Genomic DNA, 56,108 nt, shown 5'->3' with positions numbered 1-56,108 from the left:
GGGATGTCCCTACGACGTCGGTGCCGAGGCGTTCCTGGCGCGACGGCCGGAGGTGCCTGCTCTCGCCGAGGAAGTGGGGTTGGGGGAAGACGTGGTGCATCCCGGGCCCGCTTCGGCCACGGTGCGCGCGGGCGGGCGGAGTTGCCCGTTGCCGACCGGAACTCTCATGGGGGTCCCGTCCGCTGCCGATTCCGTCCGGCACGTGCTCTCGGGTGCGGGAGTGGCGGCCGTGCGCGCGGAAACGAGCCTGCCACCCCCGCACCTCGACGGTGCGGACGTGTCCGTGGGGGCATTGCTGCGCGACCGGGTCGGTGACGAAGTCGTCGATCGTCTCGTCGAGCCACTGCTGGGCGGTGTGTACGCGGGAAGCGCCGACGGGTTGGGGCTGCGAGCGACGATCCCCGCTCTGGCGGCCGCGATCGACGCGGGGGCGGAGTCGATCGGTGCCGCGGTTGCGCGAGCGCTGCCGCCACCGAGTCCCGAAGGGCAGGCCAAACCCCCGGTCTTCGGGGCGTTCCGCGGTGGTTACCGGAGTCTGATCGACCGGCTTGCGCAGCGAAGCTCGGCGCGAGTGCGTCTGGGGTTGCCGGTACGCGCGGTGGTACCCGCCGGAACCGGCTGGAGGCTGGAGATCGGATCCGCTCCGTCTCCCGAGGTGCTGGATGCCGATGCCGTGGTGATGGCCGTACCCGCTCCCTCGGCGCGCCGGTTGCTCTCCGAGGTCGTTCCCGCCGCGGCCGAGCGCCTTGCGGCGGTGGAACTGGCTTCGATGATCGTGGTGGGGATGGCGCTGCCTTCCGACACGCGGTTGCCCGAGGCCTCGGGAGTGCTCGTGGCTCGGGGGGAGACCCACGCCGACGGAACTCCCTTCACCGCGAAGGCCTTCACGTTCTCCAGTCGCAAGTGGCCGCATCTGCGGGGACGCGACGGTGAGGTACTGGTGCGTGCCTCGGTCGGCCGTTTCGGGCAGGCCGCCGAGCTGCGCATGGACGACGGTGAGCTGCTGCGCGGAGTGCGGAACGATCTGGCCGAACTGACCGGGATCCGGGCGGAGCCGGTCGATTCCGTCGTCGCTCGCTGGGGTGGTGGCCTGCCGCAGTACGGTGTCGGCCATCTCGACACCGTCGCCGGGATCGAGAGCGCCATGGCCGAGGTGCCGGGGCTGACCTTGGCCGGGGCGATGCTGCACGGCGTGGGCGTGCCCGCGTGCGTGGCCACGGGTGAGGCGGCGGCGGCCGAGCTCGTCCGCCACCTGACGGCATGAGCGACCTGCCTGCGAAGTGCCGATCCGACAGTGGGAAACTGCGTGGTATGGCCCGCCTGAACTACTCCGAACTCAACAACACCATCCGCTACACCATGTGGTCGGTTTTCCGTATCGAGCCGGGGGCGCTGCCCGAGGACCGGGAGAAGGCCGCGCAGCAGACCCGGGAGTTCCTGGACGGCCTGGCGGATTCGGATGTGGTGGTTCGTGGCGTGTACGACGTGTCCGGCCTGCGTGCCGACGCGGATTTCATGATCTGGTGGCACGCGTCGGAAATCGAGTCGGTGCAGGCGGCCTACACCGACTTCCGCCGTACGACACCGTTGGGACAGGCCTCCCAGCCGGTCTGGAGCAGTGTCGCCGTGCACCGGCCCGCCGAGTTCAACAAGAGCCACATCCCGGCTTTCCTCGCGGGTGAGGAGCCGAAGGACTACGTCTGCGTCTACCCGTTCGTGCGCTCGTACGAGTGGTATCTGCTGCCGGACGAGGAACGGCGGGACATGCTCGCCGGACACGGCAAGGAGGCGCGCGACTACCCGGACGTGCGGGCGAACACGGTCCCGGCCTTCGCGCTCGGCGACTACGAGTGGATTCTCGCCTTCGAAGCCGATGAGCTGCACCGCATCGTCGATCTGATGCGGCATCTGCGGGGTACCAACGCCCGCCTGCACGTGCGCCAGGAAACGCCCTTCTACACCGGGCACCGCCTCGGTGTTGCCGACCTGCTCGCGAAGTTGCCCTGAGAGCCCGTCTTGGAATTTGGTCAGGTGGTTGCTGAACCGCCGTCTCAGGCGGCGCCTTGCGGCGTTGCAGGCCACATCGAGTAGCCACTTCTCCGCCACGTGGCCTGCTGCCTTGCTGATGCCCGCCTGCGGGCATTCCGATCGAATACGCCGGAGCGGGTCACCCTGCTCAGGCTGATCACCCGAGCGAAAGAACCAGATCAAAGACAGGCACTGAGCCACGCTCGCCTGCACGGAGTACCCCATTCGCACGGAGCTGTCGGAATCAGCGGAAGCCGCGTGGCAGCTCCGTGGGGCGGTCTCCTTCCACGACGCGCTGTACTCGGCGTTGGCAGCGAGACCGGACGTAGCGCTGCCCACCGCCGACAAGCGGTCGGCCCGAGCCCCGCAACTGCCGTGTGGCGTGGAAGTCGTGGGCTGACCGGCCGATTTCCGGCCGGTGTACCCGGCTACTCCTGCGGCACCAGCTTGAGTGCCACGGAGTTGATGCAGTAGCGCTGATCGGTCGGGGTGTTGTAGCCCTCACCGGAGAAAACGTGCCCGAGGTGGCTCAGGCAGGAGGCGCACAGCACCTCGACGCGGACCATGCCGAGTGAGCGGTCCTCACGCAGGATCACCGCATCGGAGCTGCGCGGGTCGTAGAACGACGGCCACCCGCAGTGGGATTCGAACTTCGTCTCGCTGCGGAACAGTTCCGCTCCGCAGGCGCGGCACTCGTACACGCCGACGGTCTTGTCCTCGACGTACTGCCCGCTGTGCGGGGGTTCGGTGGCGCCTCGCCGCAGAACCGCGTACTCGTCGGCATTGAGCTGCTCTCGCCATTCCTGGTCGGACCTGACGATCTTCGGGGTGGCTCCCACGACCGGTTCCATACCTCCATCGTAATCGTTCCGGTGATCGGATGCCCGGGCGATTCGTGCGGGCTGTCGCTGCGGTGCGTGCGCGCAGGGCCGACGAGGCGGCTCACTCGAAGAAGACGCCGGACACGAACACGACAGCATCCCAGAGGGCGATCCCCACCCCGACCAGCATCAGCAGGACGACGACCGCCACAGCCAATCGGCGGCGACCCCCGGCGCGATTGGCGCTCTGCGCGAAGTCCTCGACGCCCTGCAACATGCCCTCGACGGTGGCTCGAGACTGAGACCGTTCCACTCGGTCGAGGTGCTCGGCGAACGCTTGAGCCTCGGGATCGTGCGGATCGAGGCCGATCAGGTCGTCGGCGAATCGGCCGGTGGGTCCGTCCGGCTCGTCGCCTTGCCGACCACTGCGTGTCATGGCCACACGATAGCGCCTCGTCGGCAAGCTCGCCCCGACGAATGGTCCCGGGTGTGGCCGCCGCCGGCGAGTGGTTCGCAAGGCTCGTTTCCGCCGGGCGAGTGAGCGGTGGACCACACGCTGTCGCCCGACCGGCGGTGCCGTACCCCTCCGGTGATTGCCCATCATCGATGGTGATGGTGCTCGCTCCACTACGGGAGGACTCGATGGTCCGGGACGACGACAGGCACGTCCATGCTCGGCTGGGTGGCTGCAACTGCTGCAGCAACTGCAGCGGGCCGTCGTGCGGCTGCTGCGGCAGCTGCAGCTGAGCTCGACCGGTTTTCCGCCCGGGGTGTCGGCACCCCGGGCGGAAAACCGCCGGGTGAACGGTCATGCCGGGCACGCCGTGTTCTCGGCCGGAAGAGCGCCGTGCACGAGGAAGCCGCTGGCGTTGAGGGTGGCGCAGCGGGAACGCCCCAAGGCTCCGTGCCCGGTGCCCTGCCACGTGACGGTGATCCCTGCGGCGAGCCGGTCGGCCATGTGCTCACTGCCCAGCGCAGGAGTGAGCGGATCGGTGGCCGTGGTAATCACGGGGATGGGGGGAAGCGCGGGATTGCTCGGCACGGGCAGTGATCGCTGTGGCACGGGCCACAGTGAGCATTGCACGAGTTGCTGCGCCAGCACCCCGCCGAACAGCGGGAACCGATCGACCAGCTCGGTGGCGATACCGACGCCGCGCTGCGGCGGCACGCGGAGCGTGGTGTCGTTGCATCGCGTGATGACCCGGGAGTCGAGCCCCGGGGGATGGGCCGCGTCGCCGTGGAGCAACGGTGCCACCATGCGCCCGAGCATGGTGCCGTCTCCGCGGTCGGCGGCATCGAGGGCCTGAACGAGCTCGTGCCATCGGTCCGGGTCGGTGAGGCCGAGCAGGATCGCTCGCACGATCGTGCCCGCGGTCACCGGTGAGCCGGCCCCGGGAAGCGGTGTGGCACGGGTTCGCTCGATCAGATCCTCGACCGTTCTGCGTGGGTCCGGCCCCAGGGGACACGCGTTCCCCGCTGTGCATTGCGCGGCGAACGCGTCGAAAGTCCTCTCGGCTTCACGAGCCTGCTTCTTCGTCCGGCCGAGCGCGTCCAGCGTGGGATCCGGAGCACCGTCGAAGACCATGCGCCCCACGGAACGGGGGTAGCGCTGGGCGTAGGTGGCCAGAACCCGAGAGCCCTCGCCCCGTCCGATGGCGTGCAGGCGGGGAACGCCCAGTTCGATCCGGAGCTCTTCGAGGTCGGCGGCGGTGCGCCAGGTGTCGTAGGCCTGTGCTCGCTTTTCGAGTTCGAGCAGGCACTCCTGGCTCGCCGAGCGCACCGAGTCGAGCAGGCGATCGAGCGCTGCCCGTTCCGTGGCCCGCGGATCGAATCCGACGATGGTCTCTCGGGCGGCGGGGGGGAAACATGTCGCGGGATCGGAACGGCCGCTGCCGCGCCGATCCATACCGATGATCCTGAAGGTCTCCAGCATCTCCGGTGGCAGCTTCAGGGCCAACCGCGCGGTGAAGGCCGTTCCGGGCACCCCGCGGATGTCGTTGACGACGACCAGGGGGATCGAGCCACTGCCCACACTCAGCAGGGAGATGCGGGAGGTGCCGCTGCTGATCGCGCCGGGAGGACTCAGGCTGGTGAGCAGCCGGGAGCAGGAGAAGGACATTCCCTCCGGCAGCGTGGACACGCCGATTTCGAGCCGGGTCCGTTCGGTGCAGTCCTGCCAGCCCAGTGCTTGCTGAGCCGGAGGACCCAACGGGGGGAGAGGCGCGGGCTCCGGGGGCGCCGGTGCCGGGGGGACCTGCTGCTGTGAGCCCCGGTAGGCCACTGCCGGACGCTCGGAGGGGCCTGCGGAACAAGCCGCGACGATCAAGAGCACCAGCGGCAGCAGGAGGGCACCGGCCCGGTGAGTGATGCGCGGCACGGGTACTCCTTGTTGCCGATGAACGGGTTGCCAGGACGCGATGGCGGTGTGGGAATTGTCCGCCCCGGTGGCCGGGGGCCGTTGCTTCGGGTCAGCATCGCATGATCGGCGTGAGGCCGGGGTGAGCACCGGGCGCAGGCGGGGCCTTGCGCATCGTGGCGTCGAGTACCGTGCCCTCGGGGTCGGTGCGCCGAGGTCACCGTGGGACCGGCCCCGCGGACGGCATGGGAAGACACGGACGGCAGAGGGTTCGAGGCGATCGTGACGAGCATGGGTGAGGCTTCATCGAGTCGGCGCCTACTCGGAGGAAGAGGCAACCGTGCCGCGCGCTCTGTCGGTGCGGTGCCGCCTCCCGTGCTCGTGGTGACCAGCATGATCAGCCTGCAGGTGGGGGCGGCTTTCGCGAAGCAGTTGTTCGCCATGGCCGGGGCCACCGGTGTGAGTGCTCTGCGGTTGGGCTTCGCCGCACTGGTGCTGCTGATCCTCGTGCGCCCGTCGCTGCGGATGGATCGCAGGACGCTGCTGGTGATCGTCGGCTACGGGGCCGTGCTGGCCGCGATGAACATGAGCATCTATCAGGCTTTCGCGCGGATACCGCTGGGTGTTGCGGTGACCATCGAGTTTCTCGGGCCGCTGTCGGTGGCGGTGTTCGGCTCACGCCGCAAGCTGGACGTTCTGTGGGCGGGACTCGCCGCGGTGGGAGTGTTGCTGCTGTCCCGGATCGAAGGTGGTCTGGACCCCGTCGGAGTGTCGTTCGCACTGCTGGCGGGCGCCTTCTGGGCCGGATACATCCTGATGGGAGCGAAGCTGGGCGACCACACCAAGGGCGGCTCGGGACTGGCCCTGGGAATGGTCGTCGGTGCGCTGGTGGCGACACCCTTCGGAATCGTCGGCTCCGGCGAGGCCCTGCTCCAACCCACCGCCCTCGCGGTGGGTTTGCTGGTGGCACTGATGTCCTCGGTGCTGCCGTACTCGCTGGAACTGGAAGCGCTGCGGCGTATCCCACCGCGGGTGTTCGGGGTCCTGATGAGTCTGGAGCCGGCGGTGGCGGCGTTGGCCGGCCTGGTCGTGCTCGGGGAGGCGCTCGGGTCGGTGCAGTGGTTGGCGATCGGGTGCGTGGTCCTCGCCTCGGTCGGTGCGACCCGCGGCAGCGGCTCTCAACCGAAGGGCGGCGCCGGTGCACGGGAGGCCTGCGCGGACTGATCGCCACCCGGCCGACCGTGCCGCAGCGTTGCCGGACGGTGGGCATCGAGAGTGTTCGCGCCTTCGGTTACCGCGCCGCTCTCCCGTAACGCAGCAGCAGCGATTCGTCGGTGTGCAACGCCGACAACAGCCGCATCCCACGCGGCTGTTCGGCGGGGGTACCCGTGGCGATCCTGCCGGCACTGCCGCTGGTCAGCAGCGGGGAAACGGTCAGGCACAGCTCGTCGACCAGGTCCTCGGCGACGAGATCACCGAACAGGGTCGGCCCGCCCTCGCAGCCGATGCGGCGCAGTCCGCGCGCCTCGAGCGCGGCCAGTACCTCGTGCAGATCGACCTTGTCGTCGCCGGCGATGACGAGATCGGCGCCGGCGTCGACCAGGGCGGCTCGGCGGTCCGCGGGCGCGGCCGCACAGGTGAGCACGATCGGGGAAACCACGCTGCCGGTCAGCAGCGGTGAGTCGGGCGGCAACGAGCAGTGATTGCTGACCAGGGCGATGGGAGGGACGTCGGACAGTCCCAGTCGCCTTCTGCGCTCGGTGCGGCTCTCCTTGCGCTTGATCCCCCCGTAGCTTTCGATGATGGCGGTTCCCGCGCCGACGAGGACCACGTCCGACAGATCACGGATCAATGCGAGAACACGTTGGTCTCCGGGACTCGACAGGCCTCGCGAGCTGCCGCGTACCGTCACCGCCCCGTCGAGGCTGGAGACGAAGTTCACCCGTACCCATGGTCGTTGCAGCGCTTCCGGATAGGCGTAGAACGCCTCCAGGTCGCTGTCCACCTGCTGCGCGTCGTCCACTGGCCAGAGCCTGTCCACCCGACCATCTCATCACGATGGTTAGAGTGCAGGTATGACGACCCCGCGCCTGACCGATCGCCGCCCCGACATCAGTGCGGACGAGCTGGTCGACGCGATGACCCCGCCGCCGCGATTCGACGAGGTCCGCTTCGACACCTACATCCCCAATCCCGAGGAGCCCAGCCAGGCTGCTGCCGTGGCCGCGTGCCGCGAGTTCGCCGAGAGGGTGACCGCGGCGGGCGGAGACGAGCGAAGGTCGGTGCTGCGCTCGCTGTTCGGTGGCAGGAAGGCGAGGCGGCCGGACGGCGGCAAGCAGGGGGTGTACCTCGACGGTGGTTTCGGCGTCGGCAAGACCCATCTGCTGGCCTCGACATGGCATGCCGTGCCCGGCCCGAAGTCCTACGGGACCTTTGTCGAGGTGACGAACCTGGTCGGTGTGCTGGGGTTCACCGAGACCGTCCGCCGACTGTCGCAGCACCGGCTGCTGGCGATCGACGAGTTCGAACTCGATGATCCGGGTGACACGATGTTGGTCACCCGGTTGCTGTCGAAACTGACCGATGCCGGTGTGTACGTGGCCGCGACCTCCAACACCCTGCCGGAGAAACTCGGGGAGGGGCGGTTCGCCGCAGTGGACTTCCTGCGCGAGATCCACGCGATGTCGGAGCGCTTCGATGTCGTGCGGATCGACGGCCCGGATTACCGGCACCGTGGCCTGCCGGAAGCGCCGGAGCCGATGGACGACGAGGAGCTGGCTGAGGCGGCCGCGGCGACCGAGGGGGCCACGCTCGACGACTTCGACGACCTCTGCGGACATCTCGCCGGATTGCACGCGTCGAAATACGGGCGGCTCGTCGAAGGGGTGAGTGCGGTGTACCTGCGCGGGGTGCACGCGGCACCCGACCAGGACGTCGCACTACGGCTGGTGGCGCTGGCCGACCGGCTCTACGACCGTGCGGTACCGGTTCGCGTCTCCGGCGGGGCGCTGTCGTCGCTGTTCACCGAAGAGATGCTGAGCGGGGGATACCGCAAGAAGTACCTGCGTGCGATCAGCCGGCTCACGGCGCTGTCCCGCGACCTCGCCAAGTCCTAGTGGCTTTCTGCTCTGCAAGCCCTGGACAGGTGGTTGCCGGGGTGTCCGCGCGGCTCCCTTGCTGCCGGTCATGCGTCCCTGGCCGGCCCGGTCAGTGGACCAGTCCGGAGCGGTAGGCGAATACCACCAGCTGGGCACGGTCACGCGCGTCGAGTTTGATCATCACTCGGCTGACGTGCGTACGGGCGGTTGCCGGGCTCATGGAGAGCCGCTCGGCGATCTCGTCGTTGTTGAGTCCCTCGCCGACCAGGACGAGGACCTCGTGTTCTCGCTCGGTGAGCGATTTCAGATCCGGATGCGGCTTGTGCGGTCGGGGCGGCTGGTGCACGAACTCGGAGATCAGCGTGCGGGTGACCGACGGGGACAGCAGTGCTTCGCCGCCGGCGACCAGCCGGATCGCCTGGAGCAGCTCGGCGGGACTGGTGTCCTTGAGCAGGAAACCCGAGGCGCCGTACCGCAGGGCGTCGAAGACGTACTCGTCCACCTCGAACGTGGTGAGCACGATGACTCGGGTGTGGGAGAGGTCCGGGTCTGCGGTGATCCGTCGGGTCGCCTCCAGGCCGTCGATACCGGGCATCCGGATGTCCATCAGCACGACGTCGGGGCGTGTCCGCTGCGCCACGGCCACCGCCGTGAGCCCGTCGGAGGCCTCGCCGACCACGGGCATGTCGTCCTCGTTGTCGATCAGCGTGCGCAAGCCCAGACGCACGAGTTCCTGGTCGTCGGCTACCAGCACGCTGGTCATGGATCGGCCCCGATCGGCATTCGCGCATGTACCTCGAACCGGTCCTGCGGCTTCGGACCGGCGAAGAACGTGCCGCCGAGTGACTCGACCCGCTTGCGCATGCCGGGGATGCCGAGTCCGCCGGAGGAGTCGGTACGGGTCATCCCACTGCTGGCCACGGTCAGCGACACGGCGTCAGTCTCGTAACCCACCCGCACGTCGGCAACCCTGCTCGGGCTGTGTCGCAACACGTTCGTCAGCGCCTCCTGCAGCACTCGGTAGGCCACCAGATCGACCGATTGCGGGAGGGGTGCGGGAGTGCCGGTAGTGGTGACCTCGATGGTGATGCCGGCGTCACTCATTCGCCGCCGCAGGTCCTCCAACCGGTCCAAACCGGGTCCCGGGGCACGGTCGTCCTCCTCCCTGCGTATCAGAGCCAGGGTCGCACGCAGCTCGTCGAGCGCTTGCCCGCTGGTACTGCTGATCGACTCCAGAGCTGTGGCGGCCTGTTCCGGTTTCTTGTCCAGCACGTGCAGCGCGACATCGGCCTGCATCTTGATCGCCGCCAGACCGTGCCCCACCACGTCGTGCACTTCCTGCGCGACCCGCAGCCGCTCGTCGGCCACCCGCTCGCGGATCAGCTCGGCGCGGGCCTGCTCGGCGGTGAGCCGAGCTTGTCGGACCGTGATGCCGACTGCCAACGGCACAACCACCCAGGCCGAGCCCGGCACCACGCCGAGGAATCCGGGCAACGCCGCACTGTTGGTGAACAGGTGTGCGAGCAGCGCCGGTATCGCCGCCACGCAGGCAGGCAGTGACGTGTGCAGTGGCAGGTAGCGGGCTGCTGTGTAGACCGCGATCAGCAACGAGACCAGGATGGGCCCATAGGGGTAGCCGAGCAGAAGGTACGTCGCGGTGCAGGCGGTGGTTCCCGCCAGCGTGGCCAGCGGCCGACGCCGTCGTAGCACGAGTACGAGGGCGGCGGCGGTCACCAGGGCGATGCCGTAGGCGTCCAGTTCCCGGTCGGGGGCGACCACGGTATCGATGTTCGCGGTCGCGACGCCCCCGAAAATCGCGAGCCCGAGCGCCAACAGCGTGTCGCCGACGAGCGCTCGCTTGGGCTGCATCCGTGGCACCGTTCTCCTCGGTCGATGTCCCGGCGGCAGGTCGCCTGCCGTCGAGCAGTGTGAATACCACGAGAGTGACGAGGCTTGCCGCACCGCTTGCCGATGCCGTGTCTCAACCGTTGCGCCCTTCTCGTTTCCGGCCACGTCGGTTGCCGATGCGGCCCCACGGCTTGAACACCGAGAGCGCCATCGCGAACAGCAGGGCACTGATGGACACGACCGGGGGGAAGACGAGGTCGCCTACCGCGAGTGGCGGGGACGCCCCGGCGAGCAGGGCGCGGCCGCTGTCGGCGGCGTCGACAATGCCGGGGCGCAGGGCCAGTAGCACCAGCGTGGCCAGCACGACGTTGAGTACCAGTTTGGTCGCCACCCACCAGTAGCGCACCAGGCCGTACTTGCTGCCGAGCCCGAGCAGCACGCCTGTGGCCAGACAGAGCAGGCCGGCGGTGAGCAAGGGCCAGACAGCGAACATCTCCAGACCCAGGTAGGTCACGGCCCTGGTGCGTTCCGAGGAGGTCGACAGTGCGGTGACGACCAGCACCCCCATCACCACGTCGATGCCGAGCCAGGCACCTGCCGACGCGATGTGGAACACCAACACCGTCTTGCGGGTGCGTCTGCCCAGCCGCCACCGATGTCCGGCGGGGGCGAGAGTCGCGTACGAGGTCATGGTGGTCTCCTTCCACGCGGGACCACCATGGCCTGTAGCCGGCATCGCGTCGTCCGTGCGGCGTCGTACTTGTGAGTACGTCGGTGGACGTAGCTATCCGAGCCGGAGGACCTCTGCGAGCGCGTCGATCCCGGTGTCGAGCTCCTCGGTGCTGATCACCAACGGGGGTGCGATGCGCAGCGTGCTGTCCTGGGTCTGCTTGCACAGCACACCACGCTCGGCCAGCGCCAGGCTGGCCGCACGACCCGTGGGGCCGCCCTCGGCGATGTCCACTCCGGCCCACAGGCCGCGGCCTCGAACTTCGGACACTCCTGCGCCGACGAGTTCGCCCAGCCGCGCGTGCAGGTGAGCGCCGAGCTCCCGGGACCGGCGCTGGAATTCTCCGGTGGCCAGCAGCCGTACGACCGCCCGGCCGACCGCGCAGGCCAGCGGGTTGCCGCCGAAAGTGGAGCCGTGCTCGCCGGGCCGCAGCACCCCGAGGACGTCGCGCCGTCCGACCACGGCCGAGACCGGCAGGAGGCCGCCGCCCAGGGCCTTGCCCAGGGTGTACAGATCGGCGCGTACGCCGTCGTGCGCGGTGGCCAGCAGTTCGCCGGTTCGTCCGAGGCCGGACTGGATCTCGTCGGCGATCAGCAGCACGCCGTTGTCGTCGCAGAGCCTGCGCAGTTCGCGCAGATAGCCGTCGGGGGGAACGACGACTCCCGCCTCGCCCTGGATCGGCTCGACCAGCACCGCCGCCGTACGTCCGGTGATGGCGGCCTCGACGGCGGAGGCGTCGCCGTAGGCCACGGCCGTGAAACCGGGGGTGAACGGCCCGAAGTCGGCGCGCGCCTCCTGGTCGGTGGAAAACGAGACGATGGTGGTGGTGCGGCCGTGGAAGTTCGATCCGGCCACGATGATCTCGGCGCCGTCCTCCGGTACTCCCTTGACCTGGTACGCCCACTTCCGCGCGACCTTGATGGCCGACTCGACGGCTTCGGCGCCCGAATTCATCGGCAGCACCATCTCGGTGCCGGTCAGCTCGGCCAGCTCACGGCAGAACGAACCGAATTGATCGTGGTGGAAGGCACGGCTGGTCAGCGTCACTCGGTTGAGCTGGTCGATCGCCGCCGCGACGAGGTCCGGATGGCGGTGTCCGAAGTTCAGCGCCGAGTACCCGGCCAGGAAGTCGAGGTAGCGAATACCGTCCACATCGGTCACCCACGAGCCGGATGCTTCCCTGATCACCACCGGCAGCGGATGATAGTTGTGCGCGCTGTAGTGCTCGTCGAGAGCCAGGAACTCGGACGTGGCGGCGGGAGAGCCCGTACCGGTCGGGGCGGCAGTCATGCCCACAGGTTATGTCGCCACGGGCGTGGCTTCCATTGGCAACGCATTGCTTTCTGCGATACTTCGTTGCGCGATTGAGCAGAAAAGCATTGGATTCTTGCTCGTTCCTGTCGCCGGGAGAGCCAATGGCACACCGCGCGGTGCCGGCTCGGAACGTTGTCACTCGCCGGTGTGCACGAAAGGGGCTACAGCGGACCGGCGTCGTACGTTCCCCGGGCGTACTGCTGCAGTGCGGCGCGGAGCCGCCTGGTTTCCCGATGCCTCTTGTACCAGCCACCGGTGGCACCGATCCGGAACACCCTGACACCGCCCCGGTACCGCCGTATGCGATGCCACCACGTGGATCTCGGTGATGGCGCCCCGTCGACCATCCAGAGCGCCACCGACCGGTTCGTTCCCCGGCCGACGATGCCGACCCGGCTGACGTGCTCCCACGGGACCTCTTGACGCAGGCCCAGCCGGGAGATCCGCAGGCCATCACCGTTGACCTGCAGTCGCAGCGGGGGCCGCAGCAGCCGCAGCAGTGAGATTCCGCCACTGAGGATCAGACAGGTGAGTCCGAGCAGGAAGACGAGTTGTGCGTTGCCCGTCGGCTCGATCGCCGCTCCGAGGTGCGTGGCCCCGTAGGCGAGCAGCAACACGAAGGCGGCCGAAACCAGCGCTGCGGCGCGTCTGCCCGTACGAAAGACCGGCCCCGGACTGTCCTTGCGCACCGGCCGAGCCCGCGAAGACGCCTGGTGGAGGGTGTTCCGGGCAGGAGCCCGTCCGATGGGTTCGGGACCGCTCGATGCCCGGTCCGGCACCTGCGGCACGTCGGGCGGTGCGGCCTGCACGGTCCGTTCCCATCGGGCGGTGTGCTCGGTGATCGAGGTCGTGATCGGTGCGGGAAGCCACTGGTTGCCTCGCGGCCCCGCACCGCCGAGGCGTTCGAGGATCGCGGTCGGGGTGGGCCGCTGTGGGACTTCCTTGGCCAGGCAGGCAGCAGCCAGCGGCCGTATCGCAGCGGGTACTCGGTCCAGGTCGGGTTCGGCATGGACGACCCGGTAGAGCATGGCCGCGGTGTGCTCGTTGCCGAACGGGCCGGTCCCGGTCGAGGCGAACACCAGTACGGCTCCCAGCGAGAACACGTCGCTGGGAGGTCCGACTTCTCCGCCCACGGTCTGCTCGGGCGAGAAGTACCCCGGCGTTCCGAAGAACATTCCGGTCGCGGTCATGGCACTGGCCGTCACCGCGCGGGAGATCCCGAAGTCAATGACGCGCGGTCCGTCCGGCCCCAGCAGAACGTTGCCGGGTTTGAGGTCGCGATGCACCAGTTCGGCCGCGTGGATGGCCTCGAGCGCCTCGGCCAGCCCGGCGGCGAGCCCGTGGACGGTGTGTTCGGGCAGGGGGCCGTGCTCGGAGACCGCCTGGTGCAGTGTGGGGCCGGGGACGTATTCGGTGGCCAGCCACGGCCGCTCGGCGTCCGGATCGGCATCGATCACCGCCGCGGTCCAGAACCCCCCGACTTTCGCCGACATCCGTGTTTCGCGACGGAACCGTTCGCGAAACTGCGGATCCTCGGCGAGTTCGGGTCGGACCACCTTGACCGCCACCGTGCGTCCACCACGCGAGCGCGCGAGGTAGACCGCGCCCATCGAGCCCGTGCCGAGGCGAGCGAGCAGCCGGTAATCTCCGACCCGGTCCGGCTCACCGCTCAGCAGCGGCTGCATGGTCCCCTCCCCTCGTGAGCGCCGGCTCCGCCTCGGCCCGGTATCCCCGCGGGCCGGCGATCAGCTGCCTCCGCGCAGTACCTTCAGCGCCTGGTCGGCGTGGACCGCCATGCGCAGCTCGTTGCGGATGGTGCCCAGCACCTGGCGATCACGGTCGATGACGAAGGTGTGGCGTTTGACGGGGATGGGCCCGAACCGGCGCTTCACTCCGAAACGCTCGGCAACCGCACCCGCGGTGTCGGACAGCAGGGGAAACCCCAGTGCGTTCTTCTCGGAGAATTCCTGCTGCTTGCCGACCGGATCGGTACTGATGCCCACCGGCTGAGCCGCCAGGGCGGCGAACTCGACGGACAGGTCGCGAAAGTGGCAGCTCTCGGCGGTGCACCCGGCGGTCATGGCGGCCGGGTAGAAGAACAGCACCACCGGACCCGTGGCCAGCAATGCCGACAGCGTCCGTGTCGTGCCGTGCTGGTCGGGTAACTCGAACTCCTCGACGAACTCACCTTGCCGCATCGATGCTCCTCGACGGATCTTCACGCGCATCGCCGGGCGTGAATGTACCCGGTCTGCTCCGCACGGCTGCGCTCCGGAGTCGTCTCCGGGGAGTTCGGGCGCGAGTTTGGGGACTGGTCCGGACGGGTATCGAACGAGGACGACCGCTCCAGCGGAAGCGGTCGAGTCTGCCCGAACACGAGACGAAGGAGGTCCTCATGAGCGACAACCTCAGTGGCCTCAGGATCGCTTTCCTGGTGGCCCCCGAGGGCACCGAACAGGTGGAGCTCACCGAACCCTGGAGGGCCGTGCAGGAGGCGGGCGGACAACCGGAGCTCGTCTCCATCCAGTCCGGATCCGTGCAGGCGATGAACCATCTCGACAAGGCGGACACCTTCTCCGTCGACAAGGTGGTCGGCGATGTCGGCGCCGACGACTACGAGGGCCTGGTGCTGCCCGGCGGTGTTGCCAATCCGGACATGCTGCGGCGGAATTCCGATGCCGTGCGCTTCGTGGGTGAGTTCTTCTCGAAGCAGAAACCGGTGGCGGCGATCTGCCACGCACCGTGGATGCTCGTCGAAGCCGATGTCGTGCGGGGTCGCAGGCTGACGTCGTACCCGAGCCTGGCCACGGATCTGCGCAATGCGGGCGCCGACTGGGTCGACGAGGAGGTCGTCGTCGACACGGGCTTGGTGACCAGCCGTAGTCCCGGTGACCTCCGGGCGTTCTGCGACAAGGCCGTCGAGGAGCTTTCGGAGGGCAAGCACCGCCAGCAGGCGCGTAGTGCCTGAAAGCAGGCACCAGCTCCGCCGACCACGGTGGCCGCTGTGTCAGACCGCAGGTTGGTGCGGCCACGAACACCGGATGTGGAGAGCCATTCATGAAGCTCGGATTTCTGCAGGACGTGTACGAACAGTCCGGCCCGTTTGCCACGGTGTACCTCGACACTTCCTCGGATGTGGAGAACGCGCCGAAAGAGGTCGGTCTTCGGTGGCGCTCGGCTCGGGAAAGCTTGGCCGACCAGGGGGCGGACGAGGCAACCCTGCAGGCGATCGAGGAGAGAATCGGTGAGCACCAGTGGCGTGAGTCGGGACGGCGCGGGCAGCTCGTCGTCGCCGCCCAGGGGCGTGTGCTGCTCAACGACGAGCTGCCGCAGCCGCCCACCGAGTTCCCCGCTGACGAACAGGTCTTTTTCGGACCACTGCCGCATCTGATGCCGTACCTGCGGATGCGCAGTGCACGCATCCCGCACGTCGTGGCAGTGGTGGATCATTCCGGCGCCGACATCACCTCGGTCAACGCCGCGCGGGAAAGCGACAGCACCACCGTGGAAAGTGGTGGCGTCCCGCTGCGCAAGAGCCACACCGCGGGTGAGGGCAACGAGCAGCGGCACCATCACGCTGTCGAGGAGCGGTGGCAGCACAATGCCGCCGATATGGCGGCCGAGATCGAAACCCGCGCGCTGCGGATCAGTGCCGAGGCGATCGTCCTCGCCGGCGATGTGCAGCAGCGCAAGCTCGTCCAGGAGCAGTTGCGCAAGGGCCTGCAGGACATGGTCGTCCAGACCGGGGCGAGCAGCCGGGACCGCAAGGAGTCCGGGAAGAACCTGGACGAGGAGGTTTCCGAGGTTGTTCGCTCGGCCGTCGAGTCGCGCGTCGACGAGATGGTCCGGGAATTCGAGCGTGAACGCGGTGAGCACGACCGAGCGGTCGAGGGATGGGAAGCGACCGTGGGGTCGCTGCAACGCGGTCAGGTCCGGACACTGCTGCGTACTCCCACTTCAGGAGGCGCTCCGGTGGACGAGCTCTATATCGGCCCGGGGGCCAACGAGGTCGCCCTGGAGGACAGGACACTGCGCGAGATGGGCGTGTCCGACAGCAGCAGCGCTCCCGCCGACGCGGCGATTCTGCGCGGCCTGATCGGTACGGATGCCGAGATCGTCCTGGTCGATGCGGACAGGATCGAACTCTCCGGGGGAATCGGCGCGGTACTGCGTTTCAACGATCCCAGTACGCGCCACTGACCGCGCAGCGGGCTTTTGCGGTGTGCGCACCGTGCATCCCGCGCCACCGAGCTACACGGAAGGAAGCCATGACGACCGATCGCAAGGCTGTGGAAGCGACGCTGTCGGCAGCGGACTTCCCGGCGAGCAAAGAGGACATCGTCACCTACGCCGAGAACAACGGCGCCGACGAGGGCACCGTCCGCGCCCTGCGGGCGATGCCGCTCGGCGACTACACGAATGTGGCCGAGGTCATGCGATCCGTGCCACTGGACAAGGGGATCGAGGAGGGCCAGTCGGACTCCGACAAGGCCCAGCAGGAGCGCCGGTCCCAGAGCGGGCTGGCCGAGCACGAGACGCAGACGCCCACCAACCCGATCGTGGAGGAACTGGGCGAGAACCGCGGTAGCTGACGCGGCTGCCCGCTCCGGCGGGCCCCGCCACGTCGAACGTAGCGGGGCCCGCCGGCTGCCGGAGTACCGGAGTCACCGGGTAGTCGGCAGCGATCACCGTGTGTCCCCGACTGCCCGGTCAGTCCACCAGTGCCTGATAGACGAGCTGCTGCAGTTGGGATCGGATCGGGTGCGTGCTGGAGGGCAGCAACTGGGTCAAAAACACCACGGTGAGCTCCTCGCGCGGATCGACCCAGAAAGAGGTGCTGGCGGCCCCGCCCCAGGCGTACTGCCCGACCGAGGAGACGACCTTGGAAGCGGTCGGATCCTCGTTGACCGAGAACCCGAGCCCGAAACCCTTGCCCGCGTTGGCCGTCTCGGAGAACGTCCCCATGGCCAGGGTTTCCAGGTCGGCTCCGCCCGGTAGGTGGTTGCGGGTCATGTAGTCGACCGTGCGGTTGCTCAACAGGCGGGCCCCTTCGAGCTGACCGCCGCCCAGCAGCATCAGCGTGAAGCGGTGATAGTCCCGGGCCGACGAAATCAGACCACCGCCGCCGGAGAACACCCGGGGCTGGTGATGGGCCACGCGGCCGAACCTGTCGTTGCGCACCGCCTTGCCCGCGCGGTCGGCCGTGTAGAGGGCGGCGAGCCGGTCACCGTCCTGCTCACAGGCGCTGAAACCGGTGTCGCGCATGTCCAGCGGGTCGAGGATGTGCTCGCGGAAGAACGCTTCGAGTGCCTGCCCGGAAGCCACCTCGACCAGTCGGCCGAGGACGTCGGTGGCCACCGAGTAGTTCCAGCTCTGTCCCGGATCGAACAGCAGCGGGAACTCGGCCCACGCATCGCAGGCGCCGGCGAGGTCGAGCTCGGAGGGGTGGCCCCACTCGAAGCCCGCGTCCCGATACATCCGGTCCACCGGGTGGATGTGGTGGAAACCGTAGGTCAGCCCGGCCGTGTGCGTGAGCAGGTGCCAGATGCGGATCGGTTCGGTGGCCGGACGGGTCTGCGGCCGGTCGGCGGAGCCGTTGACGTAGACCCGTTGATCGGTGAAGGCGGGCAGGAAGCGGCTGATCGGGTCGGTGAGCTCGAAAACGCCCTGTTCGTAGAGCATCATCGCCGCCACCGAGGTGATCGGCTTGGTCATGGAGTAGATGCGGAACAGCGTGTCCGACTCCACGGGGAGCCCCGCCTCGACGTCGCGCATGCCGTGGGTCGCCAGGTGCGCGATCTTCCCGTGGCGTGCGACAAGAACCAGCCATCCCGGGAGCCTGCCGTCGGAGACGTACTGCGCGAAGTGCCGGTCGATGCGTTGCAACCGCTGCGCGTCGAGACCGACCTCGCTCGGTTCAATCTCGGTCTGTAGCTGTCCCACGGTGAACTCCTTCGTCTCGGTGATCGCCCCTTTTTTCTACTCGTCGGTAACGGCGTGGCGCCACCGGACTTCGCGTTTGGCAGGCCCCCGCCACGGGGTAATCACGATCGCAGGACAACCGCGTCGGGAGAGCAACGCGTGCTGCGAAAAGGAAGAGGAACCCATGTCGGATCCACTCGAGGGCACCACACCGTCGGCGAACGAGGTGGAACCGGACTCCGGTGACCCGGAGGATCCGAACAACCTGCAGTCCGCCCAGAACCTGGACGAGGACGAGCTGGCCGTCGACCCCCTGGAGGAGGGGGTGGAACCGTCCGAGCACTGGTCCACCATCGCCGAGGAGCGGCCGACCCCGCGCGAACAGCGAGAGGGGGAGACACTCGATCGGCGATTGGCCGAGGAGCGTCCCGACACCCCCACCGGGGGAACGGAGCGGCCGCTGACCGAGACACGCATGCAGGAGCTGGACGAGTCGGTCGACGAGCGCGCCGCTGCCGAGGTCGCCGACGAGGGTGACGAGGAAGAGGCTGCCGCACGTCCCGTCGAGGCCGACCACGGTGCGGTGCTGGAGGGAGAAGAAGTGGAACCCACCGGCCGATCCGCCATGACGCGGGAAGGCGCCGATGCGATCGACGAGGGAGCCTCGGGCAGGATGCCGGAAGAGGACGCCGAACGGATCGAGGACAGTGGACGCTGACCTGGACGCCTCCCGGGCAGGCGAGGAGAGCACGCAGGTGTCACTGCCCGCCGTCGGGGCGGGAGCGGGCGAGGAACTCATCGGTGACCTCGTGTTCCCGCAGGAGGTACACGGGCTGGTCGTGTTCGCCCACGGCAGCGGATCGTCCCGGCACAGCACGAGAAACCGCTGGGTCGCCGAGCAACTCCGGCGGGTGGGGCTGGCCACCTTGCTGATGGACCTGCTGACCGAGGAGGAAGGGCGCCTCGATGCTCGAACCGGTCACCTGCGGTTCGACATCGACCTGCTGGTGCGCAGAATGCTCGGCGTGATCGACTGGTTGCCCGAACACGACCGGACCCGGTCGCTGCCGCTCGGCCTGTTCGGGGCGAGCACCGGGGCCGCTGCCGCGCTGGGTGCTGCCGCGCGCCGTTCGGAGGTCACGCGTGCCGTGGTCTCCCGAGGAGGGCGCCCGGACCTGGCGGACGAGTACCTGGCCGGAGTGCGTGCTGCGACCCTGCTGATCGTGGGGGGACAGGACACGGACGTCCTCGCGCTCAACCGGCAAGCAGCCGAGAAACTGCGTTCCACGCACGAGATCCACGTCGTGGCCGGGGCGACCCACCTGTTCGAGGAGAACGGAGCTCTCGAGGAAGTGGCCGATGTCGCCGCCGACTGGTTCCGCCGCCGCTTGGGGGGCGGGTCGACGGCACCTCCCTCGTCGCTGCCCTGAAGGGCTGCAAGGCGGGGCGGCTCACGCGGGTCACGAGTCCCGGTCCCGTGGCGTGTGGCACGCTTACCGGTCAGTAACCGCTCGTTGTTGGCATGATCGGTGGTCGACGAGGTGCCGGCTTGCGGCATGTGCCGGGCCGGACGTGTGGTGACCGAAAGGAACAGTGTGGTGACGGAGATTCAACGCGTCGGTGTGATCGGCGCCGGCCAGATGGGATCGGGGATCGCCGAGGTCAGTGCCCGGGCCGGACTGGACGTGGTGCTGACCGATGTCAGTGACGAGGCCGCCGAGGCGGGGCGCTCGCGGATCCGGAAGTCCTTGGACCGGGCGGTGCAGAACCAGAAGATCGGCGAGGCCGACCGTGACGCCGCGCAGGAACGCATCCGCACCACCACCTCGCTGAACGAGCTGCACGATCGCGAGCTGGTGATCGAGGCGATCGCGGAGAACGAGGAGGTCAAGACCAAGGTCTTCGCCGAGTTGGACCAGGTGATCGACGATCCGGAGGCGATCCTGGCCTCGAACACCTCCTCCATCCCGATCGCCAAGCTCGCCGCGGCCACGAAGCGGCCGGACCGGGTGATCGGTATTCACTTCTTCAACCCGGTCCCCGTGCTCAAGCTGGTCGAGCTCATTCCCTCGCTGCTGACCAGTGAGCAGACCACGCAGCGGGCAGCCGACTTCGCCACGGGACGGCTGGGCAAGGAAACGGTCCGTGCCCAGGACCGTGCGGGCTTCGTGGTGAACGCCCTGCTGGTGCCGTACCTGCTGTCGGCGATCCGGATGGTCGAGGGCGGCTTCGCCACCGCCGAGGACGTCGACAACGGCATGGTGCTGGGCTGTGCGCATCCGATGGGCCCGCTGCGGCTGTCCGACATGGTCGGCCTGGACACCATCAAGGCCGTTGCGGATTCGATGTATGCCGAGTACAAGGATCCGTCCTACGCCGCACCACCGCTGTTGCAGCGCATGGTGGACGCGAAGCTGCTGGGCAAGAAGTCCGGCAAGGGATTCTACGAGTACGGATGAGGCGGCACCGCGCAGCGGGTCACCGGCAGGCGGGTGCTCGACCCGAGAGTGAGAGCGCCATCATCCCGGTGACCCGTCGGCGTCCAGGGTCGCCCGAAGGGCGTCCACCGCGTGCCTGCGGTGCGTGTCCAGCAACGTGGTGAGTGCCTCGGCGTCCCGCTGTTTCGCGGCCTGCACGATCCTCTCGTGTTCGTCGCGGACGCGGGCCCGGTTGACGTCGGAGTTGTAGTAGACCGCGCGGTAGGCGTCGGTGGCATCCCACAGGGTGCGCACGATCCGCAGGAGCCGTGGCATTCCGGCCGGTTCCAGCAGGGCGAAGTGGAACCTCCGATTGGCCGTGATCATGCCCACCAGGTCGCTGCCGTCGGCCGCGCTTTCCACGTCGCGTTGCGCGTCGAGGACACGGGCCAGATCCGTGTCAGTGAACTTCCGCGCGGCGACCGTGGCGGCTTCGGATTCCAGCAGGTCCCGTAGACGGTAGACCTCCAGAAGATCCGACAGGGACAGTTCGGCCACCGAGTAGCCGCGATGCGGCTCGTAGACGACCTGCCCTTCGGCCTCCAGGGTTTTCAGGGCTTCCCGCAGGGGCACACGACTGACGCCGAGCTGATGGGCGATCGCGTCCTGGCGGATCGGCTGCCGCGGCGACAACCGCCGGGAGACGATCGCTTTGCGCAGCTCGTCGAGAACGAACTCCTGGGTCGTGGGTGGTCGTGACATCGCCACTCCCGGTGTTGGCTGGCGCGGGTCTGCCCGGCCCTTGTCGATTCGCCCCCGGATGTCCCGAGCCGGTGGAGCCGGGTGCCCGCCGCGGAAAGGTTGACCGGCGTCGCGACAACTGTATATTGGATCCAAATTCGTCATGCAAGCCACGCAACTTCCTGGCGATACTTGTCCGCCGGTGCCGCGCCGGCGAGGAGCATGCACCGATGCGCGCGGAAAGGTCTGGTTCTTCCGATGGGGCGAACGCTACCGCTGGACGGTGTGGTCGTCGCCGACTTCAGCCGTGTCCTGGCGGGTCCCTACGCGACCATGCTGCTGGCCGACCTCGGAGCCACGGTCGTCAAGGTCGAACGCCCCGGGCAGGGGGACGACACCCGTGCATGGGGACCGCCGTGGACACAGCGCAGCTCCTCCTACTTCGAGTCGCTCAACCGCGGGAAGCGCAGTATCGCTCTGGATTTCACCGAGCCACGGGACCGCGCGGCCGCTGTCGAGCTGGCTCGCAGGGCCGATGTCCTGGTGGAGAACCACCGGCCCGAGGCGCTGGCACGGTACGGGCTGGACTACGAGAGCCTTCGCGAGATCAACCCCGGGCTGCTGTACGCGTCGATCTCCGGCTTCGGCAGCGGTGATGGTGCCGACCTGCCCGGATACGACTTCGTCGTCCAGGCCGTCGGCGGCCTGATGAGTATCACGGGCAGCCCGGAGGGACCCCCCACCAAAGTGGGGGTGGCTGTCGTCGACGTATTCACCGGCAAGGATGCCGCGCTGGGCATCATGGCGGGACTGCGCCGGCGTGCGACGACCGGCCTGGGCGAGCACATCGAGGTGAACCTGCTGTCGAGCCTGCTGTCCGGACTGGTCAACCAGCTGGGCGGCTACCTGGCGACCGGAGTCGATCCGGAGCCGATGGGCAACCGGCATCCGAGTATCGCCCCGTACGAGACCCTGCAGTGCGAGGATGCGCTGCTGGCCGTCGCGGTGGGCAACGACGACCAGTTCCGGAGGCTCACCGAGGCGCTGGGGCTGCTCGGCGCGGCCGACGATGCCCGGTTCGCGACGAACGCGGCCAGGGTGGCCAACCGGGCCGAACTGGTGGGCATGCTGGAAAACGTCCTCAGCGCCCGGCCAGCGGCGGCCTGGCAGGAGCGCCTGCAGCGAGCCGGGATCGCCTGCGGGCAAGTCAATGATCTCTCGAGCGCGGTGCGCTACGCCGAGTCCCTCGGCCTGCAGCCGCTCGTCACTCCGGAGAACGCGGACATGCCCCAGGTGCGGATGCCGATCGAGTTCTCCGGAGCCGGCTGCGCCCCGCCGGTCGCACCACCGGAACTCGGCGAGCACACCGAGGAAGTTCTCGCCTGGCTCGGGCAGGACCACTCGGGGGCACTGCCACCCTTGTCCCCGGCTTTCCCCGCCGGTCGCCAAACCGATCCCGCGTAGGGCCGTGCCGGGCACATCCCACGCGTGACGTCCGTTTTCGAGGAGGCTAGTGATGAATGCCAGCGGCACCCGCCCCGAGTTCGACCCGTACGACCCGCTGGGGATCGACGGCGAGCTCAGCACCGAGCAACTCGCGATCCGCGACAGCGTGCGCGCCCTGTGCCGGGACCACGTGACGCCGTACGTCGGCGACTGGTTCGAGCGCGGCGAGTTGCCCGGCATCCGCGATCTCGCTCGAGAACTGGGCAAACTCGGCGTACTCGGTATGCACCTGCAAGGGTACGGATGCGCCGGGATGTCGGCGGTGGACTACGGCGTGGCCTGCGAGGAGCTCGAGGCCTGCGATTCGGGCTTGCGGTCGCTGGTGTCGGTGCAGGGCTCGCTGGCGATGTTCGCGATCTGGCGATGGGGCTCGGAGGAGCACAAGCAGCAGTGGCTGCCGAAGATGGCGGCCGGGGAGGCGATCGGCTGCTTCGGACTCACCGAGCCCGACCACGGTTCCGATCCCGCTTCGATGCGGACCTGGGCGCGCCGGGACGGCTCGGACTGGGTGCTCAACGGGCGCAAGATGTGGATCACCAACGGCAGTGTGGCCGATGTCGCCGTCGTCTGGGCCCGGACCGACGAGGGGGTGCGTGGCTTCGTGGTCCCCACTGACACCCCCGGTTTCTCGGCTCCCGAGATCACGCAGAAGCTGTCCCTGCGTGCCTCGGTGACCAGCGAGCTGGTACTGGACGAGGTGCGTGTGCCCGATGAGGCGGCGCTGCCCGAGGCCGTGGGCCTGCGTGGCCCGCTGAGCTGCCTCAACGAGGCCCGCTACGGGATTGTCTGGGGAGCCACGGGTGCGGCGCGCAACTGCCTGGAGGCGGCGCTGGACTACTCCCGCAGCCGCGAGCAGTTCGGCAAGCCGATCGCCGGTTTCCAGTTGACCCAGTCCAAGTTGGCCGACATGGCGGTCAGGGTCAACAATGGACGATTGTTGGCGCTGCATCTCGGCCGCCGCAAGGATGCCGGAACGCTGCTGCCGCAGCAGGTGAGTTTCGGCAAGCTGGACAACGTGCGCGGGGCGCTGGAAGTCGCGCGCACTGCGCGGACCGTGCTGGGTGCGAACGGCATCTCCCTCGAATACCCTGTGATCCGGCACATGACCAATCTCGAATCGGTGCTGACCTACGAGGGCACCGGTGAGATGCACGCCTTGACCATCGGCCAGGCCATGACGGGAATCCCCGCCTTCCGTGACTGACGCGGTGAAGCCCCACTCGATGAGGCACGCCCGTGCAGGCACGGTGCGCACCCTCGTGCCGGTGGCCGCCGTGGTCACCGCCGGGATCCTTCCCGTCTTCCTGGTCGGCGGGCTCGGTGTCCAGCTTCAGCGCGAACTCGGATTCGGTGCGGCCGTCCTGGGACTCGGCACGGCCGGGTTCTTCGGAGTGGCCGCACTGGCTTCCCGGGCCATGGGATGGGTGGTCGAGCGCATCGGTGCCTCGCGTGCCATGCGGCTGGCCGCGGTCGGAAGCTCACTGTGCCTGCTCGGCTTGGGCGCCAGTGATAACGCCGCCTGGCTGATCGCGGTCGTGTGGCTGGCCGGGTTGCCGAACTCGTTGGGCCAGCCCGCGGCCAATCTGCTGATCACGCAGAACGTTCCCGTGCGTGTCCGGGCCACGGCGTTCGGGGTCAAGCAGGCCTCGATTCCCGCAGCGACCCTGCTGTCCGGTCTTGCCGTCCCCGCCGTGGCCCTGACGATCGGTTGGCGTTGGGCCTTCGTGCTGGCGGCCGTGACGGGGTGCTGCGCGGCGCTGTTCGTGCCCGGATCACCGGCTGCCGACAGCCACGGGGCCGGGTCGGCGCAGGAGTCCTCCTCGGGAAGTGGGCGCGCAGCGTTGCTTCTGCTGGCTGCGGCTGCCGGGTTGGGCTCGGCAGCGGCGAACGCGCTGGGAGCGTTCGTCACCACGACGGCGGTGCAGGTCGGTTTCGGCCCCGCAGCAGCCGGTCTGGTGTTGTCCCTGGGGTCGGCGGCCGGGCTCGCGGTCCGGTTGCTGGCCGGGGTGGCAGCCGACCGCAAGAATCCCGACACCCTGCGGGTCATTACGACGATGCTGTTCGTGGGATCGCTCGGGTACGGCCTGATGGCGCTCGGCACCACCACACCGTTCCTCCTGGGAGCGATCGTCGGCTTCGGTGCGGGATGGGCATGGCCGGGACTGCTGAACTTCGCGGTCGCACACCTGAATCCGGGGAGAGTGGCTGGCGCCACGTCGGTCACCCAGACGGGTGTCTACATCGGTGGGAGTGGCGGCCCGTTGCTGTTCGGGCTGCTCGCCGAGCACGCCGGCCTGCGTAGTGCGTGGCTGGCCGCCGCAGCCGTGGCCATTCTGGCCGGGAGCTTTCTGCTGGCTGCCCGCCGCCGGTCATGACGGAACCCGCAGGCATCCATGCATACTGCATGCCGTGTTGCGTGTGGCCGTGTCCCGAGCTTTCCCGATCGACGTGGCGTTGTTGCTGGTCTTCGCCGGTACGCATCTTCTCGTTCTCGTTCTTTCGCCCCGTCCGTCCGGCGCTCTGTGGTGGTGGCCGCTGCTGCTGAGCGTTCCGGCCATGAGCCTGCTGCTGGTCCGGCGGCATCTGCCCTGGACGGGACTGCTCGTGATGCTGGTCGTCACGATCGTGCTCAGCTACCTGCAGATCCCGATCGGGGTGCTGAACCTGGCCATCCTCGTGGGGGTGTACTCGGTGTGCCTGCGCGCCGACCTGGCGGGATCGGTGGCCGCTGCCGCAGCCGCCATGGTGTGGCCCCTGACTCGTCTGCCGTTCCAGCCCGTGGACGAGGGTGTTTTCACGATCGTGGGTTCGGTGGTGAATCTCGTGATGGTCGTCGGGTGGGGGCGCGCCATGCACGTGAAGCGGCAGCGTGCCGAGCAGCTGGAACAGACGGTGATGCTGCTGGACCAGGCCCGGGACCAGTTGGCCGCCGAAGCCGCCACGGTCGAGCGCGCCCGGATCGCCCGCGAATTCCACGACATCGTCTCGCACAATCTGTCCGTGGTCGCCCTGCGTGCGGGCGTGGCTCGTCGCCTGGTGGACCGCAATCCCGAGCATGCGCGGGAAACTCTGGGTGAGCTCGAGCGCACATCGCGTTCGGCGCTGGAGGAGATGCGTCACCTGCTGAGCGCGCTCCGGCAGGAGCACTGTCATGCGGGCACCGCGGTCTCGGTGCCGGATGAGCCGGATCCGGGCCGGCACCCCGCGCCGGGCCTGTGCCGAGTGGACGCTCTGGTCGAGTCCGTTCGCGACACCGGAGTGGTGTGGCGCCTCGAGCGTCGTGGGACGGTCCGAGAGCTCGGGCCCAGTGTGGAGGTCACGGCCTACCGCATCGTGCAGGAAGCCGTGACGAACGTACTCAAGCATGCTGCGACCGGGTACGCGCGAGTGCTGCTCGATTACGGAAGGTCGGCGCTGCATATCGAGGTCACCAACCACGCGACGAACCCGGAAACCCCGGCCGAGATGGAAAAGCCCCAGGTGGACGTCTCCCATGAGGAGGGCTCGTCGGTGCCGGGTCACGGACTGATCGGCTTGCGTGAGCGCGTGTCGTTGCTCGGTGGTGCCCTGACCGCGCATCCTGTTGCGAACGGATTTCACTTGTCGGCCGTGCTACCGTGCCCGGAAATTTCGGACCTGGCCTGAGACCCGAGGAGGTCCGGGGTGAATGCTTCGGTCACGGACGTAGTCGTCGCAGACGATCAGGCGATGATTCGTGGCGGACTCGTCGCGCTGCTGTCCGCGGAGCCGGACCTGCGCGTCCTGGCCGAAGCCGCCGACGGCGAGGCGGCCGTGGCCGCGGTCAAGCGGCGCCGCCCCGACGTGGTGCTCATGGATGTACGCATGCCCGGTACGGACGGAATCGCCGCGGCCCGCGAGATCATCACGATCACCGAGGCACAGACCTCGGTGATCATGCTGACCGTGTACGATCTCGACGAGTACGTCTACGCCGCGTTGCGTGCCGGGGCGAGCGGTTTTCTGCTCAAGGACGCTCCGCCGGAAGAGCTGGTCAAGGCCGTGCGCACAGTAGCGTCGGGGGAAGCGCTGCTGGCGCCGAGCGTGACACGAAGGCTCCTGCAGCGCTTTGCCGATCTGGGGATTCGGGACTGCTCCACCGAGTTGGCGTCGTTGACCGAACGGGAATGCGACGTTCTGCTGGAGGTGGCGCGGGGTGGTTCCAACGCGGAGATCGCCCGCAACCTCGGCCTGGCGGAGTTGACGGTCAAGTCCCACCTGTATCACGTGATGCAGAAGCTGCATCTGAACTCGCGAACCCAACTTGTGATCATGGCGTACGAGACCGGGCTCGTCTCTCCCGGGCAGGCGGTACTCACCGGAGAGGACGGCTCGAGCGGCAGGTCTCCTGTCCGCGATCGCTCGACCGGGCCCGCGTCCGCCTGAGCAGACACCCTGCCGTGTCCGTATCGGGTGTGCACGGGACCGAGAGGCCGTGCCGCGGAGCCCGGACTCGTCGCTTGGTGTAATGAGTGCATGACTTCTCCGGCGCACGAACTGAGAGTCGGCCTTGTCGGATACGGGCTCGCAGGCGCTGCCTTCCATGCTCCGCTGATTGCCGCGGACCCCCATCTGCGTCTCGACGCCGTCGTGACCTCGAATCCCGAACGGCAGCACCGGGTGCGCACCGACCACCCGGAGGCAGCGGTGCATGCGCAGCCGCAATCGCTGTTCGACCGGGCCGATGAACTCGATCTGATCGTGGTCGCCGGCCCGAACAGAACGCATTTCGAGTTGGCCTCGGCAGCATTGGAGGCCGGCCTGCCCGTGGTGGTCGACAAACCGTTCACCGTTACGGCCGAACAGGGGCGGGCACTGATCGACCAGGCCCGCAACCGTGCGCTGATGTTGACGGTGTTCCAGAACCGCCGCTGGGACAACGACATGCTCACCCTGGGCGTGATACTCGACTCCGGCGAGCTCGGCACGATCCATCGCTTCGAATCGCGCTTCGAGCGGTGGGAACCCGCACCGAAATCCACGTGGCGGGATCAGGGCCCGGTTGCGGAGGCAGGCGGAGCGCTCTACGACCTCGGCAGCCACCTGATCGATCAGGCGTTGCAGCTCTTCGGGCCGGTTTCGACGGTGTTCGCCGAAACCGACGTCCGCAGGCCCGGCGTCGAGGTCGACGACGACACGTTCGTCGCACTGGCGCATACGCGAGGTGTGCGCACGCACCTGTGGATGAGCAAGCTCGCGGCCCAGCACGGCCCTCGTTTCCGGGTGCTCGGTGACCGGGCCGCCTACACCAAGTACGGGTTCGACCCGCAGGAGAACGATCTCCGTGCGGGCAGGCGGCCGGGTGCGGACGGTTGGGGACAGGAGCCCGCGCAGCGGTGGGGCGTGCTCGGTTCCGGAGAGGAGGTTCACCCCCGGCCGAGCGAGCTCGGACGTTACGAGGCGTTCTATGCGGGCGTGGCGCGGGCGTTGCACGACGGGACAGCGCCACCGGTGGACCCGGCGGATTCCGTCGCCGGCCTGGAGGTCATCGAGGCGGCTCGTCGCTCGGCGGCCGCGGGGACGGTCGAGCACGTGCACTGATCGTTGCCGGTGCCGCCTCGTCCGTCCACTGCTTGCCTTCCTACCGGTGGTTCCGGGGTTCGGAACGCGCCGTTCCGGGCTCCTGCCCGATGTCGGCAGGCAGGTCCGGCCGCGTTCCGGTCCGCACCGCAGAGCCGGTCCGTGCCTGCCGTGGCCGCGATCGCTCGCCCGGGTTTCCTCGAATGTAGAGCGCCTGGGCGGCAAGTACGAGAATGCCGAGCAGGAGGGCGCCGAGGAGTATCCACAGGGCCACGGCCATGTGGTCGAACAGCCACAAGGCGGCCGCTGTCCCGCACGCGACGCCGACGACAGTGGCGAGTATGTGGAACAGCAGGTGGACGCTGTAGCCCTTCACGGCCGGGCACCTCCGCTTCGTCGAGCACACGCCCCGAGCGCACGTGTTGTGGGCTCCTTCGGCTTGCCCGGTTGCTTCTCCGACATCCTGCGCGTTCGCGCCGGGCGGCAGGCGACCGGGCTTGCCGCCTTCATGCTGTGGGCGCCTTATCCGAGGGTAGCGTCGCGTGTGGCCGCTGTGCTGCGCCGAGGCGGAAGGATCACAGCGTGGCTTCTACTGCTGCAGCCCGGCAGGTACGAAGATTCCCCCGATCCGCAGAAATTCCTCCTATCGTGGTAGGTGCTGAGCTGGAGTCAGCGTCCACCGTTCCGGCGACTTACGGTTGACGGGAAAGTTTGGTGGAAGTCGGTGCAGTGCGAGAACCGGCTTCGCGAGCCGCTGGGGCCCGCTGCGTTTCGCGCGGCCCGTCGCGGCGAACAACCATGTCGGGGGTGGTTGACTGTGAATACCTTGGCCGTGTTCGCGGTGTCGGCAACGGGGGGGATCGGGGTGATCCTGGGGTCCCTGGTGGCGATGTGCTGGATCGAGCAGCGCGTGGTCGGGGGAAGGCCACGCAGGCGCCCGCGTTCGCGCAGCGTGCCGTCCGGGCAGCAGCCGACACCTGCTCGTACCCACCGGATGGGGAAAGCGAGCGCCGCAGTCGCGGCACGCGAATCGAGCACCACGGGCACACCGGTGTCCCGCAACAGGCCGGTGGGGCACCGGGAGGATCACTCGCGACAGGTTGTGCGGCGTCGCGGTACGCCCGGGCCGGGGCGGACCGGGCAGGCCACGTTCGCTTCTCTGCCCGGAAGGCGCAGTCAGGGGCGTGTGGCCGTGGCATCGGGCGTGCTGGCGGTGGCCGCGCTCGCGTGCGTGGCCAGCCAGCGCCACGGCAACCCACCGGCGAACACGCCGAGATGAGCCGCGTGGTGCGGCCGCGAGCACACTCCGTCGTCGCCGCGCCCGTTCGTCACAGCGTGCGGAAATCCGCGAAGTCGAAGCCGGGGGAGACCACGCAGCTGACCAGCGTCTCGGCTTCGGCCGAGGCATCCGCCCGCTGCCAGTGCCCCGCCGGGACCACCGCCTGCGGCATCTGGCCCGCGGCGATGTCCGGGCCCAGGGTGATCGACTCCTGCCGGGCCTGCGGGTGGGGACCGTCGCCGGCGCAGGTCAGCACCAGGGGACCGCCGCGATGCCACAGCCACAGCTCGTCCGAGGCCACGGTGTGCCAGGCCGAACTGTGTCCGGCGGGCAGCAGGAAGTAGATTGCCGTTGCGGTCGGGCGCTCGTCCTGCTTGCCCGCAACGTGGGTGGTGACGGAACTGGTCCAGGTACGCCGGTACCAGCCGCCTTCCGGGTGCGGCAGCAGGTCGAGTTCCCGGGCACAGCAATCACGCCGCTCGAAACCGAGGAAGTGCCCGTGCACGTCGCGGCGCGCGTAATGAACGTCGAGGACCGCCGCACGGTCGAGAGGACCGTAGACGTGCGGGAACAGTGTGTCGGCGGCCACCCCCTCCGGTGGGGCCGGCACCGCCGCTTCCCGGTGTACGGGCGCTGTCAGGGCCTGCTCGTCGAGCTCCAACGCGACCATGGGTTCCTCGTGGGAACGGTAGAGGCCGTTGGCCACCGCGAGGGTGGTTTCCAGGTCGGGTGAGCAGTGCACGAACCCCTCGTGTTCGAGAGTCGGCGAGGTGATCGGCGAGTCGGGGGAAGCGCGGTAGGAACGCAAGGGCAGCAGATGGAACAGCGTCGATGTGGTCACGTCTCCCAGTCTCTCGCGCTGCCGAAGGGGAAACCGCGCCACGGTGGGGAGAAGCGCCCACGAGGGGGTGAGGCGGAGGCATCACCCCCTCGTCGTCTCAGACCTCCTCGGAAAGTGCCCGGATACGCTCGATCAGGCGGGCCCGCTCGTCGGCGGTACCGGCCAGCGGGGTGACGTTGAGGGTCGTGACCCCGGACTCCTTCAGTGCCGCCAGCCGCTCGCGGACGTGGCTTTCGGGACCGATCAGCGATGTCTTGGTCAACAAGTCGGTGGGCACGTGTGCGGCGGCTTCGTCCTTCTTGCCGTCCAGGTACAGATCCTGGATCTTTTCCGCCTCGGCCTCGTAGCCGTATCGCTGCGCGAGACTGTTGTAGAAGTTGCGCCCCTTGGCGCCCATCCCGCCGATGTAGAGCGCCAGCATGGGACGCATCGAATCCAGCAGGTCGTCGAGACCGTCGCCGATGGCCAGCGGGGCCTGGACGACGGTGTCGAGCTCGGGCAGCGTCTCGTCACGCTTGGCTCTGCCCTCGGCCAGCGACTGCCCCCAGACTTCGTGGGCCTTTTCCGGAACGTAGAAGATCGGCTCCCACGACTCGGCGATCTCGGCGGTCATGGCGACGTTCTTGGGACCGATTGCCGCGATCATGATCGGGATCCGGTCGCGCACGGGATGGTTGATCAGCTTCAACGGTTTGCCGAGGCCGGTGCCCTGCTCGGCGGGCAGCGGGATCTGGAAGTGCTTGCCCTCGTGGGTGAGCTTCTCGCGTCGCCAGACTTTGCGGCAGATCTCCACGATCTCGCGGGTGCGTCCCAGCGGAGCCTGGTAGGGCACACCGTGGAAGCCCTCGATCACCTGCGGTCCGGAGGCTCCGATTCCCAGGGTGAACCGCCCGTCCGAGACGTAGTCGAGGCCTGCTGCCGTCATGGCGGTCGAGGTGGGGGTCCTGGTGTAGATCTGCAGGATGCCGGAGGCGATCTGGAGTCTCTCGGTGCGGGCGGCGATGAACCCCATCTGGCTGACCGCGTCGAAGGAGTAGGCCTCCGGCACGTAGACGATGTCCAGGCCGGCTTTCTCGTGGAGGGCCAGTTCGGCCATCGTTTCCTTGAACCCTCCGCTGTAGTTCAGCGGCATCCCGATGCGCATGGTCGTCCTCTTCCGCCTTTCGCCGATCGCCGTCGGTGTGCCTTCCGACCGTTTCCGACCCGCATGCATGTGTGCGTACGCGGGCTCGGGTGAGGTGCCCAGAGATTACCGTCGAGTACGGAACCGGGACAGCCCCCGCGGTCCGGATGCCTGCGCGGCAGCGGGCGAGCGGTGCCTCGATGTCCTCGCCGGCCGGTGCCACTGCCCGGCGGTACGGCCAGTAGCGTTGCACTCGTCCGCCGTCGCCGAGCAGGAAGGTCATGCCCCTTGGCCTTGTTGGTGCATATTCTGGTTACCGCGGTGGCGGTGTGGGTGACCACCGCACTGCCCGGCGTCACCCTCGGTGGGCAGGACACCGGAACGCGGATCGTCACCCTGGCCGTCGTCGCGATCGTGTTCGGCGTCGTCAACGCGGTACTCAAGCCGGTGGCCAAGACGCTGGGATGCCTGCTTTACGTGCTGACGCTCGGGTTGTTCGGTCTCGTGGTCAACGCGCTGCTGTTCTGGCTCACGAGCTGGCTTGCAGGCCGACTGGCGTTGCCGTTCCACGTGGACGGATTCTGGCCCGCCTTCTGGGGAGCGATCATCGTCACGATCGTCAGCAGTGTGCTGCATGCTGTCGTGCGTCGGGTGCGGCCGGCGCGGGAGGGCGGCTGAGGCCGCCGGTCGACTCCTGTGCGGGCGACGGGATCAACCGCTCCAGGGGGAGCTCGCGCGGGCGGCGATATCCCGACCGATCAGCAGCGACGCGGTCGCCGCCGGTGAGGGGGCATTGAGAACGTGCACCCAGTGCTCGTCCTCGGTGAACAGAAAGTCGTCGACCAGGGTCCCGTCGGAGGTGACGGCCTGGGCACGTACGCCGGACCCGGCAGGATGCAGGTCCCGTCCCCGCACCTCGGGCACCAGTTCCTGCGCGGCACGGACGAACATCGGTGTGAACGCCGAACGTGCGATCTCGCCCGCACCCGTGCGCCAGTACTTTCGTGCCAGGGTGCGCAGCCCGCGATCTCGAGCCAGCGAGCGCAGGTGCGCGGCGGACCAGGTACGCCAGTCGTACCCTTCGCGCGCCAGTGCGGGGACGGCATTCGGCCCGATATGGACGCTTCCGTCGACCGTGCGGGTCAGGTGGACGCCCAGGAAGGGAAAGGCCGGGTTCGGAACCGGGTAGATCAGTGATCGCACCAGGTCGCGACCGGATCCGGTGGCGTGGAAGTACTCGCCGCGAAACGGCAGTATTCGTGCCGGTGGGATGCTGCCTGCCATTCGGGCGACCACATCGCTGTGCAGCCCCGCGCAGTTCACGGCGCGGCGAGTACGGATGTCACCGGTCGTCGTGGACAGCACCACACTCGAACTCTCACGGTGGACGCCACGGAGTTCGGTGTTCGCGCGCAGCTCGACCCCCTCGGCCTGCAGGATCGCCGCGAGGCGACGTGCGACCGCGGCGAAGTCGGTGATTCCCGCGTCGGGGACCAGCAGCGCTTTGACACCCCGGGCGTGGGGCTCGCGCTCGCGGAGCTCCGCACCGTCGATCTCGCTCAGACGTACTCCGTTGGCCCGCCCCCGCCGAGCCAGTTCGGCCAGCCGGGGAAGGTGGGGCCGACTCGTTGCCACCACCACCTTCCCGGTGCGCTGGGCGGGGATGCCCTGTTCGGCGCAGAACTCGTACATCGCTTCGGCGCCTGCCCGGGCGAAGCGGGCCTTCGAGCTGCCCGGCGGGTAGTAGAGTCCGCTGTGGATCACCCCGGAATTCCGTGCGGTCTGATGTGTTCCCCAGTCCTGCTCCTTGTCGATGACGGTGACTGCCGGCTGCCTGCGGGGCTTGCCGGGAACGGTCGTTTGCCCACGTACGAGGGCGTATGCGGTCGCGAGCCCGACGATGCCCCCGCCCACGATGGTCACATCACTCGTCGCCGTCATCTCCGCCGACCGCATTTCCTTCCGGGAACAAAAAAGATCCCCGGCGGCGCCGGGGATCTTGCATGCTGGCTCTTCGGACTGTGGGCGATGCTGGGTTCGAACCAGCGACCTCTTCGGTGTGAACGAAGCGCTCTCCCGCTGAGCTAATCGCCCGCTCCGCCTTCCGCGGCGGCAGGGAAAACAGTACACGATCGCATTCAGGGCTCGAGAAGGGGGGACTGCAGCCATCCCCACGGCAGCCCGACCCACTCGCCGAGCAGGGCGAATGCTCCGAGCAACCACAGCGTCACCAGGACGACCAGGCAGGTGCCTGTCATGACGAGCAGTTTGACGAAGGGATGCTGGCGGCTGACCCACCACATCCACCGGTGGTAGTGGTGCTTGGCGAACATGTTCACGCGGTGCGCCCACGCGAACTCGGTACCGAGAATGCCGAGACCGGCGAAGACGGTGATCCAGCCGGGGCCGGGGTAAGGGACCATGAGGATCCCCGCCAGGAACACGATGCCTCCGACCGCTCCCAGGGCTCCCCGGTAGATCGTGTTCAGGGTGGGCCTGCGGCGAATCCTCTCCCGGCGCTCGTGCAACCTGTCCCGCCACGCGTGCAGGCGTGGATGCCTCGGCATCGAGTGTCCGTGAGCCGACTCGCGCTCTGTCGTGCGCGAGTCCGGCCTGGCTGTACTACTCAGGGCTCAGTTCACCTGCCACATGCCGGATGTGCAATACGGGACCGTGCGCCGACCCCCTGTCTCGCCCGAAGGCGGGCGCAGTCCGCTACGCCACTCAGGGTACGGCCTGGTGCCGACGTTGTCGGGTGTTGCTCGGAAATCGAGCGGGATTGATGCGCGCTGTTGCCGACCGGTGTTCCCGTCCGGCGCGGACGGGTGGAGATGTATCACACTGTGATGAGGATCTCTTCACCATGGGGTCGGCCACGCCTGTGCAGGCATGTCTCGGATGCCTCCGGCCGGTGGCGTTGGCCCATTCTTGTGAACCGGTGTGGTGAGCGTCTCGCCGAGCTCTTGCGCATACGGTTGGTGTGCAGGTGGAATCGCCTAACCTGGGCGTGGCGCCCTGCGGTGTAACCCCGTGGTAAGGCGCCCGTAAACGGGGCTTTCCCGGTGGTGATCGCCGGGCGCCGAAAGCGGGTTCGTTCCGGACGTGGTCGGTGATCGAACTCGCCGGGTCCGTGGCGATCGGAGTGGCGTTCCGCCATCGAGGTTCGAGGACGGGCAGTAATGAGCGTGACCGGGTGTGGGTGCGCTCGGCGAGGGGAAGACCTTCGGTGTGGGGTGTCGGTGTTGGCAGCGGCAGGTCTGTCCGGAGGCATCGTCGACCCGAGAGAAAGCGAATACTCCGTGTGATTTCCCGGTTGCCCAGCGAATTAGTTTTCCCCTGGACGGGTGATCTATTTGCAAGTTACGAGCGAACGGGCCCCCATAACCGTCACAACTGTGTTGTCCGATCCGATGAAGGATCGGGAGAGACGAGAAAGGCGAGGACGATGCGTAACGATCACGTGACACTGCGCTCGACGGCGGTGTTCGATCTGCTGGCTCCGCAGGCGCCTGCTGTGCCTGTGCAGGTGGAGCTGCGCTACGACACTCGTGACCCGTACGCCGTGATTGCTGCGTTCCGGACGGGACGGGCCGGCTGGGTGGAGTGGGTCTTCGCGCGCGACCTGCTGGCCGATGGGTTGATCGCGCAGGCGGGCGAGGGAGATGTGGCCATTCGCCCCTCGGTCGACGACCCCGAGGTGGTCGTGGTCGAGCTGAGTTCGCCGTCGGGTCATGCCATGTTCGAGGCCTCGGCGCAGGAGTTGGCCGACTTCCTGGACCGGACGTACGACGTCGTCGTGCCCGGAAACGAGAATTTGTGGGTCAACGTCGACGATGCGCTGACGAGGTTGCTGCCGCACGACCTGTCCTGAGCGAACACGAGCTCGGCCGGATGGCACTGACCGGGAAAAGCCCGGTTCAGCGGCGGCACGCGGGTAATCCGGGACCCGGTTTGATCGCCGCTGGAGGCGTGGGCTAGAGTTTTGCATGCAACGCGACGGAGCCATCCGGTGAACCAGCGGTCCGGTAAGCGGAAGCGGGTAAGCCGGAAGCAGTCGTGGCACAGGCGGACGTGGCGCAGCGGTAGCGCATCAGCTTGCCAAGCTGAGGGTCGCGGGTTCGAATCCCGTCGTCCGCTCTGGAAGTTTCGGATCCAGTCCGTTCTCGGATGGATCTTTCAGTTCGGCGGAGTGGCCGAGTGGCTGAGGCAAGGGCCTGCAAAGCCCTGTACGCGGGTTCGATTCCCGCCTCCGCCTCGCGCGATTAGCTCAGCGGGAGAGCGCTACCTTGACACGGTAGAGGTCGCTGGTTCAAACCCAGCATCGCGCACCGTCATCGGTGTGACACGGTCTCCATCGACCTCGCGTGGTCGATGGAGACCGTTTTGCTTTACCAGCTCACGCGGACAGGGGCGCCACCTGCTTCGGCCATAACGACCGCCGGGTGAGCGACGTCGGTCGCTTGTACCCACGTAAGCAGCCGGCACCGCTGTGCAAGCCTATCCGCGCACTCCCTACCTCCTGCCGAGCAGGGAGCGAAGGAAAAACCCGAGATTGGCGGGGCGCTCGGCGAGACGGCGCATGAAGTAGCCGTACCACTCGGTGCCGTAGGGCACGTACACCCGGACCGTCTCGCCTCCGGAGGCGAGACGCCGCTGCTCGGCCGGGCGGATACCGTAGAGCATCTGGAACTCGTAGCTGCCCGGTGCCCGTCCGGCTCGCGCTGCCAGTTCGGAGGCGATCGCCACCATCCGGGGGTCGTGGGAGGCCACCATCGGATACCCCTCTCCGCCCATCAGCGTCTTCAGACAGCGAACGTAGGACCGGTCCACCTCGTGCTTGTCCCGGAACGCCACCGAGGCGGGCTCGGAGTAGGCCCCCTTGCACAGCCGGACGCGCGAGCCCTTCGTGGCGAGGTCACGACAGTCCTGTTCGGTGCGGCGCAAGTAGGCCTGCAGGACGGCACCCACGCGGGGAAAGTCGGCGCGCAGGTCGGCGAGGATCTCCAGGGTGGCGTCCGTGGTGGTGTGATCCTCCATGTCCACTGTCACGGTGGTGCCCGCGGCTTCCGCCGATTCGCAGATCCGCCGGGCGTTGTCCAACGCGATCTTGTCGCCGTCGGAGGGCAGGAGTCTGCCGATCGCGGACAGCTTCACCGACACTTCCGCGCGTTCGGCCAGACCGGCACGGTGCAGTGCGGCCAGCAACTGCTGGTAGGCCCGCACCGTGGTCGTGGCTTGCACCGTGTCCTCGGTGTCCTCGCCCAGGTGATCGAGCGTGACGGACATGCCCTGCTCGGCCAGTTCGCGGGTGACGTCCAGAGCTGCCTGCGGTGCGGTGCCCGCGACGAAGCGGTTCACCACCGGACGGGTGAGTGGGTTGGCCTCCACGGTCCGCCGGATGCCCTCGGAGCGGGCTGCGGTCAGTAAAGCGGAACGAAGCATCGGATTCTCCTCGGCGCCTGCCACCCGATGGTGTCCGGACACCGCCGGGGTGGAACGGCGATGTCCGGACCTCGGTGCTGCGGCAGTGGGTGGAGGCGCTTGCGCTGGTCAGCCCTGGTGCGGGTAGGTGTGGTGGGTGGGAGCGTCGAACGTCTCCTTGATCGCGCGAGGACTGGTCCAGCGCTGGATGTTGAACATCGACCCGGCCTTGTCGTTGGTCCCGGAGGCGCGGCCGCCGCCGAAGGGCTGCCTGCCGACGATGGAGCCGGTGGGCTTGTCGTTGACGTAGAAGTTGCCTGCCGCGTGCCGCAGTGTGCGGTGGGCCTCGTCGACGGCACTGCGGTCGGTGGCGAAAACGGCACCGGTCAACGCGTAGGGACTGGTGCTGTCGACGGTCTCGAGGATCTCGGAGTAGCGGTTGTCGTCGTAGACGTGCACCGCGAGGATGGGCCCGAAGTACTCGGTGGTGAACGCCTCGTCGGTGGGATCGGTGCCCACCATGAGCGTCGGCTCCACGAAGTAACCGACCGAGTCGTCGTAGCCGCCACCGGCCAGGATCTCCAGTGACGGTTCCGAGGCGGCACGATCCAGAGCCGCCTTGTGCTTGGCAAAGGCCCTGGCGTCGATCACCGCGCCACCGAAGTGGGAGAAGTCGCTGATGTCACCGTAGGTGACGCTGCGGGTGGCCTCGACGAGTTCCTCCCGCAGTCCCGACTCCCACAGCGACCGCGGGAGGTAGGCCCGAGAGGCCGCCGAGCACTTCTGCCCCTGGTACTCGAACGCCCCGCGCACCAGTGCGGTCACGATCGGAGCGGGATCGGCCGACGGGTGGGCGACGAGGAAGTCCTTGCCTCCGGTTTCGCCGACGATGCGCGGGTAGGTGCGGTAGTTGTCGATGTTGTCGCCGATCGTCTTCCACAGCGTGCGGAAGGTCGCCGCCGATCCGGTGAAGTGCAAGCCCGCCAGGTCCGGATCGGTCAGGGCGACCTCGCTGACGGCCCGGCCGTCGCCGGTGACCATGTTGATCACTCCGGGCGGCAGACCCGCGGCCTCCAACAGGCGCATCGTGAAGTGCGCGGCGAACTGCTGTGACGGTGTCGGCTTCCACACCACGGTGTTGCCCATCAGGGCCGGGGCGGTGGGCAGGTTCGCCGCGATGGCGGTGAAGTTGAACGGTGTGATCGCGGTGACGAAGCCGTCCAGGGGGCGGTACTCCATGCGGTTCCACTCACCGGGCACGGAGTTCGGCTGCTCGGCGAGAATGCGCCGGGCGTAGTGCACGTTGAACCGCAGGAAGTCGATGAGCTCGCAGGCGGCTTCGATCTCGGCCTGATGGACCGACTTCGACTGGCCCAGCATGGTGGCGGCGTTGATGGTGTCGCGCCACGGCCCGGACAGCAGGTCCGCCGCTCGCAGCATGACCGCCGCGCGCTCGTCGAAGGGGGTCGCGCTCCACGCGGCCGCGGCGTCCTTGGCCGCCTGCACGGCCTCGGCGACATCGTCGCCGGTGGCGTGTGCGCAGGTGCCGAGTACGTGTGCGTGGTGGTGGGGTTGTACGACATCGAACCGCTCACCCCCGGCCATCAGCTGCTTGCCCGCGATCGTCGTGGTCAGATCGATCCGCTCGGACTTCAGTTCGGCCACTCGTCGCTGCAGCGACTCCCGTTCCGTCGATCCGGGGGCGTAGAACTTGACCGGTTCGTTCTGCGGAACGGGGACCGAAGTGATGGCATCCATGATCCTCACGCCTCCTCGTGCGAAGTCCTGTCGAGCCAGGAGAAGACCTGTTGTCGTGTGCTGTGGCGCACCGTTGACCGTCGAGCTTAGGGACTTGCTGCTCGGCATGATTTGTTCGTCCGGCTATCGTTGTCGGCCATGGATTGTTCGGTTGAACAACATGAGAGCTCGGGCGGGCATGGCGGCACGCCGACGGCCGCCGTGCCCCTGCGTCAGCTCTTCATCACCGTGGCCGAACCACTGGTCGACGTGCTCGCCGCGCCCCGCGGGTTCGACGTGGAGGTGCGCGATGTCGTCATTGTCGACCCGGAGGAGGATGCCGGCACGCGCTCCGGTGATCTCGTGCTCGTCATCGGTGCACGTGGCCGCTCCGCCGTTCGACTGGTGCGCGCGGCGGCTCGCGGGGGTGCGGCGGCGGTGGCGGTCAAGGTGGAGGGCGATCAGGACGCGCGTGCCCTGCGCGAGACCGCCATCGACGGCGGCGTCGCGCTGCTCGGAGTGCGCCCGGAAGTGCGCTGGGAGCAACTCGAGGCTTTCGCACGCTCCGCCGTCGACAACGCGCGGCTGTCCACGGAGGCGGACGTGGGAGAGGCCATGGGAGACCTGTTCTCGCTCGCCCAGACCGTGGCGGCCATGACCGGCGGCATCGTTAGTGTCGAGGACACCGCGAACCGGGTGCTGGCTTACTCGCGCTCGGACGACGAAGTCGACGAGCTGCGCAGGCTGTCGATCCTGGGACGCCGCGGCCCGGAGCCGTTCCTGGCGATGCTGCGCGAGTGGGGAATATACCGGCGCCTTCGCTCTGGCGAGGAGGTAGTGCACATCGACGAACGGCCGGACCTGGGCATCCGGCGCCGGATGGCGGTGGGCATTCACGCCGGGACACAGCCACTGGGCACGATCTGGGTCCAGGAAGGTGCCCAGCCGTTGAGCGACCGGTCCGACCGGGCGCTGCTGGGAGCAGCGCGGGTTGCGGCGCTGCAGCTCATCCGGCACCGGACGGAGACCACCGCGGCGCCGCGGTTCCGGGAGAACCTGCTGACCGGCTTGCTCGACAGCCGGATCGACGCCGACTCCGTGGCAGGCAACATCGGAGCCGATGCCCGCAAGCCCGGCGTCGTCGTCGTGCTCACGCTGCGCTCCGGCGAGCGGTCCGAGTTCACCGACCGGTCCGAGATCGAGCTCCGGCGTGCGGAGATGACCAGTCTGATCTCCGTGCACGCTGCCGCGTACCGGCGCAGCGCCCTGGTCACCATGATCGGTTCCCGCGTTTACGTGTTGTTGCCCGACCTGCCCGACCTGCCCGACCGGTCGGCGGAATCCGGCGTCGTCGGCCTGACCCGGGAGATCGTGGCGGCGGCGAAGAACCACCTGCGCGCGCGGGTCCAGGCGGGTATCGGTTCGGTGGCGTCCACACTCGCAGACGTCGCCGTGTCGCGCACCGATGCGGACCGGATCCTCGATGCGATGGCCCACGATGTCCGGGCCGAAGTCGCCACCATCGCCGATGTGCGCTCGCGGGTCCTGGTCAGTGAGGTGCTGACGCTGGTGCAGGACAACGAGCGGGTGCGTGATCCCCGCGTGGCGCTGCTGATCGAGCACGACGCCGAGCACGGTACGCAGTTCGCCCGCTCGGTGCTGGCCTACCTGGAGGCGTTCGGTGAGGTACGTGTGGCCGGTGAGGAGCTGCATGTGCATCCCAATACGCTGCGTTACCGCATCCGGCGTGCCGCCGAGCTCGGCGGTTTCGACCTCGCCGATCCCGCGGAACGTCTGAACGTCCACCTGCAGCTGTTGCTGGCCCACCGAAGCACGGGGGCGGCATTGCGATGACGTCTCCGGCGCGTGGCGGCAGGGGCGAGTCCGCCGTGCGGGGGCGGCCGGCTTGCCCGGCGCGGGGTGGGAGCGGCAGGCTCACGCGAGGCCGCCGTGCTTGCCCGAATTCTCCAGGAGCAGGTTCGCGTGGTGAGCGTGACGGCGGCGCACCACGATCGTTAGTGTTCACGTCCAGGCGAATCTCGATGCCACCGGAGGGTGAGAGATCGATGTCCAGCTATCGCACCGTCGTCGTCGGAACGGATGGTTCCTCGCCCTCGATGCGCGCGGTGGTCCGTGCCGCGGAGGTGGCACGTGACTCCTCGGCCGAACTCGTGATCGTGTGCGCCTACTATCCGAGCAGTGACCGGGAGGTGGAACGCGCTCAGGACGAGCTCGGGGACGAGGCGTTCCAGGTGGTCGGTGCGGCTCCGGCCGAGCAGACATTGCGGGAGGCCGGCGAGCATGCCCGTGCGGCGGGCGCGGACAGCATCAAGACGGTTCCGGTTCTGGGGCCGCCGATCAACTCGCTGATCGAGGCGGCGGACGAGCATGCGGCCGATCTCCTGGTCGTGGGAAGCCGCGGACTGAACACGCTCAAAGGACGCATCATCGGATCGGTCCCCTCGGAGGTCTCCCGGCGCTCGGACAGCGATGTGCTCGTCGTTCGAACCGCGCGGTAATTTCGTGTCCTCCGAAGATCCGATCGAACGGACCCTGCTCGGTGGTGAACCCCGGTACCGCAAGGCGGAGGTCGCCGAGGCGGCCGGGGTCGAGTTGGCGCGTGCCGAGCGGCTCTGGGAGGCGATGGGGTTCGCGCATGTCGCCGATGACGAGGTGGTGTTCACCGAGGCCGACGTGACGGCGCTTCGCATGCTGGTCCAGCTGGTCTCCGCCGAGATCATCACCTCCGAGGTGGAGACCGCGGTGGCGCGGTCCCTGGCCCAGACCATGTCGCGGCTGGCCGAGTGGCAGGTCGGAATCTTCAAGTCGGTGTTGGGCACGAAGTTCGCCGAGGACATCGACACGACCGCGCAGTTCGCGGAGGCGGTCCTGCCGGTGATGGACCAGCTGCAGGGATACGTGTGGCGCCGACACCTCGCGGCCATTGCCGGTCGGGAGCTCAACGAGACCGACACTCGTGTCGAGGAGCCCACGTTGGTCGTGGGATTCGCCGACCTCGTCGGCTACACCCGGCTCGTGCGGGACTTCAGCGAACTCGAGCTCGCCAGGTTGATCGACGACTTCGAGGACCTCGTCACCCGGGTGATCGCCGAAAATCACGGGCGCATCGTGAAGACCGTCGGCGACGAGGTCCTCTTCGTCACCGATACGGCCCAGAGCGCCGCCGAGATCGCGCTGTCGCTGAACGAGGGTGTCGCCGCGGAACCCAGGCTGCCCCCGCTGCGCATCGGTCTGGCTCGCGGAAGGGTACTTGCCCGGTTCGGTGACGTGTACGGATCGACGGTCAACATCGCCAGTCGCCTGACCACCCTGGCCCGGCCCGCTTCCGTCCTGATCGACCGGGAGTGCGCCGCCGTGCTGCGGGACCACCGTGATTTTTCGCTGACCTCCATCGGCCCCAACAAGGTGCAGGGCTTCCGGGGACTGCGTGCCTGGGCACTGCGCCGCGCCGGGTGATCGCCCCACTGCTCTGATCAGGTTGCTCGCCGGCCGAGGGGATGCCGACGGGGGGCGGTGGCAATATCGTCGTGCTCATGGGAGCCGATTCGGCAGCAGCCATCACTCGTGACGACCATTCCGACGAGGTCACAGCCCTGTCGGCGCAGTACGGGCGGATCCCGAAGTCGGTTCCGGTCCGGTTGGCCAAGCGCACCTCGAACCTGTTCCGTTTCCGTTCCCCATCCCGGGCACCCGGCCTCGATGTCAGCGGCCTGGACCGGGTGATCTCGGTGGACCCCGACAGCCGAACGGCCGATGTACAGGGGATGGTCACGTACGAGAACCTGGTCGACGCGACCCTGCCGTACGGATTGATGCCGCTGGTCGTCCCCCAGCTCAAAACGATCACGCTCGGTGGCGCGGTGGCCGGGCTGGGAATCGAATCCTCCTCGTTTCGCAACGGCCTGCCCCACGAATCCGTGCGCGAGATGGAAATCCTGACCGGTGACGGGCGGGTCGTGCTCGCGCGCCCGGACAACGAACACGCGGAACTGTTCCGGGGGTTTCCCAACTCCTACGGTTCGCTCGGATACGCGCTGCGCCTGGTGATCGAGCTCGAACCGGTCACACCGTATGTCCGGCTCCGCCACGTGCGCTTCGACGGCGTGGCCGACTGCGTGGCCACGCTGGAGCGGATCTGGCGCACCGGGACTTTCGAGGGCAGCCGGATCGACTTCGTCGACGGCACCGTCTTCGATGCCACGTCGGTGTACCTGACCCTGGCGACGCTCGTGACCGAAGCGCCCGAGCCGAGCGACTACACCGGCAGACATATCTACTATCGCTCGATCCGGCAGCGTGCGATCGACCACCTGCACATCCGGGACTACCTCTGGCGCTGGGACACCGACTGGTTCTGGTGTTCTCGCGCCCTGGGAGCCCAGCACCCGCTCGTGCGCCCGTTCTGGCCCCGGCGGTACCTGCGCTCGGACGTGTATCGCAGGCTGGTCGCCCTCGACCGTCGCTTCGGCTTGTCCGAGCGAATCGCTCGCCGGCTCGGACGACCCCCGCACGAGCCGGTGATCCAGGATGTCGAGATCCCGCTCGACGGACTCGAGGAGTTCCTGGAGTTCTTCCACCGCGACATCGGGATCAGCCCCGTCTGGCTGTGTCCGGTCCGGTTGCGTGATCCCGAGGGGTGGCCGCTGTACCCGATGGATCCCCGAACCCACTACGTCAACGTGGGGTTCTGGTCGTCCGTGCCGCTGGCACCGGGGCAGCACAGCTCGAGCCACAACCGGGCCATCGAGAGCAAAGTGACCGAATTGGATGGTCACAAATCCCTGTACTCGACGTCCTTCTACGACGAGGACGAGTTCTGGCGACTGTACAACCGGCCCGCCTACCGGCGACTCAAGGAGCGCTACGACGCGCATTCCCGGCTTCCCGGGCTCTACGACAAGTGCGTGCGCGGGACGTGACCTCGGCGAAGGGAGAATCGGTGATGGACGTGGCGGAGATATTGCCTCGTGTGCTCGGCCGGGACCTGCCGGTCGAGTTTCGTGCCTACGACGGTAGCCGCGCAGGGCGTGTCGGCGCCGACATCCGGATGGAGATCCGCTCCCCACTGGCGCTGTCACATCTGGCGGCCTCGCCCGATGAGCTCGGGTTGGCACGTGCCTACGTCACCGGGCATCTGGAGGTGCACGGGGACATGTACACCGCGCTGACCCGTTTTCCGGCCATCAGCCTGGAGGAGGTGCCCGCTCGTGTCCGGCTGGAGCTGATGCTCAAGCTCGCCGCGCACCGGCTGTGGTGGCCCGTGCGCCCGCCCGCACACGAGGCGCGCCCACGTGGCCTGCGGCACTCCAAGAAGCGGGACAGCAAGGTCGTCTCGCACCACTACGATGTGTCGAACCGTTTTTACGAGTGGGTCCTGGGCCCGTCGATGACCTACACCTGCGCGGTGTTCCCCGAAGCGGCGTCGAGCCTGGAGCAGGCACAGTTCGCCAAGCACGAGCTGGTCGCCCGCAAACTCGGCTTGTCCGAGGGCATGCGTCTGCTCGATGTCGGCGCCGGGTGGGGCGGCATGGTGTTGCACGCCGCCGAGCACTACGGGGTCCGTGCCCTCGGCGTCACCCTGTCCCGTGCGCAGGCGCAGTGGGCACAGAAGACCATCGCCGAGCGGGGACTCGCCGATCTGGCCGAGGTGCGCCACCTCGACTACCGCGATGTGGCCGAGTCCGGTTTCGACGCGGTGAGCTCCATCGGACTCACCGAGCACATCGGACAGGCACAGGTGCCCGATTATTTCGCCTTTCTCCGGGAGAAACTCCGTCCGGGCGGGCGGCTGCTCAACCACTGCATCACCCGCCCGGACGGCTTGCGCTCCGCACGAGCAGGCAAGTTCATCAGCCGGTACGTGTTTCCCGACGGAGAACTGGAGTCTCCTGCCGCGGTGATGGCGGCCATGCACGACAACGGCTTCGAGGTCCGGCACGAGGAGAACCTGCGCGAGCACTACGCGAGAACTCTCGCCGCATGGTCGGCCAATCTCGACGAGCGCTGGAACGACGCGGTCCGCGAGGTGGGAATCGAGCGGGCTCGGACCTGGCGGTTGTACATGGCGGCGTCGCGGTTCGGTTTCGAGCAGAACAACATCCAGCTGCACCAGACGCTGGGGGTGCGTCTCGACGGTGCCGACGCACACATGCCGCTGCGCCCGGACTGGTGAGAAGCCGCCTTGCAACGCGATTGGGTGGTCGGTGCCCCGCCGTTCCATGCGGCGTCCGCGCGTGCGCACACCTGCTGCCGGAAAGTCGCTCACGCCGTGTCGGTGAGTGAGACCGGTGGCACGTAGTCGTCGACGTGTTCGCGGACCCACCAGTCTCCGGTGGCGCGGTGTTCGGCCCGTGTGCTGAAGCGGTAGTGAAACATCCGGGCACGGACGAACACCGGCGGCCGATCCGGGAAGGGGTTGTGCCGCAGCAGGTTCAGGATCCGGCGGTCGTTGTGCAGCAGAGCTTTCAGCAGCCGGGTCATCCAGGAGCGCCCGTAACTCGGCGAGAGGGCGCAGAACCACATGAGCCAGTCCAGCCGCAGGTGGTAGGGGGCGATCTGCGGGGGACGCCGCGAGGGATCGCCGGGTTTGCCGCGGAACTCGTATTCGCGCCAGTCCGCCGTGTCACCGGGGTCGGGATCCACCGTGCCCTCGATGATCACTTCGTAGCGGGTGCGGGTGACACTGCCGAAAGCACCGTAGGTGTTGGCCAGGTGCAGCTTGTTGAAGCTGCGGTTCATCACCTGTCGCCGCCCGAGCATGTTGCGCACCGGCCAGTAGCTGAGCACGATCATTCCGAGCGTGACCGCGAGCACGGTGGCCCGGTGCCAGAGTGGCGTGGGAGCCGTGTCCGGCGGGCCGACGGGCAGCACCCATCCCAGCATCCGGTTGTCCATCGCGGCGAAGGCCAACACGATGGTGATCGCGTTGAGCCACGCGAAGTTGCCGCTGAGCAACAGCCACGCCTGCGTGACGATGACGATCACCGCGGCCACGTTGGCGGCCGGCTGCGGGGCGAACAGGACGAACGGCACGATCAGCTGGGTGCCGTGGTTGGCGAGTACCTCGACCCGGTGCAGCCGGCGCGGGAGGTGGTGGAAGGCGCGGCTGAGCGGTCCGGGCATCGGCTGCGTCTCGTGGTGGTAGTACAGCGCCGTGAGGTTGCGCCAGCTGGGGTCGCCCCGGAGCTTGATGAGCCCGGCCCCGAACTCGACGCGGAACAACAGCCAGAGCAGCAACCACAGCACCGGCGCGGGCGGAGTGGTATCGGCCGGGCCCAGGAAGATCGCGAGAAATCCCGCCTCCAGCAGCAGCGACTCCCAGCCGAACGCGTACCAGATCTGGCCGATGTTGACGATGGACAGGTAGAGGATCCACAGCGTGCTCCAGACCGCCATCGACGCCCAGAGCGGCAGCGCGTTCACCAGCCCGAGAGTCGCTGCCGCGCCGGCGAGGACGCCGTACCAGGCCAGCACCGCGAAGAACCGATCGGAGTAGTACAGGTGGAACACACTCGGGGCGCGGCGGAACCCGGCCGAGGCGAGAAACCGCGGTGCCGGAGTGAGCCCGTGCTCGCCGAGCAGGGGGCGGAACTGGTTCACGGCGTTGAGGAAGGCGAGCAGGTAGAGGGCCCCCAGCAGGTGCTGAACGACCGCCCTCGCCATCCAGTAATCGGGAGCCCAGAACCACTGCCAGGGCATCACCGTGCCTCCGTTCTGCGGGTCTCGGTCCCGGACGTTGCGTCGCCGGGCAGGAGTTCGACACGTGTCGGGTGGTGAGCAGTGCCCGTGGGCCGCTTCGGCCGACTCTAGTCCGCCGAGCCGGAGACATCAGCGTGGATTTCGGCCGTTGTGGTGCGGTGGTCCCGCCTGCGGAACCGGAACCCGAGAAGAAACTCGGAGTGATCACTAAACACCTGCAGTGATCACGAAAAACCGACGAGTCGTGAGTGACCGAACGCGGTGCGTCACAGTAGGATCGGAGTTGATCTCTCGGCGGTGGTTTCCGAAAAGCTCCGTGCAGCGGCGACTCCGCCGTGGGCGAAGCACCGCAGACGGGTCGGTGCCCGCTTGTCCGCGCGGGTCACCCGACCGAGAGAGAAGGAGTACACCGTGGAAGACCGACCGAACTGGTTGCCCAAGGACGTGGACCTGGAAAAGCCCAGCGCGGCCCGCTGTTACGACTACTACCTCGGCGGCGCGCACAACTTCGCCGTGGACCGCGAGCTCGCCCGGCAGGTCGTGGCGATGGTGCCGCAGACCAAGGCGCTGGCCCAGGACAACCGTGCGTTCCTGCGCCGGGCGGTGCGCTACTGCGTCGACCGGGGGATCCGCCAGTTCCTCGACATCGGCTCCGGGATCCCGACGGCGGGCAACGTGCACGAGGTCGCCCAGGAGATCGCTCCCGAGGCCCGGGTCGTCTACGTGGACAACGAACCGGTGGCTGTCGCCCACAGCCGGTCGATTCTGGACGGCAACGAGTACGCGGACGTCGTGCAGGCCGACCTGGTCGATGCGGCGGAGATCCTGGACTCCCCGCAGGCCAAGCAGTTGCTGAACTTCGACGAACCCATCGCGGTGCTGATGGTGGCGCTGTTCCACTTCGTGCCGGACTCGGCCCAGCCGAAGCGGATCATCGGTCAGTACAGCGAACGCATGGCCCCCGGAAGCTACCTCGGCCTCTCGCACCTGACGCAGGACGACTTCCCCGAGGACGCGCAGGGCGCGATCGATCTGTACGCCAACAGCAGCAACCCGATGACCATGCGTTCGCGTGCCGAGGTCACCGATTTGCTGTCCGATTTCGAGCTCGTCGACCCCGGCGTGGTGTATCTGCCGGAATGGCGGCCGGACAGCCCCGAGGACGTCTGGGAGCAGCCCGAGCTCTCGATGGGGTACGCGGCACTCGGACACAAGGTGTGAAGCGTGCACGACGGATCCGGTGGAGGGAGGACGCAGGGAGCTGCCATGGCCGAACAGCGGGATCGGCACGAGTTCGTCCGGCAGTGGGCGCACGCGGTTCTCGGCCACACCTACGTACCGAGAGCTCGCCCGGAGCTCCAGGAATTCCTGGACGAGTGCACCGGGCAGCTTCTCGCCTCGTTGCGGAGTGAACCGTTCTCCACCGGACCGGCCACCGAGGTTGGTGCCCGCCTCGTCGAGGCGCATCTCGTCGACGGTCGGGCGCTGGAGGGCACGCTCGATCTCGTCGCCACGGGCCTGCCGGAGCTGGCCGAGCACGCAGGCGACGAGGTCTCGTGGTCACGGATGATCGCACTGGTCGGTGCGATCGCCCGTGGCTTCACCGCGGGCCTGCGGGAACGCACCTTGTCCGAACAGGAGGTCATCAAGCAGGCCGTCCTGCAGGCCAGGGACACCGCCGAAGAGGCGCTGCGTGCCAGCGAGGCCCGCTTCCGCGCGGTGTTCACCTCCTCGGCTCTGGGGATCGCCATCGTCGCCCTGGACGGCACCATCGAGGACGCGAACCAGGCCATGGCGAGGATTTTTCACGCCTCGCGGGAGGAACTCGTCGGCAGCACCGTGTTCGACCTCGCCGACGAGGCCTGGCTGCAGGACCTCCGGGAGGCCGAGGGGATGCTGGTTGCCGAGGTCGAGGAGCACTTCCGGCTCGACACCCGCTTCAGCGCCCGGGACGAGAGCGTGGTGTGGACGGAGGTCTCGGGGTCTCTGGTGCGGGACGCGCACGGCCGCCCGGAGTACCAGGTGCTGCTCTACGCCGATATCACCGACCGGCGCATGCTGCAGGAGCAGTTGCACCGCCAGGCCGTGCACGACCCGCTGACCGGGCTGGCCAACCGGACACTGCTCACCTCCCGGATGGATGCGGCGCTGGTGCCGACGGAGCCCGGGCGGCGCATCGCCCTGTGCTACCTCGACCTGGACGGTTTCAAGACCATCAACGACAGCCTGGGGCACCCCGTCGGCGACGAGCTGCTGCGTGCCGTCGCGCACCGCCTGCAGCGAATCACCGCGGAGGAGGGAGCGCTTGCCGCCCGGATGGGTGGTGACGAGTTCGTCGTCCTCGTGCCGGACTCCCCGGGAGTGAGGTCCGTGCTGGACCTGGTCGAACGTCTCCTGCACGAGATCACCCGTCCCGTGCGGCTCTCCGCGCACGAGCTCAACGCCTCGGCCAGCGCCGGTATCGTGGAGCGGGCGGTCACCGACACCGATTCGGAGGAACTGCTCAGCGACGCCGACCTCACTCTGTACCGGGCCAAGACCGAGGGCAAGGCGCAGTGGGTCCTGTTCGATCCGGAGCGCAGCGCCGCTGCGAAGCGGCGCTTCAAGCTCTCGGCCACCTTGCCCGCGGCACTGGACAACGACGAGTTCTTCGTGGAATACCGCCCGATCGCGCGGCTGGACGACAGCGGTCTCGTCGCGGTGCAGTCCCGGGTGCGCTGGGACCATCCCGAGTTCGGTGAGCTCGGTGCGGCGAGCTTCCTCGAACTGGCCGAGGAGACCGGCGCGATCACGCGCCTCGGTAACTGGGTGCTGCGGCAGGCGTGTGCGCATGCCGCGCACTGGGTACGGACTCTCGGTGCGGCTGCCCCGGCGGTCGGTGTGAACCTGTCGCCGCGGCATTTCCTCGATCCCGAATTGGTCGCCGAGGTCCAGCGGACCCTGGCCGAGACCGGTTTACCCGCCGACCGGCTTCGCTTGGGCGTGCCCGAGTCCGCGCTGTTCGACGAGCAGGGCGACCCCGTGGATACGCTGGACATCCTCGCCGAGTCGGGTATCGGTCTGGTGGTGCGGGATTTCGGCAGCGACTACACGCGGCTCGCCCGGTTGCGGGGGCTTCCGGTGCAGGGCGTCGAGATCGCCGGGAAATACCTGGACAGCCTGGCAGCATCCACAGAACCGGACCCGCTGGATGAGCATCTGGTGCACAGTCTGGTCTCCTCGGCACGGCTGCTGGACCTGACCGTCGTCGCCGCGGGAGTGCGCACGGAGGAACAGGCGGGGCGGCTGTGCAAGATGGGGGCGCACGCGGTCCGGGGAGACCATGCCGGTCCTGCGGTCTCGGCGATGGAAATCGGGATGATGGTCTCGGACGGGAGCTGTCCCGCGCCGTAGGCGCTGCTCGCGCACCTTCTTCATCCGGGATGCGTGTCACCAGCGGGAGCAGTCCCGATAACATCGGGGACGAGAGCATGTCCACGCAGGCATCAGTGCAGGCATCAAGCCCAGATCAGTTTCGTCGAGGAGTGACCGTGTCCGTATCGCCGCCCGAAGCCCAGCAAGCCTTCCGGGTGAAGGTCCCGGCAGGCACTACGGCCGGCGACGCCGTCCGCGAGGCCGGGTTGCCGTCCCAGGGCGAGGGGGCCGTCGTCGTGGTTCGCGACGCCGATGGTGCGTTGCGTGACCTTTCCTGGGCACCGGATTCCGAGGTCGAGGTGAAGGCCGTTCCCGCCCACTCCGAGGAAGGTCGCAGTGTGATTCGGCACTCGGCCGCGCACGTGCTCGCACAGGCGGTGCAGGACCTGTTCACCGACGCCAAGCTGGGTATCGGCCCGCCCGTCACCGATGGCTTCTACTACGACTTCGACGTGGCACGGCCGTTCACACCCGAGGACCTGCAGGCGCTCGAGAAGCGCATGAAGCAGATTCTCAAATCCGGCCAGAAGTTCTCCCGCCGCAGGCTCGGCTCCGTCGAGGAGGCCCGGGCCGAGCTGGCCGACGAGCCGTACAAGCTGGAGCTGGTCAGCCTCAAGTCCGGTTCCGAGGAGGTCGACACCAGCGAGGTCATGGAGGTCGGCGAGGGCGAGCTGACCGTCTACGACAACATCGACCGCCACGGCGAGACCGTCTGGGGCGACCTGTGCCGCGGCCCGCACGTGCCGCACACCCGCTTCATCCCCGCGTTCAAGCTGATGCGCACCGCCGCCGCCTACTGGCGCGGTGACCAGAACAACCGGCAGCTGCAGCGCATCTACGGCACGGCATGGGAGTCGAAGGAGCAGCTCGACGCACACCTGGAGTGGCTGGCCGAGGCCGAGCGCCGCGACCACCGCCGCATCGGGGCCGAGCTGGACCTGTTCTCCTTCCCCGAGGAGATCGGCTCCGGACTGCCGGTGTTCCACCCCAAGGGCGGTGTCATCCGTCGTGAGCTGGAGGATTACTCGCGGCGCAGGCACGCGGAAGCCGGCTACGAGTTCGTCAACTCGCCGCACATCACCAAGGGCGGGCTGTTCGAGACCTCCGGTCACCTGCCTTACTACGCGGACACGATGTTCCCGCCGTTGGCCTTCGAGGGTGAGGACTACTACCTCAAGGCCATGAACTGCCCGATGCACAACCTGATCTTCCGGTCGCGCGGCAGGTCCTATCGTGAGCTGCCGTTGCGGTTGTTCGAGTTCGGCACCGTGTACCGGTACGAGAAGTCCGGTGTGGTGCACGGGCTCACCAGGGTCCGCGGGTTGTCCATGGACGACTCGCACATCTACTGCACCAAGGAGCAGATGCCGGGCGAGCTGCGGTCGCTGCTGTGGTTCGTGCTCGACCTGCTGGCCGACTACGGACTGAGCGACTTCTACCTCGAGCTGTCCACGCGGGACGACTCGCCGAAGTTCATCGGCGAGGAGCAGGAGTGGGAGGACGCGACCGAGACGCTGCGCCGGGCTGCGGAGGACTCCGGGCTCGAGCTGGTGCCCGACCCCGGCGGCGCGGCGTACTACGGGCCGAAGATCTCCGTGCAGGCCAAGGACGCGCTCGGGCGGTCGTGGCAGATGTCCACCATCCAGCTCGACTTCAACCAGCCGAAGCGGTTCGGGCTGGAGTACACCGCCTCCGACGGGTCCAAGCAGCAGCCGGTGATGATCCACCGCGCGCTGTTCGGCTCCATCGAGCGGTTCTTCGGCGTGCTCACCGAGCACTACGCAGGTGCCTTCCCGGCCTGGCTGGCGCCGGTGCAGGCCGTGGGGATCCCGATCGCCGACGAGCACGACGAGCACCTGCAGCAGGTGGCCCGGGCGTTGCGGGCGAAAGGCGTGCGCGTCGAGGTCGACAGCAGCGACGACCGGATGCAGAAGAAGATCCGCAACCACACCACGCAGAAGGTGCCGTTCCTGTTGCTGGCCGGCGGTAAGGACGTCGAGGCCGGTGCGGTGTCGTTCCGGTTCCGGGACGGCACGCAGATCAACGGCGTGGCGACCGACCGCGCGGTGGAGGCGCTGACCCGATGGGTCGGCCGCCGGGAAAACGCCTCGCCGACGGCGGAGACCTTCGAGGCGGAGCTGGCGTGACGGATCGGTACGACTCGGGACCCGATTCGGGAGAGACGCTTTCGGACAGTGCGCAGCAAGCGGCCCCCGGGGCGGACATTCCGGCCGCGGGTGGTGGCGAGCTCTCCGAGCAGCAGGGCATCGGCGTTCCCGATGCGTTGCAGCGCCTGTGGACACCGCACCGCATGTCCTACATCCAGGGTGAGAACAAGCCGGAAGGGGAAAACAGCGACGGCTGCCCCTTCTGCCGCCTGCTCGAAGGGCAGCAGTCCGACGACGAGACGCTCATCGTGGCCCGCGACGAGCAGGTTTTCGCGGTGCTCAACCTGTACCCGTACAACCCCGGCCATCTCATGGTGCTGCCGTATCGCCACGTGGCCGACTACACCGATCTGACGGCACCGGAAACCGTTGCGGTGGCCGAGTTCACGCAGCGGGCCATGCGCGTGATCCGGAGCGTCTCGGCGCCGCACGGATTCAACATCGGCCTCAACCAGGGGCCGGTCGCCGGTGCCGGCATCGCCGCACACCTGCACCAGCATGTGGTTCCGCGCTGGGGCGGCGACTCGAACTTCATGCCGGTGATCGGCCACACCCGGGTGCTGCCGCAGTTGCTGGGTGACACTCGCCGGCTGCTCGCCGACGCGTGGCAACGACTGGAATAGCCTCGGAAACAGCAAACGCCCCGGCTGCTTTCGGTGGAGTTCCGCAAAGCAGCCGGGGCGCTCGCTCGTCCGGCGCGGTCAGCCGCGCAGCGTGGCCTCGATGTCGAGTGTGATCGTGACCTTCTCGCCGAGCATGGCACCGCCCTCGGGGCCGACGCCGAAGTCGGTGCGCTTGATGGTCGTGCTTGCCGAGAGGCCGAGCAGCTTGCCGCCCTGGCCGTCGTCGGTGAAGCCACCGAGTTCGGTGGCCAGGGAGACCGGCTTGGTCACTCCGTGCAGAGTCAACTCACCGTCGATGATCCAGTCGTCGCCGTCGGGGCGGATGGCGGTGGAGCGGAACGTCAGCGTCGGGTGGTTGTCGACGTCGAGGAAGTCGGCGTTGCGCACGTGGGCATCACGGTCGCTCTGGCCGGTGTTGATCGAGGCGGCGTCGATGGTCGCGGTCACCGAGGACTCCAGCGGGTTCTCGGCGGTGACGATCTGACCCTCGAACTTGTCGAAGCGGCCCCGCGACTTGCCGACCCCCATGTGGCGCAGTGTGAACGCGAGCTCGGAGTGTACTGCGTCGATGTCCCACGTTCCGGTGACGTAATCGGGAATCTGGGTGGTAGCGGTCATCAGGGACCTCCTTGCGGATCGATGTCTTTCCGGCGGGGAGAACCACGTTGAAATTTCAACCATTCCCGCTGTTGCTCCCGCTGTGCCGAAGGCCACTGCAGGAGGTGTGCGCGCGAGCACGTGAACATGGTTCGCAGGACCGCATCCGGGGCTGTGATCTCCGGCGGCTAGGCTGCTGCCACGGGTACGGACGGTGTTACAGCACAGACGGTGTACGGGTGACGGGCGCTTCGCACGATGCTCAACGTTTTCGCACGAACTGCTTTTTCGCGGGTCAGCGATCCGATCGGTGCGTGGTTGGTACGGCGTGGGCTGTCCCCGAACGCCGTGACGGTGGTCGGAACGGTGGCCAGTGTCGCCACGGCGCTGTGGTTCTTTCCCCGAGGGTGTCTGTTCGTCGGCACCGTGGTGGTCACGTTCTTTCTGCTGTTCGACCTGCTCGACGGGGCCATGGCTCGGGCGGGCGGAAAGGCCAGCGAGTTCGGCGCGGTCCTCGACGCCAGTTGTGACCGTATCGCCGACGGTGTCCTGTTCGGTTCGTTGATGTGGTGGGCCCTGGTGGTTGCCGACCACCCCGTGCGGGGGCTGGGCCTGCTGATCTGCCTGGTGAGCGCCCAGGTGATCTCCTATGTGAAGGCTCGGGCCGAGGCGCACGGTCTCCGCGCCGACGGGGGGATGGCCGAGCGTGCGCAACGGTTCGTCCTCGTGCTCACGGGGGTGGGCCTGCACGGCCTGGGCGTGCCTTACGTGCTCGATATCGCCGTGTGGGCGTTGGTGGTGCTCTCGATCCTCACCATCGGCCAGCGCCTGCGTGCCGTCCAGCTCGCGAGCCGCACACCGGGGTGAGCCGGAGAGACGACACTCTCGGGGCCTCTCCACATCCACAAGCTGTGACTGTGGCCTGCCGGTCCAGGGATGCGTCGGCGGACAGGAACACCTGATCGTGTCATGGCGAACTGGTGTTCGAGTGTCGAGAATGAAAGACATGAAACCAGAGTTGGCTCTTCTCCGGACGGATCCCTGCGAGTCGGACCCCGCCGAAATGTCGAGTGTGCGGACACCGGCAGCCTGCTCGGACGACGAGCTTCTCGCGGAAGTCCGCGAGTGCGAGGCGGTGGTGCGCCGGGCTTTGGCGGAGCAGTATGCCCTGATGGCCGAAGTCGAGCGTCGTGGCCTGTACGGCTAGGCAAGCCACACTGTCGGTCGGGAGCGACTGGGCTTTCGACGGGTCACCTCGTCGACTTCCCGGATCGGGCAGCTTTCGCGAGTCCGCTCAGCCGGGCATCGGGTCGTAGTGGTTGAAGGCGCGGGTGAAGCTGGCGCTGCCCGAGCTGAGCGAGCGCACATTGACCGCGTAGCGGGCGAGTTCGCCGGCGGGCACGTGCGCGCGCACAACGGTCCAGCCGACATCCTCCGGCTCGGTGCCGACGACTTTGCCGCGGCGGCTGGACAGATCGCCCAGCACCGCCCCGAGATGTTCGTCCGGGATGTGTACGGCCACCTCGTCCACCGGCTCCAAAGTGACCAGGCCCGCCTGCTCGGCGGCTGCTTTCAGAGCCAGCGCCCCGGCCGTCTGGAAGGCCGCGTCGGAGGAGTCGACGCTGTGCGTCTTGCCGTCCACCAGCGTCACCCGCACGTCCGCGATGGGGCATCCGGCGTCCAGGCCCTTGTCGAGTTGCTGCCGCACACCCTTTTCCACGCTGGAGACGAACGGGCGAGGAATCGCCCCGCCGACGATCCGGTCGGCGAATTCCACCCCCGAACCCCGGGGCAACGGCTCCACCTCGATATCGCATACGGCGTACTGACCGTGCCCACCGGACTGCTTGACGTGGCGGCCGTGACCCCGGGCCGGGCCGGCAAAGGTCTGACGCAGCGGTACCCGCACCGGTTCGGTACCGACCTCGGCACCTCCCTCGCGCAGGCGCTGCAGGACCACATCGGCGTGTGCCTCGCCCATGCACCACAGCACCGTCTGATGTGTCTCGGTGGCCCGGTCCAGCCGCAGCGCGGGATCGGTGGCGATGAGCCGGTTCAGGTTGCGGGCCAGCGCGTCGTCATCGCTGCGGGTGCGGGCGACGACCGCGATCGGCAGCAGTGGCTCCGGCATCGGCCACGGCGCCAGCAGCAGCGGGTCGGCCGGATCGGAGACGGTGTCGCCGGTCTCGGCCGAGGCGAGCTTGGTCACCGCGCACACGTCGCCCGCGACACAGCGCGGTACGTCACGCAGGTTCGCCCCCAGCGGGGAGTAGAGGTGGGCGACGCGCTCGTTCTCGTCGTGATCGGGGTGGCCCCGCTCGGCCATGCCGTGCCCGGACACGTGCACCGGCCGTTCCGGCAGCATCGTGCCGGAGAAGACCCGCAGCAGCGAGACACGCCCGACATAGGAATCGACCGAGGTGTGCACCACCTCGGCGGCGAGCGTACCTGTGGGATCGGGCGGCAGGATTCGCGGATTCCGGCCCTGCGGGTCGGTGAACTCCACCGGTGCGTGCTCCAGCGGCGAGGGAAATCCGCGGACGATCCCGTCCAGGAGGGCACTCAGGCCGAGCCCCGTCTCGGAACACACCGACAGGACCGGATGCAGACCACCGCGGGCCACGGCCGACTCCAGGTCCCGGATGAGCGTGTCCTCCTCGATCACCTCGCCCGCGAGGTAGCTGTCCATCAGGGTCTCGTCCTCGCTCTCGGCGATGATGCCCTCGATGAGTTCGTCGCGGGCCGTGTCGAGCCGCTCCCGCATGCGTTCCCCGTCCGCGGCGGCACTCGTGTCCGCGGGAGCGTCCTCGGCGCTGCCGGTCAGCACTCCGAGCAGGCCCTGCGCCCCACCGTCCGCACGGGAAGTG

The 56,108-nt window shown here is 68.2% G+C and carries 52 protein-coding genes and 4 tRNA genes (2 of these 56 running past the window's edge); 33 read left to right on the top strand and 23 right to left on the bottom strand.

All coding sequences use genetic code 11. The features are described from left to right. Positions 1 to 1,264, top strand: partial view of a protoporphyrinogen oxidase gene (gene hemG / locus DFQ14_RS10185; RefSeq protein ID WP_114452972.1) — the 3' portion only. It extends 161 nt beyond the left edge of the window; the window shows 1,264 of its 1,425 coding nt (coding positions 162-1,425); its start codon lies beyond the left edge, outside the window; it ends in the stop codon at positions 1,262 to 1,264. A 47-nt stretch (positions 1,265 to 1,311) separates the two neighbouring features. After that, positions 1,312 to 2,007, top strand: a complete 696-nt coding sequence (hemQ, locus tag DFQ14_RS10180; protein ID WP_114452971.1) for a hydrogen peroxide-dependent heme synthase — start codon at positions 1,312 to 1,314, stop codon at positions 2,005 to 2,007. A gap of 449 nt (positions 2,008 to 2,456) precedes the next feature. Here the strand turns inward: hemQ and msrB are convergent, their stop codons facing one another. The 3 genes from msrB to DFQ14_RS10165 all read right to left on the bottom strand — a co-directional run bounded on the left by msrB (position 2,457) and on the right by DFQ14_RS10165 (position 5,226). After that, the gene (gene msrB, locus DFQ14_RS10175; RefSeq protein WP_114452970.1) at positions 2,457 to 2,879 is read right to left on the bottom strand and encodes a peptide-methionine (R)-S-oxide reductase MsrB; all 423 of its coding nucleotides are present in this window, start codon (positions 2,877 to 2,879) and stop codon (positions 2,457 to 2,459) included. Between the two features lie 91 nt (positions 2,880 to 2,970). Next, positions 2,971 to 3,285, bottom strand: a complete 315-nt coding sequence (locus DFQ14_RS10170; RefSeq protein WP_114452969.1) for a hypothetical protein — start codon at positions 3,283 to 3,285, stop codon at positions 2,971 to 2,973. Positions 3,286 to 3,657: 372 nt separating this feature from the next. Continuing rightward, positions 3,658 to 5,226 carry an alpha/beta fold hydrolase gene (locus tag DFQ14_RS10165; protein WP_114452968.1) on the bottom strand — a complete coding sequence of 523 codons (1,569 nt, stop codon included), beginning with the start codon at positions 5,224 to 5,226 and terminating at the stop codon, positions 3,658 to 3,660. 270 nt (positions 5,227 to 5,496) lie between these two features. Here DFQ14_RS10165 and DFQ14_RS10160 point away from each other — a divergent pair, with 270 nt between their 5' ends. After that, positions 5,497 to 6,429 (top strand): EamA family transporter, encoded by a 933-nt coding sequence (locus DFQ14_RS10160; RefSeq protein WP_114453098.1) that lies wholly within the window; start codon positions 5,497 to 5,499, stop codon positions 6,427 to 6,429. A 67-nt stretch (positions 6,430 to 6,496) separates the two neighbouring features. On the opposite strand, the gene DFQ14_RS10155 is transcribed toward DFQ14_RS10160, so the two are convergent. Further along, positions 6,497 to 7,228, bottom strand: coding sequence for a pyrimidine reductase family protein (locus DFQ14_RS10155; protein ID WP_246195591.1), 732 nt, complete (start codon positions 7,226 to 7,228; stop codon positions 6,497 to 6,499). Positions 7,229 to 7,280: 52 nt separating this feature from the next. Between DFQ14_RS10155 and zapE the strand changes: the two genes are divergently transcribed. Continuing rightward, entirely contained in the window at positions 7,281 to 8,321 is a 1,041-nt protein-coding gene (zapE, locus tag DFQ14_RS10150; RefSeq protein WP_114452966.1) for a cell division protein ZapE, read from the top strand. Positions 8,322 to 8,412: 91 nt separating this feature from the next. Here zapE and DFQ14_RS10145 read toward each other — a convergent pair whose 3' ends face one another. The 6 genes from DFQ14_RS10145 to DFQ14_RS10120 all read right to left on the bottom strand — a co-directional run bounded on the left by DFQ14_RS10145 (position 8,413) and on the right by DFQ14_RS10120 (position 14,393). Beyond that, complete coding sequence (locus DFQ14_RS10145) at positions 8,413 to 9,066, bottom strand: response regulator transcription factor (RefSeq protein ID WP_114452965.1); 654 nt, start codon at positions 9,064 to 9,066, stop codon at positions 8,413 to 8,415. Next, the gene (locus DFQ14_RS10140) at positions 9,063 to 10,172 is read right to left on the bottom strand and encodes a sensor histidine kinase (RefSeq protein ID WP_114452964.1); all 1,110 of its coding nucleotides are present in this window, start codon (positions 10,170 to 10,172) and stop codon (positions 9,063 to 9,065) included. Before DFQ14_RS10140 ends, DFQ14_RS10145 begins: the two co-directional genes overlap by 4 nt. A 112-nt stretch (positions 10,173 to 10,284) precedes the next feature. After that, a complete protein-coding gene (locus DFQ14_RS10135) occupies positions 10,285 to 10,842 on the bottom strand; it encodes a hypothetical protein (RefSeq protein ID WP_114452963.1) in 558 nt (185 codons plus the stop codon). 93 nt (positions 10,843 to 10,935) lie between these two features. Then, positions 10,936 to 12,171, bottom strand: coding sequence for an ornithine--oxo-acid transaminase (rocD, locus tag DFQ14_RS10130; protein ID WP_114452962.1), 1,236 nt, complete (start codon positions 12,169 to 12,171; stop codon positions 10,936 to 10,938). 185 nt (positions 12,172 to 12,356) lie between these two features. Beyond that, entirely contained in the window at positions 12,357 to 13,880 is a 1,524-nt protein-coding gene (locus DFQ14_RS10125) for a serine/threonine-protein kinase (protein WP_114452961.1), read from the bottom strand. A 60-nt stretch (positions 13,881 to 13,940) separates the two neighbouring features. Next, positions 13,941 to 14,393 (bottom strand): peroxiredoxin, encoded by a 453-nt coding sequence (locus DFQ14_RS10120; protein WP_114452960.1) that lies wholly within the window; start codon positions 14,391 to 14,393, stop codon positions 13,941 to 13,943. 197 nt (positions 14,394 to 14,590) lie between these two features. Between DFQ14_RS10120 and DFQ14_RS10115 the strand changes: the two genes are divergently transcribed. The 3 genes from DFQ14_RS10115 (at position 14,591) to DFQ14_RS10105 (ending at position 16,787) form a co-directional block, all read left to right on the top strand. After that, positions 14,591 to 15,163 carry a type 1 glutamine amidotransferase domain-containing protein gene (locus DFQ14_RS10115; RefSeq protein ID WP_114452959.1) on the top strand — a complete coding sequence of 191 codons (573 nt, stop codon included), beginning with the start codon at positions 14,591 to 14,593 and terminating at the stop codon, positions 15,161 to 15,163. Positions 15,164 to 15,252: 89 nt separating this feature from the next. Then, positions 15,253 to 16,395, top strand: coding sequence for a baeRF2 domain-containing protein (locus DFQ14_RS10110; protein ID WP_114452958.1), 1,143 nt, complete (start codon positions 15,253 to 15,255; stop codon positions 16,393 to 16,395). Between the two features lie 68 nt (positions 16,396 to 16,463). Beyond that, a complete protein-coding gene (locus DFQ14_RS10105) occupies positions 16,464 to 16,787 on the top strand; it encodes a DUF2795 domain-containing protein (protein WP_114452957.1) in 324 nt (107 codons plus the stop codon). Positions 16,788 to 16,905: 118 nt separating this feature from the next. Here DFQ14_RS10105 and DFQ14_RS10100 read toward each other — a convergent pair whose 3' ends face one another. Then, complete coding sequence (locus DFQ14_RS10100) at positions 16,906 to 18,138, bottom strand: serine hydrolase domain-containing protein (protein ID WP_114452956.1); 1,233 nt, start codon at positions 18,136 to 18,138, stop codon at positions 16,906 to 16,908. Between the two features lie 163 nt (positions 18,139 to 18,301). Between DFQ14_RS10100 and DFQ14_RS10095 the strand changes: the two genes are divergently transcribed. The 3 genes from DFQ14_RS10095 (at position 18,302) to DFQ14_RS10085 (ending at position 20,576) form a co-directional block, all read left to right on the top strand. Then, positions 18,302 to 18,835: a hypothetical protein gene (locus tag DFQ14_RS10095; RefSeq protein ID WP_179951533.1), complete on the top strand. Its 534-nt coding sequence runs from the start codon at positions 18,302 to 18,304 to the stop codon at positions 18,833 to 18,835. A 37-nt stretch (positions 18,836 to 18,872) separates the two neighbouring features. Next, a complete protein-coding gene (locus DFQ14_RS10090) occupies positions 18,873 to 19,547 on the top strand; it encodes a dienelactone hydrolase family protein (protein WP_420810151.1) in 675 nt (224 codons plus the stop codon). 168 nt (positions 19,548 to 19,715) lie between these two features. Next, positions 19,716 to 20,576 carry a 3-hydroxybutyryl-CoA dehydrogenase gene (locus tag DFQ14_RS10085; RefSeq protein WP_114453097.1) on the top strand — a complete coding sequence of 287 codons (861 nt, stop codon included), beginning with the start codon at positions 19,716 to 19,718 and terminating at the stop codon, positions 20,574 to 20,576. Positions 20,577 to 20,636: 60 nt separating this feature from the next. On the opposite strand, the gene DFQ14_RS10080 is transcribed toward DFQ14_RS10085, so the two are convergent. Continuing rightward, positions 20,637 to 21,296, bottom strand: coding sequence for a GntR family transcriptional regulator (locus DFQ14_RS10080; protein WP_114452954.1), 660 nt, complete (start codon positions 21,294 to 21,296; stop codon positions 20,637 to 20,639). Positions 21,297 to 21,533: 237 nt separating this feature from the next. Between DFQ14_RS10080 and DFQ14_RS10075 the strand changes: the two genes are divergently transcribed. The 6 genes from DFQ14_RS10075 to DFQ14_RS10050 all read left to right on the top strand — a co-directional run bounded on the left by DFQ14_RS10075 (position 21,534) and on the right by DFQ14_RS10050 (position 28,340). Further along, a complete protein-coding gene (locus DFQ14_RS10075; protein WP_114452953.1) occupies positions 21,534 to 22,739 on the top strand; it encodes a CaiB/BaiF CoA transferase family protein in 1,206 nt (401 codons plus the stop codon). A 52-nt stretch (positions 22,740 to 22,791) separates the two neighbouring features. Beyond that, positions 22,792 to 23,985: an acyl-CoA dehydrogenase family protein gene (locus DFQ14_RS10070; RefSeq protein ID WP_114452952.1), complete on the top strand. Its 1,194-nt coding sequence runs from the start codon at positions 22,792 to 22,794 to the stop codon at positions 23,983 to 23,985. Between the two features lie 19 nt (positions 23,986 to 24,004). Beyond that, complete coding sequence (locus DFQ14_RS10065) at positions 24,005 to 25,156, top strand: MFS transporter (protein ID WP_114452951.1); 1,152 nt, start codon at positions 24,005 to 24,007, stop codon at positions 25,154 to 25,156. Between the two features lie 34 nt (positions 25,157 to 25,190). Further along, on the top strand, positions 25,191 to 26,426 hold the full coding sequence (locus DFQ14_RS10060; protein WP_246195592.1) for a sensor histidine kinase: 1,236 nt from the start codon (positions 25,191 to 25,193) through the stop codon (positions 26,424 to 26,426). Positions 26,427 to 26,444: 18 nt separating this feature from the next. Beyond that, positions 26,445 to 27,185, top strand: a complete 741-nt coding sequence (locus tag DFQ14_RS10055; protein WP_114452950.1) for a response regulator — start codon at positions 26,445 to 26,447, stop codon at positions 27,183 to 27,185. 90 nt (positions 27,186 to 27,275) lie between these two features. Then, positions 27,276 to 28,340 carry a Gfo/Idh/MocA family oxidoreductase gene (locus tag DFQ14_RS10050; RefSeq protein ID WP_114452949.1) on the top strand — a complete coding sequence of 355 codons (1,065 nt, stop codon included), beginning with the start codon at positions 27,276 to 27,278 and terminating at the stop codon, positions 28,338 to 28,340. Positions 28,341 to 28,380: 40 nt separating this feature from the next. On the opposite strand, the gene DFQ14_RS10045 is transcribed toward DFQ14_RS10050, so the two are convergent. After that, entirely contained in the window at positions 28,381 to 28,695 is a 315-nt protein-coding gene (locus DFQ14_RS10045) for a hypothetical protein (RefSeq protein WP_114452948.1), read from the bottom strand. Positions 28,696 to 29,136: 441 nt separating this feature from the next. Here DFQ14_RS10045 and DFQ14_RS22115 point away from each other — a divergent pair, with 441 nt between their 5' ends. Continuing rightward, positions 29,137 to 29,598: a hypothetical protein gene (locus DFQ14_RS22115; RefSeq protein WP_141921324.1), complete on the top strand. Its 462-nt coding sequence runs from the start codon at positions 29,137 to 29,139 to the stop codon at positions 29,596 to 29,598. A gap of 49 nt (positions 29,599 to 29,647) precedes the next feature. Here DFQ14_RS22115 and DFQ14_RS10040 read toward each other — a convergent pair whose 3' ends face one another. After that, complete coding sequence (locus DFQ14_RS10040) at positions 29,648 to 30,439, bottom strand: cupin domain-containing protein (RefSeq protein WP_114452947.1); 792 nt, start codon at positions 30,437 to 30,439, stop codon at positions 29,648 to 29,650. 97 nt (positions 30,440 to 30,536) lie between these two features. Next, positions 30,537 to 31,583: an LLM class F420-dependent oxidoreductase gene (locus tag DFQ14_RS10035; protein ID WP_114452946.1), complete on the bottom strand. Its 1,047-nt coding sequence runs from the start codon at positions 31,581 to 31,583 to the stop codon at positions 30,537 to 30,539. 267 nt (positions 31,584 to 31,850) lie between these two features. Here DFQ14_RS10035 and DFQ14_RS10030 point away from each other — a divergent pair, with 267 nt between their 5' ends. Next, positions 31,851 to 32,240 carry a phage holin family protein gene (locus DFQ14_RS10030; protein WP_114452945.1) on the top strand — a complete coding sequence of 130 codons (390 nt, stop codon included), beginning with the start codon at positions 31,851 to 31,853 and terminating at the stop codon, positions 32,238 to 32,240. A gap of 33 nt (positions 32,241 to 32,273) precedes the next feature. Here the strand turns inward: DFQ14_RS10030 and lhgO are convergent, their stop codons facing one another. From lhgO to DFQ14_RS10015, 3 genes are all read right to left on the bottom strand, one after another. Then, positions 32,274 to 33,503: an L-2-hydroxyglutarate oxidase gene (gene lhgO, locus DFQ14_RS10025; RefSeq protein ID WP_114453095.1), complete on the bottom strand. Its 1,230-nt coding sequence runs from the start codon at positions 33,501 to 33,503 to the stop codon at positions 32,274 to 32,276. Between the two features lie 81 nt (positions 33,504 to 33,584). After that, a tRNA-Val gene (locus tag DFQ14_RS10020) sits at positions 33,585 to 33,656 on the bottom strand. 44 nt (positions 33,657 to 33,700) lie between these two features. Beyond that, entirely contained in the window at positions 33,701 to 34,129 is a 429-nt protein-coding gene (locus DFQ14_RS10015; protein WP_114452944.1) for a TIGR02611 family protein, read from the bottom strand. An 878-nt stretch (positions 34,130 to 35,007) separates the two neighbouring features. On the opposite strand from DFQ14_RS10015, the gene DFQ14_RS10010 reads away from it, so the two are divergent. The 4 genes from DFQ14_RS10010 (at position 35,008) to DFQ14_RS09995 (ending at position 35,890) form a co-directional block, all read left to right on the top strand. Further along, complete coding sequence (locus DFQ14_RS10010; protein WP_114452943.1) at positions 35,008 to 35,433, top strand: SsgA family sporulation/cell division regulator; 426 nt, start codon at positions 35,008 to 35,010, stop codon at positions 35,431 to 35,433. A gap of 194 nt (positions 35,434 to 35,627) precedes the next feature. Then, positions 35,628 to 35,699: transfer RNA gene (locus DFQ14_RS10005), tRNA-Gly, on the top strand. A 46-nt stretch (positions 35,700 to 35,745) separates the two neighbouring features. Beyond that, positions 35,746 to 35,817 (top strand) — tRNA-Cys (locus DFQ14_RS10000). A gap of 1 nt (position 35,818) precedes the next feature. Beyond that, positions 35,819 to 35,890, top strand: a tRNA-Val gene (locus tag DFQ14_RS09995). Positions 35,891 to 36,074: 184 nt separating this feature from the next. Here DFQ14_RS09995 and DFQ14_RS09990 read toward each other — a convergent pair. Then, a complete protein-coding gene (locus tag DFQ14_RS09990) occupies positions 36,075 to 37,004 on the bottom strand; it encodes a proline dehydrogenase family protein (RefSeq protein ID WP_114452942.1) in 930 nt (309 codons plus the stop codon). Positions 37,005 to 37,112: 108 nt separating this feature from the next. Next, entirely contained in the window at positions 37,113 to 38,741 is a 1,629-nt protein-coding gene (gene pruA / locus DFQ14_RS09985; RefSeq protein ID WP_114452941.1) for an L-glutamate gamma-semialdehyde dehydrogenase, read from the bottom strand. Between the two features lie 138 nt (positions 38,742 to 38,879). Between pruA and DFQ14_RS09980 the strand changes: the two genes are divergently transcribed. From DFQ14_RS09980 to DFQ14_RS09960, 5 genes are all read left to right on the top strand, one after another. Next, positions 38,880 to 40,574 (top strand): PucR family transcriptional regulator, encoded by a 1,695-nt coding sequence (locus DFQ14_RS09980; RefSeq protein ID WP_114452940.1) that lies wholly within the window; start codon positions 38,880 to 38,882, stop codon positions 40,572 to 40,574. A 212-nt stretch (positions 40,575 to 40,786) separates the two neighbouring features. Continuing rightward, complete coding sequence (locus DFQ14_RS09975; RefSeq protein WP_114452939.1) at positions 40,787 to 41,239, top strand: universal stress protein; 453 nt, start codon at positions 40,787 to 40,789, stop codon at positions 41,237 to 41,239. A gap of 4 nt (positions 41,240 to 41,243) precedes the next feature. After that, a complete protein-coding gene (locus DFQ14_RS09970) occupies positions 41,244 to 42,197 on the top strand; it encodes an adenylate/guanylate cyclase domain-containing protein (protein ID WP_338072596.1) in 954 nt (317 codons plus the stop codon). 77 nt (positions 42,198 to 42,274) lie between these two features. Then, complete coding sequence (locus DFQ14_RS09965) at positions 42,275 to 43,660, top strand: FAD-binding oxidoreductase (protein WP_114453094.1); 1,386 nt, start codon at positions 42,275 to 42,277, stop codon at positions 43,658 to 43,660. 23 nt (positions 43,661 to 43,683) lie between these two features. Continuing rightward, positions 43,684 to 44,913 carry an SAM-dependent methyltransferase gene (locus tag DFQ14_RS09960; protein WP_114452937.1) on the top strand — a complete coding sequence of 410 codons (1,230 nt, stop codon included), beginning with the start codon at positions 43,684 to 43,686 and terminating at the stop codon, positions 44,911 to 44,913. Between the two features lie 89 nt (positions 44,914 to 45,002). Here DFQ14_RS09960 and DFQ14_RS09955 read toward each other — a convergent pair whose 3' ends face one another. Next, the gene (locus tag DFQ14_RS09955; protein ID WP_114452936.1) at positions 45,003 to 46,439 is read right to left on the bottom strand and encodes a lipase maturation factor family protein; all 1,437 of its coding nucleotides are present in this window, start codon (positions 46,437 to 46,439) and stop codon (positions 45,003 to 45,005) included. A 411-nt stretch (positions 46,440 to 46,850) separates the two neighbouring features. On the opposite strand from DFQ14_RS09955, the gene DFQ14_RS09950 reads away from it, so the two are divergent. The 4 genes from DFQ14_RS09950 to DFQ14_RS09935 all read left to right on the top strand — a co-directional run bounded on the left by DFQ14_RS09950 (position 46,851) and on the right by DFQ14_RS09935 (position 52,644). Then, positions 46,851 to 47,660, top strand: a complete 810-nt coding sequence (locus DFQ14_RS09950; protein ID WP_114452935.1) for an SAM-dependent methyltransferase — start codon at positions 46,851 to 46,853, stop codon at positions 47,658 to 47,660. A 45-nt stretch (positions 47,661 to 47,705) separates the two neighbouring features. Next, complete coding sequence (locus DFQ14_RS09945; protein WP_114452934.1) at positions 47,706 to 49,832, top strand: putative bifunctional diguanylate cyclase/phosphodiesterase; 2,127 nt, start codon at positions 47,706 to 47,708, stop codon at positions 49,830 to 49,832. A gap of 137 nt (positions 49,833 to 49,969) precedes the next feature. Beyond that, on the top strand, positions 49,970 to 52,000 hold the full coding sequence (gene thrS, locus DFQ14_RS09940; RefSeq protein WP_114452933.1) for a threonine--tRNA ligase: 2,031 nt from the start codon (positions 49,970 to 49,972) through the stop codon (positions 51,998 to 52,000). Between the two features lie 77 nt (positions 52,001 to 52,077). Then, positions 52,078 to 52,644, top strand: a complete 567-nt coding sequence (locus DFQ14_RS09935; RefSeq protein WP_114453093.1) for an HIT family protein — start codon at positions 52,078 to 52,080, stop codon at positions 52,642 to 52,644. A 78-nt stretch (positions 52,645 to 52,722) separates the two neighbouring features. Here the strand turns inward: DFQ14_RS09935 and DFQ14_RS09930 are convergent, their stop codons facing one another. Beyond that, positions 52,723 to 53,262 (bottom strand): YceI family protein, encoded by a 540-nt coding sequence (locus DFQ14_RS09930; protein ID WP_114452932.1) that lies wholly within the window; start codon positions 53,260 to 53,262, stop codon positions 52,723 to 52,725. A gap of 237 nt (positions 53,263 to 53,499) precedes the next feature. Between DFQ14_RS09930 and pgsA the strand changes: the two genes are divergently transcribed. Together pgsA and DFQ14_RS09920 are read left to right on the top strand one after the other, a co-directional pair. Then, positions 53,500 to 54,108, top strand: coding sequence for a phosphatidylinositol phosphate synthase (gene pgsA / locus DFQ14_RS09925; RefSeq protein ID WP_114452931.1), 609 nt, complete (start codon positions 53,500 to 53,502; stop codon positions 54,106 to 54,108). A 139-nt stretch (positions 54,109 to 54,247) separates the two neighbouring features. Continuing rightward, positions 54,248 to 54,448, top strand: a complete 201-nt coding sequence (locus DFQ14_RS09920; RefSeq protein ID WP_141921325.1) for a hypothetical protein — start codon at positions 54,248 to 54,250, stop codon at positions 54,446 to 54,448. Between the two features lie 87 nt (positions 54,449 to 54,535). On the opposite strand, the gene DFQ14_RS09915 is transcribed toward DFQ14_RS09920, so the two are convergent. Beyond that, positions 54,536 to 56,108: the 3' portion of an elongation factor G-like protein EF-G2 gene (locus tag DFQ14_RS09915; protein WP_114453092.1), read on the bottom strand. It continues 548 nt past the right edge of the window; the window shows 1,573 of its 2,121 coding nt (coding positions 549-2,121); the start codon falls outside the window, past its right edge; it ends in the stop codon at positions 54,536 to 54,538.

This window comes from Halopolyspora algeriensis (assembly GCF_003337235.1).
Taxonomy (GTDB): Bacteria; Actinomycetota; Actinomycetes; order Mycobacteriales; family Pseudonocardiaceae; genus Haloactinomyces; species Haloactinomyces algeriensis.
Note: the sequence above shows the minus strand (reverse complement) of the source record. Positions and strands in the feature narration are given on the sequence as shown.

What these genes read in the sequence shown, in the direction of transcription:
- DFQ14_RS09930 (WP_114452932.1), bottom strand. Translation starts at nt 53,262, where the DNA reads ATGACCGCTACCACCCAGATTCCCGATTACGTCACCGGAACGTGGGAC.
- DFQ14_RS10170 (WP_114452969.1), bottom strand. Translation starts at nt 3,285, where the DNA reads ATGACACGCAGTGGTCGGCAAGGCGACGAGCCGGACGGACCCACCGGC.
- DFQ14_RS10105 (WP_114452957.1), top strand. Translation starts at nt 16,464, where the DNA reads ATGACGACCGATCGCAAGGCTGTGGAAGCGACGCTGTCGGCAGCGGAC.
- DFQ14_RS10015 (WP_114452944.1), bottom strand. Translation starts at nt 34,129, where the DNA reads ATGCCGAGGCATCCACGCCTGCACGCGTGGCGGGACAGGTTGCACGAG.
- DFQ14_RS09960 (WP_114452937.1), top strand. Translation starts at nt 43,684, where the DNA reads ATGGACGTGGCGGAGATATTGCCTCGTGTGCTCGGCCGGGACCTGCCG.
- DFQ14_RS10135 (WP_114452963.1), bottom strand. Translation starts at nt 10,842, where the DNA reads ATGACCTCGTACGCGACTCTCGCCCCCGCCGGACATCGGTGGCGGCTG.
- DFQ14_RS10160 (WP_114453098.1), top strand. Translation starts at nt 5,497, where the DNA reads ATGGGTGAGGCTTCATCGAGTCGGCGCCTACTCGGAGGAAGAGGCAAC.
- hemQ (WP_114452971.1), top strand. Translation starts at nt 1,312, where the DNA reads ATGGCCCGCCTGAACTACTCCGAACTCAACAACACCATCCGCTACACC.
- DFQ14_RS09990 (WP_114452942.1), bottom strand. Translation starts at nt 37,004, where the DNA reads ATGCTTCGTTCCGCTTTACTGACCGCAGCCCGCTCCGAGGGCATCCGG.
- DFQ14_RS10080 (WP_114452954.1), bottom strand. Translation starts at nt 21,296, where the DNA reads ATGTCACGACCACCCACGACCCAGGAGTTCGTTCTCGACGAGCTGCGC.
- DFQ14_RS10065 (WP_114452951.1), top strand. Translation starts at nt 24,005, where the DNA reads ATGAGGCACGCCCGTGCAGGCACGGTGCGCACCCTCGTGCCGGTGGCC.
- msrB (WP_114452970.1), bottom strand. Translation starts at nt 2,879, where the DNA reads ATGGAACCGGTCGTGGGAGCCACCCCGAAGATCGTCAGGTCCGACCAG.
- DFQ14_RS09945 (WP_114452934.1), top strand. Translation starts at nt 47,706, where the DNA reads ATGGCCGAACAGCGGGATCGGCACGAGTTCGTCCGGCAGTGGGCGCAC.
- DFQ14_RS10050 (WP_114452949.1), top strand. Translation starts at nt 27,276, where the DNA reads ATGACTTCTCCGGCGCACGAACTGAGAGTCGGCCTTGTCGGATACGGG.
- zapE (WP_114452966.1), top strand. Translation starts at nt 7,281, where the DNA reads ATGACGACCCCGCGCCTGACCGATCGCCGCCCCGACATCAGTGCGGAC.
- DFQ14_RS10115 (WP_114452959.1), top strand. Translation starts at nt 14,591, where the DNA reads ATGAGCGACAACCTCAGTGGCCTCAGGATCGCTTTCCTGGTGGCCCCC.
- DFQ14_RS10070 (WP_114452952.1), top strand. Translation starts at nt 22,792, where the DNA reads ATGAATGCCAGCGGCACCCGCCCCGAGTTCGACCCGTACGACCCGCTG.
- DFQ14_RS09980 (WP_114452940.1), top strand. Translation starts at nt 38,880, where the DNA reads ATGGATTGTTCGGTTGAACAACATGAGAGCTCGGGCGGGCATGGCGGC.
- DFQ14_RS10120 (WP_114452960.1), bottom strand. Translation starts at nt 14,393, where the DNA reads ATGCGGCAAGGTGAGTTCGTCGAGGAGTTCGAGTTACCCGACCAGCAC.
- DFQ14_RS10145 (WP_114452965.1), bottom strand. Translation starts at nt 9,066, where the DNA reads ATGACCAGCGTGCTGGTAGCCGACGACCAGGAACTCGTGCGTCTGGGC.
- rocD (WP_114452962.1), bottom strand. Translation starts at nt 12,171, where the DNA reads ATGACTGCCGCCCCGACCGGTACGGGCTCTCCCGCCGCCACGTCCGAG.
- DFQ14_RS09955 (WP_114452936.1), bottom strand. Translation starts at nt 46,439, where the DNA reads ATGCCCTGGCAGTGGTTCTGGGCTCCCGATTACTGGATGGCGAGGGCG.
- DFQ14_RS09965 (WP_114453094.1), top strand. Translation starts at nt 42,275, where the DNA reads ATGGGAGCCGATTCGGCAGCAGCCATCACTCGTGACGACCATTCCGAC.
- DFQ14_RS09920 (WP_141921325.1), top strand. Translation starts at nt 54,248, where the DNA reads ATGAAACCAGAGTTGGCTCTTCTCCGGACGGATCCCTGCGAGTCGGAC.
- DFQ14_RS10035 (WP_114452946.1), bottom strand. Translation starts at nt 31,583, where the DNA reads ATGCGCATCGGGATGCCGCTGAACTACAGCGGAGGGTTCAAGGAAACG.
- lhgO (WP_114453095.1), bottom strand. Translation starts at nt 33,503, where the DNA reads ATGACGGCGACGAGTGATGTGACCATCGTGGGCGGGGGCATCGTCGGG.
- DFQ14_RS10075 (WP_114452953.1), top strand. Translation starts at nt 21,534, where the DNA reads ATGGGGCGAACGCTACCGCTGGACGGTGTGGTCGTCGCCGACTTCAGC.
- pruA (WP_114452941.1), bottom strand. Translation starts at nt 38,741, where the DNA reads ATGGATGCCATCACTTCGGTCCCCGTTCCGCAGAACGAACCGGTCAAG.
- DFQ14_RS10140 (WP_114452964.1), bottom strand. Translation starts at nt 10,172, where the DNA reads ATGCAGCCCAAGCGAGCGCTCGTCGGCGACACGCTGTTGGCGCTCGGG.
- DFQ14_RS10010 (WP_114452943.1), top strand. Translation starts at nt 35,008, where the DNA reads ATGCGTAACGATCACGTGACACTGCGCTCGACGGCGGTGTTCGATCTG.
- DFQ14_RS10125 (WP_114452961.1), bottom strand. Translation starts at nt 13,880, where the DNA reads ATGCAGCCGCTGCTGAGCGGTGAGCCGGACCGGGTCGGAGATTACCGG.
- DFQ14_RS10095 (WP_179951533.1), top strand. Translation starts at nt 18,302, where the DNA reads ATGTCGGATCCACTCGAGGGCACCACACCGTCGGCGAACGAGGTGGAA.
- DFQ14_RS10110 (WP_114452958.1), top strand. Translation starts at nt 15,253, where the DNA reads ATGAAGCTCGGATTTCTGCAGGACGTGTACGAACAGTCCGGCCCGTTT.
- pgsA (WP_114452931.1), top strand. Translation starts at nt 53,500, where the DNA reads ATGCTCAACGTTTTCGCACGAACTGCTTTTTCGCGGGTCAGCGATCCG.
- DFQ14_RS09975 (WP_114452939.1), top strand. Translation starts at nt 40,787, where the DNA reads ATGTCCAGCTATCGCACCGTCGTCGTCGGAACGGATGGTTCCTCGCCC.